General features: G+C 38.7%; 57 protein-coding genes and 1 other RNA gene (2 of these 58 running past the window's edge). 23 read left to right on the top strand and 35 right to left on the bottom strand.

All coding sequences use genetic code 11. The features are described from left to right. Together MKX14_RS09795 and mltD are read right to left on the bottom strand one after the other, a co-directional pair. Positions 1-906 carry the 5' portion of an extracellular solute-binding protein gene (locus tag MKX14_RS09795; protein ID WP_240282347.1) on the bottom strand. It extends 930 nt beyond the left edge of the window, so 906 of the gene's 1,836 nt are visible here — the first part of the coding sequence; its start codon is at positions 904-906; its stop codon lies beyond the left edge, outside the window. Positions 907-921: 15 nt separating this feature from the next. Continuing rightward, complete coding sequence (gene mltD, locus MKX14_RS09790; RefSeq protein WP_240282346.1) at positions 922-4,137, bottom strand: LysM peptidoglycan-binding domain-containing protein; 3,216 nt, start codon at positions 4,135-4,137, stop codon at positions 922-924. A gap of 232 nt (positions 4,138-4,369) precedes the next feature. Between mltD and dnaQ the strand changes: the two genes are divergently transcribed. From dnaQ to nudC, 3 genes are all read left to right on the top strand, one after another. Further along, positions 4,370-5,749, top strand: coding sequence for a DNA polymerase III subunit epsilon (dnaQ, locus tag MKX14_RS09785; protein ID WP_240282345.1), 1,380 nt, complete (start codon positions 4,370-4,372; stop codon positions 5,747-5,749). 130 nt (positions 5,750-5,879) lie between these two features. After that, positions 5,880-7,523 (top strand): chemotaxis protein, encoded by a 1,644-nt coding sequence (locus MKX14_RS09780; RefSeq protein WP_240282344.1) that lies wholly within the window; start codon positions 5,880-5,882, stop codon positions 7,521-7,523. Next, a complete protein-coding gene (nudC, locus tag MKX14_RS09775; protein WP_239936117.1) occupies positions 7,523-8,266 on the top strand; it encodes an NAD(+) diphosphatase in 744 nt (247 codons plus the stop codon). Before MKX14_RS09780 ends, nudC begins: the two co-directional genes overlap by 1 nt. 28 nt (positions 8,267-8,294) lie before the next feature. On the opposite strand, the gene afmiD is transcribed toward nudC, so the two are convergent. The 3 genes from afmiD to MKX14_RS09760 form a co-directional block, all read right to left on the bottom strand. After that, positions 8,295-9,158 carry an alpha/beta hydrolase gene (afmiD, locus tag MKX14_RS09770; RefSeq protein ID WP_014206106.1) on the bottom strand — a complete coding sequence of 288 codons (864 nt, stop codon included), beginning with the start codon at positions 9,156-9,158 and terminating at the stop codon, positions 8,295-8,297. A gap of 3 nt (positions 9,159-9,161) precedes the next feature. After that, on the bottom strand, positions 9,162-9,869 hold the full coding sequence (locus MKX14_RS09765; RefSeq protein WP_119685413.1) for a BON domain-containing protein: 708 nt from the start codon (positions 9,867-9,869) through the stop codon (positions 9,162-9,164). A gap of 79 nt (positions 9,870-9,948) precedes the next feature. Continuing rightward, positions 9,949-10,350 (bottom strand): YraN family protein, encoded by a 402-nt coding sequence (locus tag MKX14_RS09760; protein ID WP_014206105.1) that lies wholly within the window; start codon positions 10,348-10,350, stop codon positions 9,949-9,951. Between the two features lie 209 nt (positions 10,351-10,559). On the opposite strand from MKX14_RS09760, the gene rsmI reads away from it, so the two are divergent. Continuing rightward, positions 10,560-11,396, top strand: coding sequence for a 16S rRNA (cytidine(1402)-2'-O)-methyltransferase (gene rsmI / locus MKX14_RS09755; RefSeq protein ID WP_130118702.1), 837 nt, complete (start codon positions 10,560-10,562; stop codon positions 11,394-11,396). 104 nt (positions 11,397-11,500) lie between these two features. Continuing rightward, entirely contained in the window at positions 11,501-11,887 is a 387-nt protein-coding gene (locus MKX14_RS09750; RefSeq protein ID WP_240282343.1) for a hemin receptor, read from the top strand. A 2-nt stretch (positions 11,888-11,889) separates the two neighbouring features. Here MKX14_RS09750 and iciA read toward each other — a convergent pair whose 3' ends face one another. Next, a complete protein-coding gene (gene iciA, locus MKX14_RS09745) occupies positions 11,890-12,780 on the bottom strand; it encodes a LysR family transcriptional regulator ArgP (RefSeq protein ID WP_240282342.1) in 891 nt (296 codons plus the stop codon). A 104-nt stretch (positions 12,781-12,884) separates the two neighbouring features. On the opposite strand from iciA, the gene MKX14_RS09740 reads away from it, so the two are divergent. Then, the gene (locus tag MKX14_RS09740; RefSeq protein ID WP_240282341.1) at positions 12,885-13,487 is read left to right on the top strand and encodes a LysE/ArgO family amino acid transporter; all 603 of its coding nucleotides are present in this window, start codon (positions 12,885-12,887) and stop codon (positions 13,485-13,487) included. Between the two features lie 56 nt (positions 13,488-13,543). Here the strand turns inward: MKX14_RS09740 and MKX14_RS09735 are convergent, their stop codons facing one another. Then, positions 13,544-14,185 carry a cation transporter gene (locus tag MKX14_RS09735; RefSeq protein WP_174759985.1) on the bottom strand — a complete coding sequence of 214 codons (642 nt, stop codon included), beginning with the start codon at positions 14,183-14,185 and terminating at the stop codon, positions 13,544-13,546. Positions 14,186-14,250: 65 nt separating this feature from the next. On the opposite strand from MKX14_RS09735, the gene MKX14_RS09730 reads away from it, so the two are divergent. Next, positions 14,251-14,652, top strand: a complete 402-nt coding sequence (locus MKX14_RS09730; protein WP_133481813.1) for a MerR family transcriptional regulator — start codon at positions 14,251-14,253, stop codon at positions 14,650-14,652. Between the two features lie 36 nt (positions 14,653-14,688). On the opposite strand, the gene MKX14_RS09725 is transcribed toward MKX14_RS09730, so the two are convergent. The 5 genes from MKX14_RS09725 to MKX14_RS09705 all read right to left on the bottom strand — a co-directional run bounded on the left by MKX14_RS09725 (position 14,689) and on the right by MKX14_RS09705 (position 19,636). Next, complete coding sequence (locus MKX14_RS09725) at positions 14,689-14,940, bottom strand: hypothetical protein (protein WP_002117665.1); 252 nt, start codon at positions 14,938-14,940, stop codon at positions 14,689-14,691. A gap of 207 nt (positions 14,941-15,147) precedes the next feature. Next, complete coding sequence (gene ubiF, locus MKX14_RS09720; RefSeq protein WP_240282340.1) at positions 15,148-16,380, bottom strand: FAD-dependent monooxygenase; 1,233 nt, start codon at positions 16,378-16,380, stop codon at positions 15,148-15,150. After that, complete coding sequence (ubiH, locus tag MKX14_RS09715; RefSeq protein ID WP_240282339.1) at positions 16,377-17,585, bottom strand: 2-octaprenyl-6-methoxyphenyl hydroxylase; 1,209 nt, start codon at positions 17,583-17,585, stop codon at positions 16,377-16,379. Before ubiH ends, ubiF begins: the two co-directional genes overlap by 4 nt. A 31-nt stretch (positions 17,586-17,616) precedes the next feature. Then, positions 17,617-18,939 carry a Xaa-Pro aminopeptidase gene (pepP, locus tag MKX14_RS09710; RefSeq protein ID WP_046812828.1) on the bottom strand — a complete coding sequence of 441 codons (1,323 nt, stop codon included), beginning with the start codon at positions 18,937-18,939 and terminating at the stop codon, positions 17,617-17,619. A 67-nt stretch (positions 18,940-19,006) separates the two neighbouring features. Continuing rightward, entirely contained in the window at positions 19,007-19,636 is a 630-nt protein-coding gene (locus tag MKX14_RS09705; protein WP_002117501.1) for a UPF0149 family protein, read from the bottom strand. Positions 19,637-19,700: 64 nt separating this feature from the next. On the opposite strand from MKX14_RS09705, the gene MKX14_RS09700 reads away from it, so the two are divergent. The 3 genes from MKX14_RS09700 to ssrS all read left to right on the top strand — a co-directional run bounded on the left by MKX14_RS09700 (position 19,701) and on the right by ssrS (position 20,919). Next, positions 19,701-20,261 carry a hypothetical protein gene (locus MKX14_RS09700; protein ID WP_002117619.1) on the top strand — a complete coding sequence of 187 codons (561 nt, stop codon included), beginning with the start codon at positions 19,701-19,703 and terminating at the stop codon, positions 20,259-20,261. After that, the gene (locus tag MKX14_RS09695; RefSeq protein ID WP_005070547.1) at positions 20,258-20,542 is read left to right on the top strand and encodes a cell division protein ZapA; all 285 of its coding nucleotides are present in this window, start codon (positions 20,258-20,260) and stop codon (positions 20,540-20,542) included. The genes MKX14_RS09700 and MKX14_RS09695 overlap by 4 nt, the downstream gene beginning before the upstream one ends. A gap of 192 nt (positions 20,543-20,734) precedes the next feature. Then, positions 20,735-20,919, top strand: a non-coding RNA gene (ssrS, locus tag MKX14_RS09690) — 6S RNA. 138 nt (positions 20,920-21,057) lie between these two features. On the opposite strand, the gene MKX14_RS09685 is transcribed toward ssrS, so the two are convergent. The 3 genes from MKX14_RS09685 to MKX14_RS09675 form a co-directional block, all read right to left on the bottom strand. After that, complete coding sequence (locus tag MKX14_RS09685; protein ID WP_240282338.1) at positions 21,058-21,378, bottom strand: hypothetical protein; 321 nt, start codon at positions 21,376-21,378, stop codon at positions 21,058-21,060. A gap of 93 nt (positions 21,379-21,471) precedes the next feature. Beyond that, positions 21,472-21,585 carry a hypothetical protein gene (locus tag MKX14_RS09680; protein ID WP_002117788.1) on the bottom strand — a complete coding sequence of 38 codons (114 nt, stop codon included), beginning with the start codon at positions 21,583-21,585 and terminating at the stop codon, positions 21,472-21,474. A 120-nt stretch (positions 21,586-21,705) separates the two neighbouring features. Next, a complete protein-coding gene (locus tag MKX14_RS09675) occupies positions 21,706-22,047 on the bottom strand; it encodes a hypothetical protein (protein ID WP_240282337.1) in 342 nt (113 codons plus the stop codon). A 240-nt stretch (positions 22,048-22,287) separates the two neighbouring features. Here MKX14_RS09675 and MKX14_RS09670 point away from each other — a divergent pair, with 240 nt between their 5' ends. From MKX14_RS09670 to hslJ, 5 genes are all read left to right on the top strand, one after another. Then, positions 22,288-22,872, top strand: a complete 585-nt coding sequence (locus tag MKX14_RS09670) for a 5-formyltetrahydrofolate cyclo-ligase (protein ID WP_017398661.1) — start codon at positions 22,288-22,290, stop codon at positions 22,870-22,872. A 444-nt stretch (positions 22,873-23,316) separates the two neighbouring features. Then, the gene (gene lon, locus MKX14_RS09665) at positions 23,317-25,746 is read left to right on the top strand and encodes an endopeptidase La (RefSeq protein ID WP_002117591.1); all 2,430 of its coding nucleotides are present in this window, start codon (positions 23,317-23,319) and stop codon (positions 25,744-25,746) included. Positions 25,747-26,053: 307 nt separating this feature from the next. After that, positions 26,054-26,533 carry a 23S rRNA (pseudouridine(1915)-N(3))-methyltransferase RlmH gene (rlmH, locus tag MKX14_RS09660; protein WP_002117775.1) on the top strand — a complete coding sequence of 160 codons (480 nt, stop codon included), beginning with the start codon at positions 26,054-26,056 and terminating at the stop codon, positions 26,531-26,533. Positions 26,534-26,645: 112 nt separating this feature from the next. Further along, on the top strand, positions 26,646-27,422 hold the full coding sequence (locus MKX14_RS09655; RefSeq protein ID WP_005075524.1) for a DODA-type extradiol aromatic ring-opening family dioxygenase: 777 nt from the start codon (positions 26,646-26,648) through the stop codon (positions 27,420-27,422). Positions 27,423-27,590: 168 nt separating this feature from the next. Further along, positions 27,591-28,700, top strand: coding sequence for an META and DUF4377 domain-containing protein (gene hslJ / locus MKX14_RS09650; RefSeq protein WP_046812834.1), 1,110 nt, complete (start codon positions 27,591-27,593; stop codon positions 28,698-28,700). 51 nt (positions 28,701-28,751) lie between these two features. Here the strand turns inward: hslJ and gdhA are convergent, their stop codons facing one another. Continuing rightward, entirely contained in the window at positions 28,752-30,155 is a 1,404-nt protein-coding gene (gene gdhA, locus MKX14_RS09645; RefSeq protein WP_017398662.1) for an NADP-specific glutamate dehydrogenase, read from the bottom strand. Between the two features lie 272 nt (positions 30,156-30,427). On the opposite strand from gdhA, the gene rnfB reads away from it, so the two are divergent. Next, the gene (gene rnfB, locus MKX14_RS09640; protein ID WP_032037251.1) at positions 30,428-31,219 is read left to right on the top strand and encodes an RnfABCDGE type electron transport complex subunit B; all 792 of its coding nucleotides are present in this window, start codon (positions 30,428-30,430) and stop codon (positions 31,217-31,219) included. Next, entirely contained in the window at positions 31,220-31,906 is a 687-nt protein-coding gene (gene nth / locus MKX14_RS09635) for an endonuclease III (protein ID WP_060465437.1), read from the top strand. It abuts the gene before it with no gap. Here the strand turns inward: nth and MKX14_RS09630 are convergent. From MKX14_RS09630 to MKX14_RS09590, 9 genes are all read right to left on the bottom strand, one after another. Continuing rightward, on the bottom strand, positions 31,903-32,085 hold the full coding sequence (locus MKX14_RS09630; protein ID WP_068564205.1) for a hypothetical protein: 183 nt from the start codon (positions 32,083-32,085) through the stop codon (positions 31,903-31,905). The genes nth and MKX14_RS09630 overlap by 4 nt on opposite strands. Positions 32,086-32,149: 64 nt before the next feature. After that, positions 32,150-33,334: a VWA domain-containing protein gene (locus tag MKX14_RS09625; RefSeq protein ID WP_240282336.1), complete on the bottom strand. Its 1,185-nt coding sequence runs from the start codon at positions 33,332-33,334 to the stop codon at positions 32,150-32,152. Positions 33,335-33,337: 3 nt separating this feature from the next. After that, positions 33,338-35,695, bottom strand: a complete 2,358-nt coding sequence (locus MKX14_RS09620) for a DUF5682 family protein (protein WP_240282335.1) — start codon at positions 35,693-35,695, stop codon at positions 33,338-33,340. 76 nt (positions 35,696-35,771) lie between these two features. Then, complete coding sequence (locus MKX14_RS09615) at positions 35,772-36,854, bottom strand: ATP-binding protein (RefSeq protein ID WP_046812839.1); 1,083 nt, start codon at positions 36,852-36,854, stop codon at positions 35,772-35,774. A gap of 32 nt (positions 36,855-36,886) precedes the next feature. Continuing rightward, on the bottom strand, positions 36,887-38,524 hold the full coding sequence (locus MKX14_RS09610) for a hypothetical protein (RefSeq protein WP_240282334.1): 1,638 nt from the start codon (positions 38,522-38,524) through the stop codon (positions 36,887-36,889). Then, a complete protein-coding gene (locus MKX14_RS09605; protein WP_240282333.1) occupies positions 38,515-39,846 on the bottom strand; it encodes an SWIM zinc finger family protein in 1,332 nt (443 codons plus the stop codon). Before MKX14_RS09605 ends, MKX14_RS09610 begins: the two co-directional genes overlap by 10 nt. Positions 39,847-40,032: 186 nt before the next feature. Further along, positions 40,033-40,686 (bottom strand): adenylate kinase, encoded by a 654-nt coding sequence (gene adk, locus MKX14_RS09600; RefSeq protein WP_240282332.1) that lies wholly within the window; start codon positions 40,684-40,686, stop codon positions 40,033-40,035. Positions 40,687-40,772: 86 nt separating this feature from the next. After that, positions 40,773-42,086: a hypothetical protein gene (locus MKX14_RS09595; protein ID WP_108008627.1), complete on the bottom strand. Its 1,314-nt coding sequence runs from the start codon at positions 42,084-42,086 to the stop codon at positions 40,773-40,775. A 61-nt stretch (positions 42,087-42,147) separates the two neighbouring features. Then, a complete protein-coding gene (locus MKX14_RS09590; protein WP_108008629.1) occupies positions 42,148-42,666 on the bottom strand; it encodes a hypothetical protein in 519 nt (172 codons plus the stop codon). A 235-nt stretch (positions 42,667-42,901) separates the two neighbouring features. On the opposite strand from MKX14_RS09590, the gene mrdA reads away from it, so the two are divergent. Then, entirely contained in the window at positions 42,902-44,920 is a 2,019-nt protein-coding gene (gene mrdA, locus MKX14_RS09585) for a penicillin-binding protein 2 (RefSeq protein WP_240282331.1), read from the top strand. Then, complete coding sequence (gene rsmD, locus MKX14_RS09580) at positions 44,920-45,465, top strand: 16S rRNA (guanine(966)-N(2))-methyltransferase RsmD (RefSeq protein WP_133481667.1); 546 nt, start codon at positions 44,920-44,922, stop codon at positions 45,463-45,465. Before mrdA ends, rsmD begins: the two co-directional genes overlap by 1 nt. Before the next feature lie 72 nt (positions 45,466-45,537). On the opposite strand, the gene MKX14_RS09575 is transcribed toward rsmD, so the two are convergent. The 9 genes from MKX14_RS09575 to MKX14_RS09535 all read right to left on the bottom strand — a co-directional run bounded on the left by MKX14_RS09575 (position 45,538) and on the right by MKX14_RS09535 (position 51,810). Continuing rightward, entirely contained in the window at positions 45,538-45,993 is a 456-nt protein-coding gene (locus MKX14_RS09575; RefSeq protein ID WP_345892615.1) for a hypothetical protein, read from the bottom strand. A 57-nt stretch (positions 45,994-46,050) separates the two neighbouring features. After that, the gene (gene ureJ / locus MKX14_RS09570; protein ID WP_240282329.1) at positions 46,051-46,620 is read right to left on the bottom strand and encodes a HupE/UreJ family protein; all 570 of its coding nucleotides are present in this window, start codon (positions 46,618-46,620) and stop codon (positions 46,051-46,053) included. 9 nt (positions 46,621-46,629) lie between these two features. Then, on the bottom strand, positions 46,630-47,244 hold the full coding sequence (gene ureG, locus MKX14_RS09565) for an urease accessory protein UreG (protein WP_046812718.1): 615 nt from the start codon (positions 47,242-47,244) through the stop codon (positions 46,630-46,632). 23 nt (positions 47,245-47,267) lie between these two features. Then, positions 47,268-47,933 carry an urease accessory protein UreF gene (gene ureF, locus MKX14_RS09560; protein WP_046812719.1) on the bottom strand — a complete coding sequence of 222 codons (666 nt, stop codon included), beginning with the start codon at positions 47,931-47,933 and terminating at the stop codon, positions 47,268-47,270. Beyond that, positions 47,920-48,402 carry an urease accessory protein UreE gene (gene ureE, locus MKX14_RS09555; protein ID WP_133481662.1) on the bottom strand — a complete coding sequence of 161 codons (483 nt, stop codon included), beginning with the start codon at positions 48,400-48,402 and terminating at the stop codon, positions 47,920-47,922. Before ureE ends, ureF begins: the two co-directional genes overlap by 14 nt. A gap of 70 nt (positions 48,403-48,472) precedes the next feature. Further along, on the bottom strand, positions 48,473-50,173 hold the full coding sequence (ureC, locus tag MKX14_RS09550) for an urease subunit alpha (RefSeq protein ID WP_046812720.1): 1,701 nt from the start codon (positions 50,171-50,173) through the stop codon (positions 48,473-48,475). Positions 50,174-50,210: 37 nt separating this feature from the next. Next, complete coding sequence (gene ureB / locus MKX14_RS09545; RefSeq protein ID WP_046812721.1) at positions 50,211-50,519, bottom strand: urease subunit beta; 309 nt, start codon at positions 50,517-50,519, stop codon at positions 50,211-50,213. 11 nt (positions 50,520-50,530) lie between these two features. Next, entirely contained in the window at positions 50,531-50,833 is a 303-nt protein-coding gene (gene ureA / locus MKX14_RS09540; protein WP_002117495.1) for an urease subunit gamma, read from the bottom strand. Positions 50,834-50,934: 101 nt separating this feature from the next. Then, positions 50,935-51,810: an urease accessory protein UreD gene (locus MKX14_RS09535; protein WP_213067225.1), complete on the bottom strand. Its 876-nt coding sequence runs from the start codon at positions 51,808-51,810 to the stop codon at positions 50,935-50,937. Between the two features lie 201 nt (positions 51,811-52,011). Here MKX14_RS09535 and MKX14_RS09530 point away from each other — a divergent pair, with 201 nt between their 5' ends. Beyond that, the gene (locus MKX14_RS09530) at positions 52,012-52,335 is read left to right on the top strand and encodes a hypothetical protein (protein ID WP_046812723.1); all 324 of its coding nucleotides are present in this window, start codon (positions 52,012-52,014) and stop codon (positions 52,333-52,335) included. Positions 52,336-52,522: 187 nt separating this feature from the next. Next, complete coding sequence (gene cutF / locus MKX14_RS09525; protein WP_108008637.1) at positions 52,523-52,993, top strand: copper resistance protein NlpE; 471 nt, start codon at positions 52,523-52,525, stop codon at positions 52,991-52,993. Between the two features lie 55 nt (positions 52,994-53,048). Here the strand turns inward: cutF and aceA are convergent, their stop codons facing one another. Then, positions 53,049-54,653, bottom strand: a complete 1,605-nt coding sequence (gene aceA / locus MKX14_RS09520; RefSeq protein ID WP_002117581.1) for an isocitrate lyase — start codon at positions 54,651-54,653, stop codon at positions 53,049-53,051. A gap of 587 nt (positions 54,654-55,240) precedes the next feature. Between aceA and nahR the strand changes: the two genes are divergently transcribed. Together nahR and ytfL are read left to right on the top strand one after the other, a co-directional pair. Then, positions 55,241-56,230 (top strand): LysR family transcriptional regulator, encoded by a 990-nt coding sequence (gene nahR / locus MKX14_RS09515; RefSeq protein WP_004703082.1) that lies wholly within the window; start codon positions 55,241-55,243, stop codon positions 56,228-56,230. A 123-nt stretch (positions 56,231-56,353) separates the two neighbouring features. Next, positions 56,354-57,671 carry the 5' portion of a hemolysin family protein gene (ytfL, locus tag MKX14_RS09510; protein ID WP_046812724.1) on the top strand. 8 nt of this gene lie beyond the right edge of the window, so the window shows 1,318 of its 1,326 coding nt (coding positions 1-1,318); its start codon is at positions 56,354-56,356; its stop codon lies off the right edge, out of view.

Below are 57,671 nucleotides of genomic sequence, written 5' to 3'. Positions count from 1 at the left end.
ATATTGAGTAACCAACCCTGCTTTTACGGCTGGAAAACGGTAATCTGTAACCCATTTTTTAGGATTAGTTTCTTCATGCAAAGTGTATTGCCCAGATTTAAATCCTTCAAAAGCAATATCCCAATTTCGATAATAAACATATCTCAAACGGTCAAAGTTATAACGCCCCTTGTTAATAGGCAAATCTTTTGCCCAATAATTTGGGTTCCGTTTATAACTAATGCTTCTGCCCGGATCAACTCGTTCAACTACATACGGTCCCGAACCAATAATCGGTTGTAAGGTAATTCGGCTAAAATCTCTTTTTTGCCAATCTGCTTTTGAATAAATGGGTAAGGTTGCCAAAATGAATGGCATTTTAGGGTTATGGGTAGACTTAAAACTAAACTTTACTTGATGAATATTTATTACTTCTGTTTTAGCCAAATCGGCAAGGTACATTTGCAAACCTAAATTAGACTTAGTCTGATAGGCATCAAAACTAAATTTAACATCAGCCGCAGTGACTGGCTGTCCATTACTAAAACGCGCTTTAGGGTTTAAATAAAAAGTCACTGATTGCGTTTTTTCTGGGTCATAACTCACTTTCTGTGCCAAAAGCGGATATAAAACCCCGACCTCATCAAGTGATTGGGTCATTAAGGTATCAAAAAGATAATTCACCCCTTCTGTAGCATTCCCTTTCCCATTCATACTATTGAGGTTATCAAAAGTTCCTTGAGCTGCCTGACTTAATAGGCCACCTTTAGGTGCATTAGGGTTTGCATATGGCATAGCCATCATTTCTAAATACTTAGGCTTAGAATGAATCGCTATATATGAAGTGGTTTGTTGTGCAGAAAAAGCACTATGGGAAATGACACTGAGCCCGACTAGCAGGCTCAGTTGAAAATTTAATTTATGCATAAATGACTAATTATTTTACAAATTAGGCACTTTAATTACATCACCAATCCGAAGCTGAGTAGAAGGTGCTAAATTATTCAGCTCAGCCAATAAATTGGTTTCTAAACCATATTTACTCGCAAGACCGATTAAGGTATCACCACGCTTCACTTTGTATTCCACGACAGTTTTTGGAATTACAATATTCTGACCGCGTTGTAAACTAGCATTTGCTTTTAATGCATTCATTTCAGCAAGTTCTCGTACTGAAATACCCGCACGACTCGCAATACTATTTAATGACTCACCAGATTTAACAGTATATCTTTCAGTATTTTTACTAACTACAACTGTTTTAGCTGAAGACTTAGTATCTGCTTTAGCTGTTTCAACTGTAGGCACATCACCCGTTAGCTTTAAACGCTGCCCTACACGAACGCTACTATTGCGTGAAAGACCATTTAGGGAAGCAAGGTAATCTAGCTGCAAGTGGTAGCGATTAGCGATATTACCTAAGCTATCACCAGATTTAACCGTATAAGTTTCTGGCGTTTCTTCTTTAGTATTTTTGGAAGATTTAGTTGGTGCTTCTTCAACTGTACCTGTTAGTTTTAGGCGTTGACCAACACGCAAGCCAGCATTATGAGCCAAGCCGTTTAAGTCAGCCAAATAACTTGTTTCTAGGTTATATTTACTGGCAATCGCATTTAAGCTATCGCCAGACTGTACAACGTATTGTTCAGGAACACTTAAGCCTGCTGGTACTTTTAAAGTTTGACCGAGCTGTATATAACTATTTACCTTTAAGTTATTTAACTCAGCTAACTCAGCTAGGCTAATTTTTGATTTAGTTGCAATACTCGACAAAGTATCACCACGTTGTACTTTATAGCCTTCTGTTTTATAAGAAACACTTGCTGATGCTTTCTCCGATTTACTAGAAACCTTAGTTTCAGCAACTTCATCTACAGAAATATCTTGTGTAGGCACATTAATTTTTTGGCCTACCATCAAGTTACTACCCGCAGTTAATCCCGGTGTTAAATCAGCAAGTTCCTGATTAGAGAGTGCATAACGATCTGCAATCAATTTAAGGTATTCACCGCGCTTCACAGTATAACTTTTAGTTGCTATGCGCTTTGCACTTGCCTGAACTGCTTTCGGTTCAGCTTTAGCACTTGAGCGATTATTCTTTGGTTCTTTTAGCTGCAATTTTTGCCCAACAAATAAGCCATCAGTCACTGATAAATCGTTATATTCAGCCAATTGTCTTACTGACAAATTAAACTGGTTAGCCACACCGCTTAAGCTATCGTTAGCCTGAACGACATATACATCTGGTTTAGCTGTGCTTTTTGAAGTCGTTTGAGTTTCTTGTGGCTTAGCATCATAAAGGTAAAGCGTTGAACCAACATATAACGTCTTTTCTGGGTCAATCTGGTTCCACTTAGCAATATCACGCCAGTTTACGCCATTTTTCATCGCAATAACGGCTAAAGTGTCACCTGGTAAAACAGTGTATGTACTACGTTTGCCTCTAGGCTGCACAACCACCACATCTGTATCAGTTTTAATGTAAGGCTTGTCTTTATTGCGCTGCGCATCTTCAGAATTAGCTACAGTCACGTCTTCAGCTAAAGTTTTTGGATATGCAAAACCTTTACTTACTTCTTTACCTTGTTGATCTGCAACTGATTGGCTTGTTTGAATCGCAGTTAACTTAATTTTGCCATCATAAGGATCAACAATTTCTGTACCTTGAGGTGCAATAGCTTTTAACTCGGCAACTACTTGATCTTTTTCAGCCTGTGTTGGTTGTGGCTCTAAAGCTTGCTGAACTGTTTCTTTTTCACCTTCAGCTCGAACTGCCGCTAAAATCTTTTCACGTTCTGCAGCCGAGATTGGTGGCTCTGTCTTCACTTGCTTAATATTTGCCGCAGGTGTTACAGCCACAGGAATACGCGGAGCACTTGGTACATCAGCCGAAGCTGCAAACGCGGCTAAAGCATCAGCGCCACGAGGTGTTGAGGTTCTTACTGTAGTAGAGCCACTGGTTGTTTTAGTCGGTGTTGACGGTTTAACTGGTTGAACCTGATTAGCAGGTGTAGTCTTAATTGTCACCGAAGTTGAAGCACTTACATCTGGCTTAGATGGTGAAGTCACATTTGCCCACCAACCAGAACCGCCACCCGATTTAAGCCCTTTTAATTTATTGTCAATTGCAGGACTTAAATCTGCTGGAATCAAGATACGCATTGGACTTGCAGGGTCCACCATTTCACCACGATATCCTGGGTTTAATGCATAGAGTTCCGAACGACTTAATCCAGCTACAGACGCAATTTCATTTAATGATAGAGGTGCAGATAAAGTCACTTCACGGAAATGGGGTCTATTTGCAATAGGCGGTAAAGAAATACCGTAAGCTTTTGGATTTTTAATAATTTGGGCAACTGCCAAGAAACGCGGAACATAGTTCATGGTTTCTTGAGGTAATTTTAAAGACCAATAGTCAGTTGGTAGGCCTGCTGCCTGATTCCGGTTAATTGCTTGTTGAATACGTCCTGGTCCAGCGTTATAAGCTGCTAAAGCAAGCTCCCAAGAACCGAATTGGTTATATAAACTTCCCAAAAACTCATATGCAGCACGAGTCGATTCAACAACATCTCGACGGCCATCATACATACTTGTTTGTTTTAAGCCATAAATACGACCCGTACTCGGAATAAACTGCCATAAACCTGCTGCGGCTGCGCTACTTGTTGCAGCGGGGTCATATGAACTTTCAATGACAGGTAATAATGCAAGTTCTGTCGGCAAACCACGGCGTTCAGCTTCTTTAACTGTATGGTACAAATAACGACTTGCGCGGGCACTTAAACGATCAAGATAAGGCTGACGAGAAATAAACCAACTACGCTGAGCTTCAATACGTGAATCCCAATGGTTCAAATCCATTTTAAAACCAACAGACATACGTTTCCAAACATCACCATGCTTTAAAATAAGCAGACGATCACCCTCTACAGCACGCATATCAGTTGCTGAAAGTAGGTCCTCCAATGAATCAAGACTACTTGCATCTAAATAACCTGCACCACTGACCTGTTTCGATTTTGAGGTTTTTGCAGTTTGCGGAGTCGATGAACAGCCTGTTGTAATACCCAACGCAGCTAACGCAGAGCTAAGTACGGTAATTTTAAACAATGATGCTGCAGATGGCTGCCACACAAATGTGGTTGGTTTATACATAAAAACTTCCAAACAACTCGCGTAATATTTTTTTGGGTCTGCCCACAAACCCTAGGTCTTCGATGCCATTGTAGTAAAGCATGCAAGATAGACAAGGCAATAATTTAATGTCATTTGCATGGAAATGTTACAAGAAATTAAAAAAACCTTGCCTTGATACGATGGAACCGAACTTTTTGCGTATACAATACACCATATTCAGTTCTTTTTCTTTTAGTTTAGGTTTCGATTTATGTCTCAAACAATCACACTGTATGTTGATGGTGCATGTCGTGGCAATCCGGGTTTAGGTGGTTGGGGCGCATATGTCATTACTGAGCAGGGTGAACATAAATTATTTGGCGGTGAACCTGATACGACGAATAACCGTATGGAACTCACTGCTGCCATTGAAGGTGTTTCATTTTGCCCAGCCGATGCACATTTGATTATCTGGACAGATTCAAATTATGTGAAGCAAGGTATTACTGAGTGGATTCATGGCTGGAAGAAAAAAAATTGGAAAGATGTAAAAAATCCTGACCTTTGGCAGAAATTAGATGCTGTCTGTGCAGGTAGAAATATTGAGTGGAACTGGATTAAAGGCCATGCAGGACACCCTGGCAATGAAATGGCAGACCAACTGGCGAATTTAGGTGCAGACAAAACTGCGAAAGAACTCAAGCAACTACAGTCTGCCACTGTATCGCAAGATATAAAAAAGCCTGAACAGGACTGGTTGCTAGATGACCCTTTCGGGTTTGATCTGGCTGACGCAACTGATGAAGAAAATATTCATCTTGAAGCACCTGAAGAAGTTGAGATGATTATTGTGGAAGAAGAAATTATTGAAGTTGAAACTGCCGAACAAGAAAGTAAGCAGCCAACCAATAATATTCATCCTCAAATCGTTGTGACCGAAGCCAAATTAAAATTACAAGGTCCTCGACAACTCATTCTTGATACGGAAACTACTGGTTTTTATTTCCAAGATGGCGACCGCATTATTGAGGTGGGCGCGATTGAGATGATTAACCGTAAGCTTACGGGTAGTTCGATTCATATTTATATTAACCCACAAAAACCAGTGGGAGACTCAGAAAATATCCACGGGATCAGTGATGATTTCTTAAAAGATAAACCGCTCTATGCGGACATTGCTGACACCTTATTTGACTATCTCAAAGGTGCAGAGATTATTGCCCATAACGCGACCTTCGATATGAACTTCCTTGATATGGAGTTTAAACGCGTAGGGCTTCCTGCACTTTCTGAAGTGTGTGAGGTAACGGATACTTTAGCTTTAGCGAAAAACAAACATCCGGGACAAAAAAACTCCCTTGATGCGCTTGTAAGACGTTATGAAATTCCAGCACGTGACCGTACTTTCCACGGCGCATTACTTGATGCTGAAATTCTTGCTGATGTCTACTTGGCAATGACTGGTGGTCAGGTTTCTTTTGATATAGATGCCTTATCTCAGAGTGAAAATAGCCAGCAAACAATCAATAGGAGCAGAATTCAAATTGACCTCCCTGTAATTTACCCTTCAGATGAAGAGTTAAATACACATGAGACTTGGGTCAAAGAATATGAGGAAAAACACGGAGAACCTTGCCTTTTTGCAAAATAAATTTTTGATTCTTTAGTGTTTTTAGCTTTTCCCCTTTGTAAGTTAAGTTATATTACTCGCATAGATTTTTAGCTCAAATTATTGAGCACTATGAATATAACAATTGATTTTTTTTCAAAGGGGAACGTTTATGTCTGAGCATACTTCGATTCATTTCGATCCAACAGCTTTACTCATCATTAAACATGAAATTGATCGTTCAATAAAACTAGTTGAAGGTGCGGTAAGTACCTTAATTGAAGAACAGACTCTCCCTTTTGGTATTGATGACGCTTTAGAACAGTTTAAACAATGTACCCAAGTTCTACGCTTAATTGATGTTCCTTATCTTGCAAAACTCACTCAATATTCGACTGAGTTGATGCAAAAAATTATTGCGAATCCTGCCCAGATTAATACGGATGATGTCGTTGCCCTAAGCGAAGGCACGACCATGGTAAAGCGTTATATTGAATTTATCTGTTTGCGTGAAATACAAGTTCCACAATTTCTTCTTACGACCTTAAATAATTTAGAATTAGCTTTAAATAAACCCCTCACCACATCCGGACAAGCTATTGTTCCTTTACTTGCAAATACTTCGCTTGAACTGCCCTTGCCTGAAATATTAATTAATGAAAAAACTCAGTTCATCCATCAACTCTATAAACTATCTCTACACCAATTTTTAAAAAAGACAGCATCAGCTCAGAATTTTCAAGCTTTTAAACTTATTGCAACCTATTTGGTCAGTATGGCGAATACTCAGCCGAGCCAAAAATATTGGCAGCTCGTCAATTACGCTTTTAACCATATTGATGACCTACTTTTAAATGATGCACGCCTACGTGTACTGATTAATATTGAAAGTCATATTGCTCTATTTTTGGCAGCACCCGAAAGTTTTGAACCTAATTTAGCGGCATTCGCAGATATTTTAAGTATTGTCATCGCTCAAGAAGATGAGATTGCTCACCTTATTCGTAACCAACTTCATATTGGTGATGAAACACCAACTGATACTCAATTACTCGTTTTAAGTCGCCATCTCTTTGGTCCGGACTTTGACACCATGCACACAGTCAGCCAGTTAATTTTGGATGAAATGAATAAGGTGCGGAACGATATTGAATACAACTACCACAATATGTCACCTGAAAAAGCACAGCAACTACAAGCGAGCCTTTTACAACTGGCTCATACTTTTAAACTCCTAAACCTTGATGAAGCCGCATCTGCGCTTTCTCAACAAGCCAGCAGTTTAAGTCAACTTAACATTTTAAGTGACGAAAACTATGCTCAGCAGCTGATGAACAGCATTTTATCTGCCATGAACTCAATTGGTATTTTGGTACGCAATTACACGTCAAATCGTCTACAACTTAGCGTGAATAATACGGCTATTTCTTTAGACCGTCTTGATGAAGCTCATCAAGCTTTGCTTACCGAGACAAAAAATTTAATTGATTTTATCTGTCAGAGTCTTACGTTGTATGCCAATGACCAGACACAAAATATTGAAGCGATTGCAGGTTCATTAAAAGAGTTAGCGGGTGCAGCCGAATTTTTAGGAAGTACGACTCAACAACATGCTTTACTCCAAACTGCCCAATTTGTTCAAGAGCAACTTGAACAAAGCCAGCCTTTTAATACAGACCAAATTCACTGTATTTTTAACGTATTGGCAGGCATTGACATGTTAGTTGACAATTTAAAAAATAAACAACCTGTTCTACAATCCATGTTTAATGTAGCATTGTCGAGTAGTCAACAACTTCAAAAAAAGGCAGCTTAATGTCTGAATTATCACTTGCTTATATTTTCCATCATCAACAATTACTGGTTGACCAGAATCTCCAACTACCCAAAGTCGAAAAGTTAGCAAGTGATTTACTTTTCACTCATGATGAGCAAGTCATTGCACGTGACTTGCTTGCTGAGGAATCTATCCCCGAAGGCTTACAACTTGTTCCAATTCGCCAGCTTATTACCAGCTGGTCGAAAGAACAGTTTTTGCAAGCGAGCCGTGCTGTTCAATTACTTGAATGGCGACGTAACCATAAGTTTTGTAGCCACTGTGGACATCCGACAGAAGTGCATCCAACCGAATATGCAATGGTATGCCCTTCTTGTCGCTACCATCAATATCCTCGTGTAAACCCTTGCATTATTACCGTCATCACTCGTGGTGATGATGAAATCTTGCTGGCTAAATCAGTCCATAACAAAACCAATATGTATGGTTTGATTGCAGGTTTTGTTGAGGTAGGCGAAACACTTGAAGAAGCAGTACAACGTGAAGCCTTTGAAGAAGTAGGTTTAAAACTCAAAAATATTCAATATATGTCAAGTCAGCCTTGGCCATTCCCAAGTAACCTTATGGTGGCATTTCGAGCAGAATATGAGTCGGGTGAAATTAAGCTTCAAGAAGAAGAAATTGCAGATGCACAATTCTTCAAAATTGATCAATTACCTGAGATTCCATTTAAAGGAAGTATTGCTCATTCAATGATTATGCAGATTACCCAAGCTGGGTAATCTGCCGTATTTTAAACGAGACCCTCGTTTAAAACACTTCTTCAAGAAAATGTAAGATCGTTCTTTTCGTTCTGAAATAGTGGCTAATAAAGCTAGAAAGACTGGCCAAAATTGTAATATGTCCAGTTTTAGGAATCACGGCGATATGGCTGTGATTTCCACTCTGTCTTAAAGCCCGATCCAAATCCAACGTATTCTCTTTGCCGACAAGCTGATCATTTTCAGCCATGAGTAAGTAATGTTTAATACTATTTTGATTGACGAAATAGTATGGCATCACTTCTTGATAAGAAATACTTTGATCAAAAGCATCTTCAGCTAGTGGGTCACCCTTATAATCAAAATGATAAGGTCCAGCTAAACCGAAAATCGCCTTAATGTTTCCTAAACATTGAATAGGATTTGGCGTTGGGTGATAAACAGCAGACATTACATTAAATGCCCCTGCCGAATGTCCCATAAGCACAACATTTTCTGTAGAAATTTCTAGTTTGTCTTGGTTTTGATGTAAATAATTCAATGCCTGTGTCAAGTCATCAACAAAACTCGGAAAAATATTTTTTGGAGCTAATTGATAGTTGATAACTGCAACGTCATAGCCTTCTTTAGCAAACGTCTCACCAATAAAAAGATAATCTCGCTTATTACCATGTTGCCAAGCACCACCATGTACAAAAACAATAAGGGGCTGATGTGCTAGTTTTTTAACAGATCGGTAAATATCCAAACGGTGACGCGGCTTTAGACCATAACGTACATTTGCGACCTGTTCAAAACCATCTTTTGGCGTAAAACGGTTTAAAGCAAAACTCCCCAAATCATAAAGGCGGAACTCTTTATAAAGAGTTCGCGCCTGTTCAATTTTACTTTGTAGTTGTTCAATCAGATTCATATATTACTGTGCATTCGAAGCTGGATCTGTTTGGTCAGGATCAATTGCAACAGGAGTTTGAACTGTTGGTTGAGCAATGACGTTATTAATAATTGGTGTAGTCGTTGCACTAGCAGTACTCGCCGCTGGCGCAGGTGCTAAATCAACGTTATCAATGAGTGTCACAATTTTGGTCACGTTACCAACATTTTGAAGCACATTATTTAAATCATTAATTTCAGCTGTATTTAAACGGCCCATCACATATAAAACACCATCTTCAGTATGGACAAGTACTTTACTGTCCGATACAACTGGCGCTTTCATTAATAGAGCACGTGTATTTGCAGTTACACCAGCATCTTGCATGATCGTGTTATAGCTGACCTTATTACCCACGGTAATGTAGTTATGTACAGCTTTTACATCACTCATGGCTTTAACATTGTCTTCTGCTAGCTGTTTCAAGTAAGGGTCTGGCACCTGACCAGTTAACAATACTGTGCTATGGAAGCTTTCGATGTTAATACGAGATTGTTTAAAACGCTGATCAAGCTTATAGAGGTTAATATTCGCTGTACGTTTAATTGAAGAATCAATGAATACCTGACCTAAGCTACGTACACCACTATCTGTTCCGACTGGAGCTGTACCTGTTCCACCAGAAATAAAACTTGCGCAACCTGACAAACTTGCGACACAAAGCGCTGTTACAGCAATACGTTTCAACACTCCACCAGACTCCTATCAATCTCTTCTTGGCTTGATCATAAAACATCGGTTTTAATTTGCTCAAAAGAGTAATGAACTCTTAATCCAAAGTAAATGCATTTTCGATCCATTGCAGATCATAATGGAAATTTGAAAAGTCTTGCTGTACTGTTTTTGCAATTTTCTGTGGAAAATCAAAACAAATCACATCAAAACGACAATAAAAATCCTGATAAGATGGGTAGCGCTGTAAAAAACGCATCGCGGTTTTAATAATTTTCTTCTGCTTTGTTCTCGTTACCATTTCGCAAGCTTGTCCATAATTTCCTATAGTACGCGCTTTTACCTCGACAAAAACCAGTTCTTGTCCTCTTTTAACAATCAAATCCACTTCACCACGGCGTGAATGATAATTACTGGTTACCCATACATAGTTTTGCTTTTGCAACAGGTTTAAAGCCGTTTGCTCTGCCCATTTCCCCAACTGCTGCGCTATTAACATTTTTATCTTCCCCAAATTAAAAGTAGCACCACATATTTTGATGCTTAAATTATTTCGTTAAATCCACCCGTACTTTTTGATTTAAATTGAACAAATGAAAATCAGATCATTTTGGAAAAGCAAAGGTTGGCAGACATTGTTCACGCCCAAATCATAATTTCGGGTAAACTACCCCATTAAAATTGTTTATCTGTACGGAGTAAAACCAAATGAGTGCTCAGTTATTCGTTGTAGCCACCCCAATCGGGCACTTAGATGATATGACTTTCCGTGCAATTGATATTTTAAAATCAGTTTCTATTGTAGCTGCCGAAGATACACGTCAATCAGCACAATTATTTAAGCACTATAATATATCGACTCAACTTACTGCATGCCATGACCACAATGAAAGTAATAAAATTGAGCAGTTGGTTCAAAAATTACTTGCAGGCGATGACATTGCTTTAATTAGTGATGCAGGTACACCGCTTATTAGTGACCCTGGTTTTAAGTTAGTTCGAGCTGCTCAAGAACATGGTATCAGGGTTGTTCCTGTGCCTGGTGCATGTGCTGCGATTGCCGCTCTAAGTGCGGTAGGTCTACCGAGCGATCGTTTTAGTTTTGAAGGATTTTTACCGTCAAAAGCTTCTCAACGTATTTCTCAATTAGAAAAACTCAAAAATGAAACTCAGACCTTAATTTTTTATGAAGCGCCCCACCGTATTTTAGAGTGTGTAAAAAATATGGCTGAGGTATTTGGTGAAGACCGACCTGTAGGTTTCGCACGTGAAATTACCAAAACCTTTGAAACCATTAAAAAAATGACTTTAAAAGATTTGGTCAGTTTTATAGAAAATGATCACAATCAAGAAAAAGGTGAAATTGTTCTTGTAGTTGGCGGTGCACCAGAAAAGACAGATCTTGAACAAGAAAAACTAGATGAACTTTTAAAGCGCTTACTTCAAGATTTATCTGTTAAAGCGGCATCTCAACTGGCTGCCGACTTAACAGGAGTTAAGAAAAAAGTTGCTTATCAACGTGCGCTTGAGTTAACCCAATCTTAATCTTTTGATTAAGCACAGTGATGAACAATAAAATAAATAGTCTTCATCATCACTGTGCATGAATTTTGCATAATAATATTAAAGATAAAAATAAGAGTATTTACATGACTGTACAGCTTGGAAAACTTGGGCCACATGAAGAGTGTGAACTAGAATTATTACTTTCAGGCGAGAAACCTATCGCTTTATTTTATGATCTATTACCTACCGAGTTTTTAGAGCATCTCGAGCAAGGCACTTTATCTATGCTGAGTAAAGATATTGAAACCTCTTTACCTTTACCATTTTCAATTATGCTGATCCATAAAAATGCACCTTTAGCAGATTTAGATGAACTTGTGTTATGTATTGAAAAATCACTAAAGGAAACTGAACTCGAAGATCGCTTAGAGCTTGACCGTAGAATTGGACAACTTTTAGGTTACTCAGCACAAGATATAGAGTTTTACATTCAGCATGTTTCAAATTTTTATGCCCGCTCAGGGACTTAAATTTATCTCAAGATATGTTTTGCTGACTGAACAATCGTCTCGGTTAATACATCAAGTTGCTGCGACTGTCTTTTCCAGTGGTGCCAATATAAAGGAACATCAAGTTCGGCTTCAGGCATAATATCAACAAGTGTTCCATTTTCGATTAGTGGCTGAACCTGCAACTCCGGCACCATGCCATAGCCTAAACCTAATTGAATTGCTTTGACGAAAGCATCTGTTGCCGGAATAAAACTATAAGGATAACTTTGCATCGGTAAACCGTATCCTTTTAATAAAACCTCTGAATGCATTAAATCTTTATGATTAAAAATAACTGCTGGTGTTTTTCTTAATGCATCTCTATTCACTCCAGCACTAAACCATTTATTTACAAAATCAGCAGAAGCCAACATTTTATAACGCATTTTTCCTAGTGGTTGAGCTAAACAACCTGTCATGACCTGCTCTTCTGCCGAAATACAGGCATTGACTTGTCCTGTCTCCAGTAGAGTGTGCGTGTGAGATTGATCATCAATTTTTAGTTCTAACACGATTTTTTCTTTAAAAAGCGTTTGCTGAATATTTGGTAAAAGCCAAGTTGCTAATGAATCTGCATTTGAAGCTAGAGCAATTTTATAAAATTCAGATTCAGATGATTTCCCCATCAAACCTTGTAATAAATTTTGCTCCATTAATCTCGTATGACGTAAATGCTGCAATAAAGTTTGCCCTGCTTGAGTGAGCACACAAGGGCGGCCCCGTATAATGAGTATTTGTCCTAAATACTTTTCTAAAGCTTGTACGCGTAAGGACACTGCCGAGGGCGTAATATATAAATACTCTCCTGCTGCATCAAAACTTCCCAATTCTGCAACTGCAAGAAAGGCTTCACATTGTTTACTATCTAACATATCAAACCTAAATTTTTTTTAGCCAAACCTAAATATTCTTAATTTTACTTATTTCTTAATAAAAAGTCAGATAATTCCCACATCTGTTTTTCCATCTTATTGTTATGTTCTCTCTTAGTATATTTTTTAAAGGTTTCGGTATTGGTAGCGGGCTTATCGTAGCAATTGGAGCTCAAAATGCTTTTGTCCTCAAACAAGGGCTTAAACAGCAATATGTATTTTGGTTGTGTTTAATCTGCGCACTGTCCGACTCAATTTTAATAGCCTGTGGTGTATTAGGTTTTGCTGAAATCATGACTGCATCACCCATCTTAATTACCGTGGCTAAATATTTAGGGGCAACTTTTTTATTAGTTTACGGTGCCAAAGCATTCTATGCTGCATTTAAGACCACCCAAAGTATGGACCTTGATAGCAGTCAAAAACAGACTTTAACCCAAGCATTAGTGACCTGTCTTGCCTTTACGTGGCTTAATCCTCACGTGTATTTAGACACTATTGTTCTGATTGGTTCAGTTGCAACTCAGCTAGAAGACAAAATTAGTTTTGCTTTAGGTAGCATTGTTGCCTCTTGGATTTTCTTTTTTAGTCTGGGCTATGGTGCAAGATTATTAAAGCCACTATTTACCAATCCTAAAGCATGGAAAGTTTTAGATTTCATTATTGGTTGCGTTATGTGGAGTATTGCAATATCGCTTCTCATCTAATGCATTCAAACAGTAAAAAGTACCATGTCTGAATGGTACTTTTTATGCGCTCATAATTATGCTTGAGAACCCAACACCAGTTTTGACTGTTTTCTTTCTTGCTGTGATTGTTTTATAACGGCATAACCAGAAGACACACCCAAGTACGCAATTACAAAGGCAACAAATAAATCTGGAAATACACTCCCTGTTCCAAATACGCCAACGGCCGCTAAAATCACAGCAATATTAGCAATAGAATCATTTCTACTACAGAGCCAAACTGAACGCATATTGGCATCTCCATCACGGTACGCATAGAGCATAAGCGCGACTGAAACGTTAGCAATTAAAGCCATTACACCAATTGCTCCCATGACCATTGGTTCGGGTGAAACGCCATAAAAATACGACCAGACCACTTTTGCAATAACAAAAACACCAAAAGCGGCCATCGTTATTCCTTTAAGTAATGCAGCTGTTGCGCGCCAATATAAACTCATCGAAAGCACAACTAAAGATAGTGCATAGTTTGCTGCATCTCCGGCAAAATCCAGTGCATCTGCCCAAAGTGAAACGGATTGAGCCTTATAACCTCCCAATATTTCCACCACAAACATTAAGGCATTGATCACAAGTGCAATCCATAATGCTTTTCTAAAACGCGGACTCACTTTCTTTGAAGGAGAACATGTTGAAGCACAACCACATCCAGCCATTTTATTTCCTCAAAAACTCTTTTATAGTGATTAAAAACCCTTGAGTAGCTCCAGAGTCAAGTCTTATGAGTCTTTCTATTGGTCAATTATCAAAAAAAGCGGATATTCCAATTGATACGATCCGTTATTACGAAAAAGTAGGTGTACTTGATCGCATCCAACGTTCAGAAAATAATTATCGTGTTTACACCGAACAAACACTTGCAGACCTTTTATTTATTAAGCATTGCCGTGAATTAGATATTTCACTGAGTGATATTAAAACGTTAAAAGAAATGAAAACTCAGCCCAAACAGGCCTGCACAGAAATTGATAATTTAGTCGATAAATACTTAAAAGAAGTATCAGAAAAAATCGAACGATTATTACTTTTAAAAGAATCTTTGATTGATTTAAAACAGCATTGCTCGACCAATCGAACAGTAGATGAGTGCGGGATCTTGAGAGAGCTTCAAAACTCTCCTTGAAAATAAAAAGCATCACTCATGTGATGCTTTTTAGGATTAATGGTCGCTATGTTCATCTGGAGGAACTTCGGTAATTCTCCCCCCTCGAGCTAAAAATGCGGCAACTTCATCTTCCAGCGCTTGGCGCTGTTTTTGCTTAGCAGTCACAGTCAGTGTTTCTGCCTCAGCAATATCAGTATCATTAATACTGCTTGCTTCTTCATCAGCTGCACCGCTTTCAGCTGCCTTTGCTTCATCTTCATCTACAGCAGAATCTTCTGCATCTTCATAATCATTGATATCTGACATTTTTCACTCCCCAGAATGATTTCTATTGCATCATCGCTATGGTCCTAAGACCTCAGAAATTTAGCAATCTCTTTGCATTTAGCAAAGAGCCAAATTGGTCAAATGTGTATCTTTTTCAACCCAATTGGTAATGATATATAAATGATTGTTTAAAAAATATCTACTGATATTTATTTAGACCAGTAGAGCATAAACTTCGTAATTATTTTAACGACTATACTGGGTGTTTTGTAAAGACCCTAAACCGTTTGCTTGTTGCATAAAACGCTCTTTTAAGAAGGAAATTTGTTCAACTTGCTTGAGTCCCACATTCCGAGCCCAGATAAATGGAAATAGCTCACTACTTTCCAACCAGCCAATTGCTGACATGCTATGCATCATTGCGTCATTTTCGCCTTTACGACGATGCTCATAACGCAACAATGTCTGTTCATTTGCCCATACGCCACGCGCTAAGTCATGTAGTAATGCATCACAGAGTACAGCTGCATCTAAACAACCAATATTTACGCCTTGTCCAGCAAGTGGATGGATAACATGTGCTGCATCCCCAATTAAAGCTAAACCAGCTTTCACATACTGTTTTGCAGCGCGCGCTTTGAGCGGGAATTGTGCTCTTGAACGTACATCTAATACTTCACCCAACATATGTTGGCTTTCTCGGGTTAAAAGCTGCATAAACTCATGATCAGTTAAAGCAGAATATTCATCGGCATAATCATCAGGCAGTGTCCAGACAATTGACTGCCAGTAGCCATTTTCACTTTCTTCAAGACTAGCCATCGGTAAATAGGCTAAAGGCCCTGTAGGTAAGAAAATTTGACGAGCAACATGATTGTGGGGTTTAGATGTTTTAATGGCACAACTAATCGCTGCTTGCTTGTAATCTAAGACATCTAGGTCAATAAAGGCCTGTTCTCGTACAAATGAATTGGCACCATCTGCCCCAATCAGCAGTTTTGTTTTAAGTGTCGTGCCATTTGCCAATTCAATATGCCAACACCCAACGCCCTGCTCAATGCGAGTCACGCGAACTTGAGTGCGATAATCTGTTAACTGCTCAAGCATTTTTTGTTGAATAGCAACATTCAATACACTTGGCTCAACCATAGAACCCAAGGCTTGCTCTGGCATTGGTCTTTGTACAGACTCATGGCCAAAATTAATTTCACCATAGCCATTTAAGTTCCACACTTGCATGCCTGTATAAGGCATTTGACGTGCCAGATCATCCCAAACATTGACTGTTTTAAGTAAATGAATGGTCGCTTGGCTAAGTGCTAAAACACGCGGGTTCATCACTCTTAATGTTTTTTCAACATCAAGTACAGGGGCAGCATCAAGCACGGTAGGCTGTACACCACCTTGTGCAAGTAATAAAGCAGTTAAGCCACCAACTAGTCCACCACCAACAATGACAACATCTAACACTTCACTCATGCTTTTAACCCCATTGCATAGTTTGCTACCAGTGGTTTAACACCCGGAATGACATCAAATGCAATTAATCCTGTATTACGGATTAATTTTAATAATGGATTTTGGTTACTAAAACCACGAACCACGGTGTCACAGAACTTAATCACTCGTTGTTGATCTGACAAACGAGCTTGTTCATAAGCCAGTAAATTATCTGGGTTACCGATATCGTCAGAAGCGGTTAGCTGGTTCACTAAATACCGTACTAAAACATCCGCATCACGTAGACATAGGTTAAAACCTTGTCCTGCAACAGGATGGATTGTATGCGCTGCATTACCCATCAAAATAACACGACCTACAGCTTGTTTATGTGCGAGCACTTGTGAAAGCGGATAACTAAAGCGTTTGCCGGTTTTTTCAAATTTACCAGCTCGGTCACCGTAAGTTTGTTGTAAAGCACTTAAGAAATGCTGATCATTTTCATCGCCTAACCACTCACTTTCAGTGCCTTTTTTAACAGGCCATACAACCGAACGGCGATATTCACCCGGTAAAGGCAACAACGCTAAAGGACCTAATGCACTAAAACGCTCAAAACCTACTTGCTCATGGGGTTTTGAAGTCTGGACGGTAGTGACAATTGCAACCTGATCATAGTCATGAACATCAACATCAACGCCGATTGCCTGACGACAGAAAGAGTCACGTCCATCTGCGGCAATTAATAGCTTTGACTCAAGTTTTAAAACTTCATCACCACGCTTGGCCTCAATATGTACTTGCTCAGCATCTTGAGTTAAAGCAGTCACTTGAACGCCATCAATCAGCTCAATCAAAGGCTGCTGACGTACTTGAGTCAATAAAACACGACCCAACCAAGCATTTTCAATCACCTGCCCAAAGCTTTCGACTTTTTCTTGTTCTGCAATTAATCGTGCCTTACCAAAACTGCCTTGTTCAGTAATGTGAACTTGTAGAATTGGAGTCGCGTGCTGCTGTAATGCATCCCATAACCCCAGCTTCTGATAAATCTGGACGCTACGACGCGATAAAGCCGTATTACGCGCATCGAAACTGGAGTGATAAGGAGCAACATTTTGATCATCATAGTTTGGGTATTTCACAGCTTCTAACAGCTTTACTGCAATATTAGCCTTCGCCAGCATGAGTGAAAGGCTAAGTCCAACCATTCCCCCACCTACAATAATCACTTGTTGTTGCATCGAGTTGTGCTCCTTTGGCGAATACGTTTAATTATGATTTAGCTTGCGCCATTAAATGTTCAATATCTGCAATATTTTTAACTACATCAGCAGTTAAAACTCGCGGACCTTTTGATGTTGCGACCACATCATCTTCAATACGAATACCAATACCACGCCATTTTTTATCTACAGTTTCATCGTCTGGTGCAATGTATAGACCTGGTTCAACGGTAACGACCATACCTTCTTCATATTGACGCCAGTCTTCACCTTTTTTGTAAGACCCGACATCATGTACATCCATTCCTAACCAATGGCCTGTACCATGCATATAAAACTGACGGTATGCTTCAGTTTCGATAAGTTCGTTAATATCACCTTTGAGCAAACCTAACTCAATTAGGCCTTCGGTTAAAATTTTAACGGCCACTTCATGAGGCTCTCGGTACGAATTACCAATGCGTACTGCATCAATCGCCGCATATTGAGAAGCCAATACAACTTCATATAATGCTTTTTGTTCAGCACTAAACTTACCATTGACCGGAAAAGTACGGGTAATATCTGATGCATAGAACTCATATTCGCATGCAGCATCAATTAAGACTAAATCACCGTCTTTAAGAGGTTGGTTATTTTCAACATAGTGCAAAATACAGGCATTAGCCCCACCACCAACAATACTGTTATAAGATTGGACACAGCCGTTTTGCCCAAATATATAATTGAGCTCGGCTTCAAGCGCATATTCCATCATACCTGGACGCACCATTTGCATCGCACGGGTATGTGCCTGAGCACTAATTTTTGAGGCAATTTGCATCAGCTCAAGTTCTTGTGATGACTTGATTAAACGCATTTCATCAACAATACGGTCGAGCTGTACCAGTTGAGCTGGAGCACCTTGATGTCGATGCTCAGCATCTGCTTTTTTAATCCACTGGCTCACTCGTGCATCAAACGCAGCATTTTGCCCAATCCGATAATAAAGACGTTCTTTATTTAATAACTTTTCAATAATTTCTTCATCAAGTAGATCAATTGCATAGGCTTCATCTGCATCATAGTCTTCGATTGCACCGTCAATTCCGGCACGGTAACCATTCCAGATTTCCATCTCGCGGTTACGTTCACGGCAAAAAAGACTATAGCTATAGTCAGTTACATCCTCAAAAGTTTCAATAACTGCAACTGCTTCAGGCTCAGCAAAGCCCGTCAAATAGAAAAAACTACTATCGGCACGGAATTTATAATCCGCATCACGATTACGGTACATCTCCTCACGCGTTGCAATAATTGCAATACTGTTAGGACCCATTTTTTCTGCTAAACGGTCTCTACGATGTTGAAAATCAGCTTGAGGCAATTTCATAATGATCTACTTGATTTAGAATTTTAAAGTTAAAAAATAAAATACAACCAATAACACATCGCCTCAATTAGCTTGGACGATGTGGTGTGAACATTTCTACAATATTCTGATCTGTACCTAGAGCCGCAGTTTTACTTTTTGCATGAAAGTTTTTCAATAATGAACTTTCAGCTACAGTGATTTTTTTTCTGCCAATAGACAAGCTTACAGGAATTAAGCGTACAAATTCATACAATTCTTCGTAACTGCTTTCGCCTTCCTCATCATTGTCAGAATCTTCAAATTCAACTGCTGCAACATCTTGAAGGTGTTCAATCAATTCACGCTCATCACTACGAACATGACCCGATGCCAAACCAAAACCTAACACAACACCCGCACACCAATCAGATAATGCTTGCACACGCTCTTGAAGTAGATGTTCATCATCTGGAAGCATTGGTAGATAATCTAATTCATCTTCAGATAAAGCATGAACCACATCTTCTGCTTCGTCAGTCAAAAGCGCTAAAGCATCTTCACTTAACTCTGGCACATTAAGGGTTGTTAAAATTTGTGACCATTCTTCACGCGTAGGCGCTTCTGTCACACAAACAATACCTGTTAACAGACCATGTAACTCACTAGGGCTTGAAATTTCTTCAATTCCTTCAAAATGAGCGTTCCAATCTGTCCAGCCTGAAATATCGTCTTGCATTCGTTTATCCAATCTCTATACTTTGTATATATTACCTTTGATTGCAATTCTGTGCGACCTCGTTATGTTAGAACAATTACAGCGGCTACAAGCGCATATTAGCGTTTTAAAAACACGCTTACATCATTTAGAGAGTGAACATGCGGCACTCTCGGAAGCTAAAGAACTGGCTGAAACAGAGCATCACGCACAAGTTGTGCAAAAAAATAGTATTATCACTAAAAAACAAGAGGAAATTGAGTCGGTAACTGAGCAACTTTCTCAGTTAAAAGGTCAATTTCAACAATTGAATCAAGATGCTAACACACTTGCCGAACGTTATAGCCGATTAGAAAAAAGTACGACTGATTTAAAAAATCGTTTTCAAGAAATTCTTGCAGAACGAAATGAATTACGTGTTGCAAAAGAAAAGTTACAAGCCCACCAGCGTCAAACCCAACAAGAGCTGCATGATTTACAACAAGATCGTGACCGTTTGTTACAAAAAAATGAGCTTGCCAAATCAAAAGTTGAAGCCATTATTCAGCGTTTAGGCATTTTGGGCACTGCTCAAGATCAACACGCTCAAGAAATCCAGCAACTTGCCCATCCTAATGCTGAAACTGGTGAGGAGATCCAATCATGAGTGAACAAGTCATGGTAGAGCTTAGGCTGATTGAGCAGACTTTTAGACTCGCGACTACCTCAGATAAAAAAGATGAACTTGAACGCGCTGCACAACTTCTCAATGAGAAATTTAATGACATGCGCCGTAGTGCCCCACGTGTTGAGCACAACAAACTAGTCATTATGGTCGCTTTACAGTTAACTCAAGAAGTGCTAAGTCTTAATAAATCTTTGCAGGAATATACTCACTGTGAACGTCTACTGCAAACGATTTTAGAAGATGTGGAACAGGTTATTTAATAAGCTTTGATTACCACAAAATGCCTTGCTCTATAAATCATAGATGCAAGGCATTTTTATTTTTGACTATCCATTACGGTTGAATATCATTTTATCCACGTTCAATGTACAAAGCTTCATCAAACGCAAACTAAGTTTACAGTTCCATAGACTCAAGTGATTGCCAACATAGTCAGATCGGTTATACTTAAGCTATCTCTGGGATGTTCGCCAGCGGGTCTATTCCCCTGCCGATACTTAAACTTATGGATTGCGTTCTGTATATTTAGAGTGTAGGCCTACCTTCGAGTAGGAAACCCAGCAAGTATACGTCGCGTCCACCTTGAACTCATCGGGTTCAGGGTAACGACACATGCAGCGGCATCTTCGGAGCATTTATTTAATTAAATAATAAAATTCCAAAAGTTTATTTCAATTAGCTTTTCAATACAGACCTGTCAGTACAATACTTCTCTCAAGCCTTCAATAAGCATCACATTATTATTTTAGAGATGAATGAGTCTCTGCATTCAAAATTACTTTTCTTTTCTACTCAGGCATTCTTGATACCAAGCTGTTTGAAAATCTTCTATCGCTTTTCGTTTAAAGAAGCTGGTCTTAAATACTTTGGTTGAGTAAGCAGAATTAATTAAATCTTGATAAAGTTGTTTTGCCTTTGGATCTTCAAGGCTGTTCGCTATATGCTGCAAGTCTTCAGATGGGACTTTTTGTTGACGCGCTTCCATGACAGTATAAGAAACTTTCTTCACCACATTACAAATTTCGGGGTCATTTACACTTTCATCGGCATAACAGCCAAAAGCTAAAAAACTAAGAAAAAATAATTTAAATTTCATATACCGACCTTATTTTTATAGCTTTAAATTAATTACAGACTTTTATTTTTAACAAAGAAATAGGAAATTGATCCCTATTTCCTTTAAAGGTTTTTATGCTGGATTAATCACATAAAAATAAATAATTAGACCGACTAAAACGGTTGAAGCGATCGTTAAATATGTACCGACTGTATTAAAACTTTGTAAGAATTTCAAGATTTCCATATCGAGAACCCCCTAAATTAGCAGTTATAAACAAAACAAAATTAAACTTACCACAACTCAATACCGCCAAACAATTCACATTTGTTGCATTTTTTGAGAATTAAAACATCAATGAATTTATTAATTACACCTAATAGCAAAGGCATCTTTGTAGTAATCAGTCGCACTTTTCAAATCCGATAATAATTTCTCTTCGGTATAAGGTTTAGGCGAAATTTTTATTAAGGCAGGCATATATTGGGTCTTATAAACTTCTGGATAGTCATGACATAAGATTTTGACTTTAACTTCTTGAGGTGTATTCGGGTTATCTAGTTGATCTAAAAACTCTCCTATTTTACGATCTGATTCTTCAAATTGAGCTTTATAATCTACTTCCGCTGCTTCAGGTTCGGCTTGTTTCGTACATCCACCAAGTAGCAGACCAACACTTATTGTAATGGTTAAAATTTTCAACTTCATAGGCTTAACAATTCTGCATTAATCTTTTAAATATACTTAACCTTATTAAATGTAAAGAAATACTGACAATACGTAAAGAAATAGAATTTTTAATAGTTAAACACAATAGATCAGATCAATTTATGACTAGTGGTCCAACGAATTTAAGTTATTTTCGAATTACCTTTCTATTTCCATAAAGCTGTCGAAAAATAGGTATAATTTTGCACGACTGATCTTTAATCTTAGTTAGATTTATACATGAATGAACTCAGCTTTATCAGAAAAAATTTAAGATCTAAAAGACGTTCTTTAAGTTCATTTGAGCAAAAACAAGCTCAGCTTAATGTTCTTCATCATTTAAATACCCTACCTATTTTTCATTCTTCCAAAAAAATTGGTTTATATTTGCATGCCTTTGGAGAAGTTCACACAGAGCTTCTCATAGAATTATGTTTTAAAAAGAATAAACAAGTTTATTTGCCGATGATTTGTTCTATGAACCAGCGTTTAGTCTGGGTAAAAATATCTAAAAACCAATATATAAACCGACGTTTTTCACATCACCCATTGGGAATGAAAGAACCGATGGCCACTAGAGCAAAACATGTTTCATCACTTGATTTATTGATCATGCCACTTCTGGCATGTGATCGGTATGGTACGCGTATTGGCATGGGAGGTGGTTATTATGATCGTACCTTGGCAAGTGCAAAACACAAACCTTATCGTTTAGGGTTAGCTCATCAATTTCAATTTATTGAACATACTTTAAAGCGTCAGAGTTGGGATCAGCCATTAGATGCTTTGCTCACACCTCAACGTGTTTATTATTTTAAAAGATAATATTTATAGAAAATTAAAATTAGTCTTAAGTTTTTAATGCCCCTAAAATCATAAAAGTAACCACCTTAAGGATGATTACTTCTACGTGACAGACCGATTTACCAACTTATAGTAACACGGCTATTTAATGTTCAATATTAAATAAGTTTTGCATTATTGTTAATTATACAATGCCGACAAATGACACAAGAAAATGGTTATTTTCCATCCAAACGTCTTTTTTACTATATGAATATTTCATAATTATTAAGCTAAATTACCTATCCTTTCTACAAAATTTTATTCTTCTTAAGAATTAATCCGTTGATTCATAATATTTTAATAAAAAAGTTGACTAAATTAGTCATTTTTTCCACATTTTCTATAGAGAGGCCCTTGTAATTTTTGAAATACACATCACTATAAAAAACATGGCAACATCGTTGTCACTCATTAGGAGTGCCCATGTCTGAACTTATTATGAATGAAAAAACTGACTTAGAGCCTCAGGTTCCAAGTGTATTACCACTTTTAGCGTTACGTGATGTTGTGGTTTACCCACACATGCAAATTGCGTTATTCGTGGGTCGTGAAAAATCGATCAATGCAGTTGATGTGGCTCGTAACAGTGACAATTTAGTATTTGTAGTTGCGCAAAAAGATTCGCTTACAGAAGAAATTGATCACGATAACCTTTATCAGTACGGAACTGTCGCTAAGATTGTTCAAGTCGTAAATCATGAGAATGATGAAAACTGCATTAAAGTACTTATTGAAGGTTTACATCGCTCTAAACTTGAAAAGATTATCGATGAAGATAGCCATTTGACTGCTGAACACAGCTTAAGTCCAATGACAATTAACGTAGATAAAGCTACTCAAGAAACTCGTTTGCAAGAGTTACGTACTTTATTTGCTCAATATGCTGAAGCAAAATTGCGTAATGCACGCGAACTCGTTGCTGCGGCTAATAAAATTGAAGACTTGCTACAACTCATGTTCTTTGTAGCAACACGTGTGCCTCTAAATATTGAAATTAAACAGAAGTTTTTAGAGCACGATGAGTTTGAAGCACATTTGCAAGAGCTTATGAGCTACTTGGTAAATCAATCTGCTGAACAGCAAATTGAACAAACTTTACATGACAGCGTAAAACGCCAAATGGAAAAAAATCAACGTGAATACTTTCTAAATGAAAAAATGAAAGTCATTCAACGTGAACTTTCTGACATGAATGGCGGTGCTGAAGATGACGTTGCTGAAATAGAGAAACGTCTTGCTGAAGCTGATTTACCTGAACACGTACGTAAAAAAGCTGAAGCTGAGTTCCGTAAGCTTAAAGCAATGCAACCAGCGTCTAGTGAAGCAGCTGTTGTACGTAACTATCTAGAAGTAATTTTAGATACGCCGTGGAATAAAGCGAGCAAAGTGAGTATCAACCTTGCGAAAGCACAGGAAATTCTCGATACAGATCACTACGGCTTAGATGACGTAAAAGACCGTATTGTTGAATACCTAGCTGTTCAGTCGCGTGTTAAAAAGCTCAAAGGTCCGATTCTATGTTTAGTAGGCCCTCCTGGTGTAGGTAAAACTTCACTTGGTGAGTCTGTCGCGAAAGCAACAGGTCGTGAATTTGTTCGTATGGCACTTGGTGGTGTACGTGACGAAGCTGAAATTCGTGGTCACCGTCGTACTTATATTGGTGCGATGCCAGGTAAAATTGTGCAATCTTTAACAAAAGTTGGCGTGAAGAATCCATTGTTCTTACTCGACGAAATTGACAAGATGGCGCAAGACTACCGTGGCGATCCTGCTTCTGCTTTGCTTGAAGTATTAGATCCATCACAAAACAGTAAGTTCAACGATCACTATTTAGATCTTGATCTTGACCTATCTGAAGTGATGTTCATCTGTACTGCAAACAGTATGAATATTCCAGAAGCCTTGCTTGACCGTATGGAAGTTATTCGTCTACCGGGTTATACCGAAGATGAGAAAGTTAACATTGCTGAACGTTACCTTGTTCCAAAAGCAATTAAGAACAATGGTCTACGTCCAAAAGAGTTAACAATTCATGAAGAAGCGATCCGTGACATTGTTCAACGCTATACACGTGAAGCTGGTGTACGTAGTTTAGAACGTGAAGTGTCTAAAATTGCGCGTAAAGTGGTAAAAGAAGCAGTAAGTAAAAAGTCTAAAAACTTACAACTTGATGTGACTTCTGCCAATCTTCCAGAATACTTAGGTCCACATAAGTTTGACTTTGGTATTGCAGAAGATGAAGCACAAGTAGGACGCGTAAATGGTCTAGCTTGGACATCTGTAGGTGGTGAGTTACTAACTATTGAAGTTGCAGCAGTTAAAGGTAAAGGTAAATTCATTACGACTGGTTCACTCGGTGACGTAATGAAAGAGTCTATTACCACAGCAATGACTTTAGTACGTACACGTGCTGATGAGTTAGGTATTGAAGCTTCTCGTTTTGAAGAAACTGATGTACACGTTCACTTACCTGAAGGTGCAACACCAAAAGATGGTCCATCTGCTGGTTTAGCATTAACAACTGCGCTTGTATCAGCATTTACAGGTATTGCAATTCGTCCTGATATTGCAATGACTGGTGAAACAAGCTTAGGTGGTCGTGCAATGCGTATTGGTGGCTTAAAAGAAAAACTTCTTGCAGCACACCGCGGTGGAATTAAACTTGTATTTATTCCTCAAGACAACGTTCGAGACTTAGCAGAAATTCCTGCGAATGTTAAAGAAGGTTTGGAAATCAAAGCTGTGAAAAGTATTGATGATATCTTACCTTTAGCATTAGTTTCGATGCCAAAGCCTTTACCTAAAACACCAATTGTAAAACCGGTGGAAGGTTCAAAAGCAGCACGTCACTAATTAAAAATATAAAAAAGAGAGCTTCGGCTCTCTTTTTTTTGTTACACAATTTGATTGAAAAATATCCAACCATCCTCATAATAGGTAATAAGAGTATTTAATTACTTTAAATATTCTTCGTTATCTCTTCTTTTATAGATAACCTTGTTTTTATTCTCTATGATCATCTGAACTCCAGACAGATGATCATTTGATCGCAGTCCAACACTGTTTTTTGGACTGCGTTTTTTATGCCAGCTTTTTAGATCGTCAGATACTTTCATTCATCAGGTATAATGCGCCAGCTGTATTTGAATGAATAGATAACATGAAAATTCGTATTCTGACCATTGGTCAAAAAATGCCTGCTTGGGTTCTTACTGGTTTTGAAGATTATTTCAAACGCATCCAACCTTTTGTTCAAACCCAAGTTATTGAACTACCTATGGCCAAACGTAGTAAGAATGATTCAGAAGCGGATATTTTAAAATATTGCCAAATTGAAGGCGAAAGCATTTTAAATGCTTTAAAACCGAATGAAACGTTAATTGCTCTAGAAGTTGGTGGTCGGGAACTGAGTACAGAGAAATTAGCTGACACAATGAAACAATGGATGCTTGAGGGTAATGATGTAGCACTTGCGATTGGCGGTCCAGATGGTTTGTCAGATCAAGTACGTAAAGCAGCTGCTTGGCATTGGTCACTCTCAAAACTTACCATGCCCCATCCTTTAGTACGTGTTTTATTAATCGAGCAGCTATATCGGGCGATGAGTATTAATCACAATCATCCCTATCACCGTGCATAAAAGGAACAAACGTTTCATTTTAAGAACAATCCGTTGAAATCTGGATACTTTTATCATGTCCTGATTTTGGCATAATACCTATTATTCTGCTTTTCAACTCAGGTGTAATGAAATGGAACTACAAACGCTTCCCGGACTGTTTATTTCCCATGGCTCGCCCATGCTTGCACTTGACCCGGAACAAGTTGGACCTGCTCTACACCGTTTAGGCACCAATCTTCCTATACCTAAGGCAATCATTGTGATGTCTGCGCACTGGGAAAGTAAAGCACTTGAAGTGAGCATTTCGACTCGTCCTGAAACATGGCATGACTTCCGCGGCTTTCCTAAAGAGTTATATGAAATTCGCTACAGTGCGCCTGGTGAACCAGCATTAGCAGAAGAAATCTTAAAACTATTGGCAGATGCTCACTTTGTTGCACATGCCAATAGTACACGTCCTCGCGATCATGGTGTATGGATGCCTTTATTACATATGTACCCAGATGCAGACATTCCTGTGGTCGAAATTTCTTTGCCATCAAATTTAAGTGCACAAGAAATTTATCGTATAGGACAAACACTCGCCCCTTTACGTGACAAACAAATTTTACTCATTGGTTCGGGAAGTATTACTCATAATCTTGCAGAGTTATCTTGGCAAGGAGACAACTCTAAAGTTCCTGAATGGGCTTCAACGTTTAGAAATACTGTCGTGAATAAGCTTTCCCATCAAGATTATGATGGAGTTTTAGACTGGCAATCACTGCCGTTTGTGAAACGTAACCACCCTACGCTTGAACATTTTGCACCTTTGTTTTTTGCTATGGGTACAGGCAATCGCTTTACGATTGTTCATAGTAGCTTCACAATGGGCTCATTAGGAATGGACATCTATCGTTTTGATTAATTATTAAGAAATACCTCGTTTTGCGGGGTATACCATTACTTTTGTTGAAAATTAGAATAATTTACAAACTTATACATTTTAAAAACCGAAACAATCAAATGTTTACATTTTCTTTTTTTAAGAATGTTTTAAGCTTATTACTGTTGTTTTTTTACTTGAAGTTTTTAAATGAAAATTAAATATTTAATTCTTGCGTTATTACCTTTTTCTTTGATGGCGTGTCAAACAGTTACTAATACTCCTGCTCCAATTGTTTCTGAGCAACAACAAAACCTTGCAACCACTTTAGGTGAATATGCATGGACTTATCAAAATGTAAAAGCTTCTAAACCACTTATTCTTAACTTTAATGCAGATGGTAAATTAGCAATCAATACTGGTTGTAATGGCCAAGGCGGTACTTGGAAAGTTGAAGGTAACCAACTTGTAACATCTCCTCTTGCATCAACAAAGATGGCTTGCCAAGATGATTTAATGAAACAAGAACAATTGTCGAATAGCATCTTTAATGAAGCAAAATTACCAATCGAAATTAGCAACACTAATGGTCAGGTGATTTTAACGGTGACAGATAAAACTGGTCAAAAACACATTTTCCAAGGTCAAAAAGCAGTGAATACTCAAGCTTTAACAGATTACTCTTGGTCATATCAGCCTGAAAATACTAAAAAGCCAATCGTTCTTAACTTTACAAATGATCGTTTATCTATCGCAACAGGTTGTAACCGCCAAGGAACAACTTGGAAAGTTGAAAATAATACGATTGTAACAGCTGACGTAATGTCGACGATGATGGCATGTGAACCTGCTTTAATGAAACAGGAACAGTTCTCTAGCAGCCTATTCCAAAAACGTGCGATTCCATTTGAACTCAATACTACAAATGTTGATCAACCAACATTGACAGTATCTGATGCTCAAGGCCAGAAATATACTTTCACAGGCAAAATGACACCTGAAGCAAAGTATCAATCTGAAGGAAAAACAGTTTTCCTAGAAGTTGCTCCAGAAACTAAATCTTGTACTGGTGTTGCGCCACAAACTTGTATGCAAGTTCGTGAAATTAAATATGATGACAAAGGTGTTAAAACTTACGCAGACAAAAACTGGTCATTATATTACGGTCAAATCGAAGGTTTTGAACACAAACCAGACCAACGCGTAATTTTACGTGTAAAACGTTTTGAAGTGAAAAACCCAGCTGCAGACCAATCTAGTCAAGCAGATGTATTAGATATGGTTGTAGAACAAGAGTTAGTTAAAAAACCTAAAAAATAAGTTTTTAGACTAAAAAATCCGATGCTTATGCATCGGATTTTTATTTATATCTTAGAAAATACCTTGAGCAAGCATTGCATCAGCAACTTTTACAAAACCTGCAATATTGGCACCGTCTACATAGTTCACACTACCGTCTTCTTTAGTACCGTATCTAACACAATTGGCATGAATGTCTTTCATGATTGCATGTAAGCGTTCATCGACCTCAGCATGGGTCCAGCCTAAACGAATTGCATTTTGAGACATTTCTAAACCAGAAGTTGCCACACCACCCGCATTAGATGCTTTACCTGGCGCATACAAAATTTTAGCTTCAATAAAATGTTCAACTGCTTCAAGTGTAGATGGCATATTAGCGCCTTCAGCTACACAAATGACACCGTTAGAAATAAGTGTTTTAGCGTCTTCACCTGTTAATTCATTTTGTGTAGCACACGGCAAAGCAATATCAACAGGAATATGCCAAGGCGTTTTTCCTTCAAAATATTCAAAACCATGTTTAGAAGCAAACTCGGAAATACGACCACGTTTAACGTTTTTCAGTTCCATTACTTCAGCAAGTAACTCATCTGTAAAACCATTTTTTAAATAAACTGTGCCGTTTGAGTCCGACAAGGTAACAACTTTTGCCCCTAAGAACATCGCCTTTTCTGCCGCATATTGTGCAACGTTACCAGAACCTGAAACGGAAACAGTTTTACCAGCAAAAGATTGTCCACGGGCTTTTAGCATTTCTTCTGCAAAATAAACCGTACCATAACCAGTTGCTTCAGGGCGCATTAAGCTACCACCAAATGAAATTCCCTTACCAGTAAAAACACAAGCGGTGTCGTTACTCAGCTTTTTCATCATGCCTGCCATATAACCGACTTCACGTGCCCCTACGCCAATATCACCCGCAGGAATATCCGTATTTGGTCCTAAATGGCGATAAAGCTCAATCATTAATGCCTGACAGAATCGCATAATTTCAGCATCAGATTTACCTTTAGGATCAAAATCTGAACCACCTTTTCCCCCACCCATTGGTAAGGTAGTAAGTGAGTTTTTAAAAGTCTGCTCAAAACCTAAAAATTTTAAAATTGATAGATTGACCGATGGATGGAAACGCATTCCACCTTTAAATGGACCAATTGCTGAATTGTATTGAACACGGAAAGCACGGTTAACTTGAGTCTGACCTTGATCATCCATCCATGAAACACGGAATTGAATCACACGCTCAGGTTCAACCAAACGTTCTAGCAATCCCTGCTCTGCATATTCCGGATTTTTTTCAATAAATGGCCACAAACTCGTCATAACTTCTTCGACAGCTTGTAAGAACTCAGGTTGATGCGGATCACGCGCTTGCACGTAATTCAGGAATTCATTCAGGTTGTTGTATTTCAATGCACGGTCCTCAGCATAGTAATGAATTAAATTGGTGCAATACATTTTTAAATGCATCATTTAGCAGCAAAATATTAAATCCCTTTCCATCAATTTTAACAATACTTATTTTAAATTATTTTATTTACCTTAATTATCAAAAACTTATTTTTAGAAAAACTACTAAAAAATAAGAAATAGTCATTTATCTTTTCATTTTTATTGATCTATTATTGTGCAATATTAGCTACATTTTAGGTCAATCAAAAAGCCAATAAATTCGTTAAAATCCATTGACCTTACTTAGGTTTTTCTTCATTATCGCATCGTTTTAACCAAGCTATTTGCCCACTATGAATTCATCTATTTCTCTCATACGCGAGATTGATGCGTTATTACCACAGACTCAGTGTGGTTTATGTGGACATCGTGATGGATGTCTACCCTACGCAAAGTCGATTGCTGAAGGTGAAGAAGCAAATAAATGTGTTCCAGGTGGTCAGCCTGTAGCCGATGCACTCGCAAATTTATTAAATCGTCCTGTGTTAACCGCTGAAACTAGCGTATGGCCTGTACAGGCCGATGGTCGTCCCCAGCGAATGAAAGCGATTATTCGGGAAGATGAATGTATTGGTTGCACCAAATGTATTAGTGCTTGCCCTGTAGATGCTATTATTGGAAGTGGTAAGCTCATGCATACCATCTTGACTGACTTATGTACAGGTTGTGAGTTATGTATTCCACCTTGTCCGGTAGATTGCATTGATTTGGTCGAAGACACGCAAGCATTACCAAATGAGCAACAGCGTATCGCTGAACAAAATGATTTAAGACAACGTTATTACGCTCACATTCAGCGCGAAGAAAAACGTCGTACTCACCGTAAAGGGCCTGTAGTACGCGCTGAAATTGATACCCAACTGTTTGCCCAGTTCTCTCAGGCGCTTGATGAAGTACCTTCAATTGAGCTCATCGAGAAACCCAAAGAGGTTGTGTCAACTGATGCAAAAACGACTATTGAATTAGCTAAAATTCGTACGCAAATTAAGAAACTGGAAAAACAACTCAGTGTACGTGAAGATGCTAAAAAACGTCTTCAACTTGAAGAACTTCAACAGCAACTCATGCAATTACAGGAGGTCTGAATGGCCGTCAAGAATATGACGAAAAAGCAGATTCAAATTTTCTTTGAACGCCTTCGCGAACAACGACCTTCACCTCAAACCGAGTTAAAATATTCATCTCCATTTGAGCTACTTATTGCAGTTATGTTGTCAGCTCAAGCGACCGACGTAAGTGTTAATAAAGCAACAGATAAGCTCTACCCTGTGGCGAATACAGCTGAAAAAATCTATAACTTGGGCGTAGATGGGTTAAAGGAATATATCAAGACAATTGGTCTCTATAACGCAAAAGCCGAAAATGTCATTAAAACCTGTAAGATTTTAATGGAACAATTTAACGGCGAAGTTCCAAGTAACAGAAAAGATTTAGAAGCTTTACCGGGTGTCGGACGTAAAACAGCTAACGTGGTTTTAAATACGGCTTTCGGACAACCCACCATGGCTGTCGATACCCATATTTTCCGAGTGGGTAATCGAACTGGCTTAGCCGTAGGTAAAAATGTACTTGAGGTTGAGCACCGCTTAATTAAGGTCATTCCTAAAGAATTTATTTTAGATTCACATCACTGGCTCATATTACACGGTCGTTATTGTTGTATCGCCCGTAAACCGAAATGTGCAGAATGTGTTGTTGCAGATGTCTGTAACTGGCCTGATCGCTTTGAATTTGGCGCAATAAAAACGATTCCAACAAAAAACCTCAGTTAATCCTGAGGTTTTTTAAACTGCTGCAATTTGGGATGTAATTGTCGTGCTTTACCATTCAGTTTATTTTCCAAAGCCTGTTGTTTCTGCACATGACGCAGCATTTTTTGACTTTGATACAATAAAAACAACAGTAGAGCTAAACTTAAAATTACCACTACAATCAAAATAATTTTCAGCAAAGAAGTATCCTCAATCCACTCAAACATTGAGTGTTATATGCCCTAATATAATCTTTAACTACTATTATGTCAGATTTTGTTGGCTTGCATACCATGCATGAATATCCTGTTTTTCAATTGCAGTTGCCATTAGTTCGGGAAATTGATCAGGTGTACAAGCAAACGTTGGAATCCCCATATCAGCAAAGATCTGCGCATGTTGAGTGTCGTACCAAGGTGCACCATCATCAGACAATGCCAGTAGCGTAATGACTTGCACCCCACTATCTAGCACTTCAGCCACCTGCTTGAGCATTTGCTTAGCATCACCACCTTCACACAAATCGCTAATCAGGATAAAAATAGTATCTTCTGGTCGAGTGATTTTACTACGGCAGTATTTTATCGCTTTAGCAATATCGGTTCCCCCACCCAACTGTGTACCAAATAACACATCCACTGGGTCTTCTAGTAAAGGTGTTAAATCAGCTAACTCGGTATCAAACACAATCATTTGCGTACTGACCGCACGAATACTTGCCATCACCGCCGCAAAAACACTGGAATAAATCACTGAGGGAGCCATAGAGCCACTTTGATCGACACAGAGTACAATATCTTTTAAGGCCGTTTGTTGGCGTGGATGCCCATGTAATTCATGCGGAATAATCGTTTTAAAGTCTTCTTGCCAATGCTTTAAATTAGCTTGAATGGTGCGTTTCCAATTAATATCTTGCATGCTTTTAGGACGTCGTGTATGAGCTGAACGGTTCATACTCCCTCTAATCGCTTGCTGCAAGGGCTGCTTTAGACGGTTTTCAAGCTGCTCTACTAACTGACGTACCACGATACGCGCAGTTTCTTTGGTTTTTTCAGGCATTAAATGATTGAGTGAAATCAAAGTTGAAACCAAATGAATATCAACCTCAACACTCGCCAACAATTCAGGCTCTAACAACATTTGCTGTAAATTCAAACGCTCTAAAGCATCTTTTTGGATGACTTTCACTACCGAGGATGGAAAATACTGACGAATATCACCTAACCATTGCGCAACTCGAGGACTCGAATGCCCAAGACTACCACGGCGATTAGGCTGTTGCGTCTGATAAAGTTCATTCAAACACTCTTGCATCTTACTATCTTGCATCGACCAATTCGGTAAATGCGAAGTCGAATTTGGGGCTTGTCCTAAAATTAAACGCCAACGTCGTTCTTGTTCCGCAAGGTCTGGTTGTTCTAAAGTGATCAGTTCTTCATTCATGTTCATCACTTAAACCTCGACAGCAACAGGCTGCAAATACGTATAAATTTCATCTAATACCGTTTTAGCACGTTCGATGTCTAAAACACCAACCTCTTGTTTGATTGTGGTCGTTTTTTGTGTCACTTTCTGAATTAATTGCTGTGCTTCAGCAGGACTAAAACTGGAGGCTGTTCTCGCCAAAATTGGCAATAACTCAATAAATTGCTGCTCTTGTAATTGATTGACCCATTGGCTCACGGTTTCCCAAAGGCTTTGCTCATGAATCAATAACAAAGCTTGATGAGTGAGAAAACCTTCAAACCAAGCGGCACTGTAGTCTGCCGTCTGCCCAATCGATAAAGCTCGTGAGAGAAATCCCTGTGTCTGTTTCACATCAATCAACTGCTGTTCTCGTGCTAAACGTACACAACAACCATGCAAATAAGCTTGCATATGTTCCAACTGCAATAACTGTTGCAAGGTCTCCTGCCAAAGCTGTAATAATTCATCTTGTTGTAATTGTTCTAAAAGTTCATATAAGGCTTGTAGTTGTTGAGCAAACTGCTGGGCCATTTCAGCATTGAGTTGTACACAATAACTTGGCAAACTTAACATCAAACGAATCGCTAAATGTTCTACCACTTGATGCAAATGTTGCATCGAAAACTGACGTACGCTGCCATAACGAATTGCGGTAATTAATGGCTTTAAAGTTGCCAAAATAATACTTGGGTCTTGATGCTGGGTGGTAAGTTCATTCAGTTTATCCAAAGCCAAATTTAAGCTTTGATCCAAACCAGACAATAAAATGCTTTCAATTAGTTGAGCAATTTGCCCCACATCTTCGCATTGTTTGATCTGATTTTCTACATAACTTTGCGTAGCAAGTTGCACGCTATTGCCCCACAATGACATTTCATTCAGATATAAACTACTTTCAGGCTGCCAAGACAACTGCCAAATTTCTTTAAAATTCCCTTGCTTCGCACCTGTACCTGCTAACTCTGCCCAAGCAATGCCAAGTAATTTAATACAATGTAAAAATTGACTTTTTGCCAAGTCGAATGCTTCACGTAAATCTAGCGTAATATCACGATGTGGTGCTTCGAGTTTTAAGCGAAAATGCTTCACTTGCTGTAAAAAGTCTTTTTGAATTGGCAACTCAATCAATTCAGCAGGTACTTGTCCCAATTGCTCATCTTCAAGCAATTTAGCTAAAATCGGTTGTGGAATATCCAAACCATGATTCAAGACCGAGCGAATTACCTCAAACAAATCTTCCAAATCAGGGATACGGCGTCCACGTAATTGCAATAAAGATTGGATCAGTTGTACCGCATCAATAATTTGGGCACTAGAGGCGTCATGGCCTGCTTGGCGTAAGGCTTGGGCAAATTGACTTAACCAATCAATAGTAATTTTTTCGCCATCAACATTTCCATCTAAAGCTTGTTGGTAATGCTTCCAAAGATGGGTATACCACCCAACCGCTTGTACACCTGCGCCATAACCATTATCTCGACTCAATCGTCCATGTGTCCATGCAATCCATGCAGCATCAACTTTGATTTTAGGCAAACCTTTCAGTAAAGCAGTATCCGCTTTAGTTTGAGCTTTTAAATCTGCCAACACAGGTGCATGCCATGCACCACAAATTACCACAATATTTTGATAGCCTTGCTTTTCTGCCTGCTTAATCACTTTGCGCATATAGGCTTCACGATACTGCTCCAGCAATTGATCTTCGCTACTGTAATTTTCAGGTTGCTGGCTTAGCAAATGATCACGTAAAGCTGCCATCGCATCGCTAATAGCAGTAAACATTTGTCCAGCATGTGGTTGCTGTTCGACTAGATGTTCCCAAAACCGTTCACTATCTTGATAGCCAGACTGTTCAGCCAATAATTGAATTGGATCTCTTCGAATCGAAAGATAATGTTGTTCCAGATTGTATTCTGACTCAATATCATCTTGCTGATTCAGCTCAACCTCTTGCTCATCTGTTAATGCCTGTTCATCCACCGAAGCTTTCTGTAGACGTTGTTCTGCCCATTGTTTTTCTAATGCAAAACGATGTTGCAAAGGTAGATCCATAAACTCTACTGTAACTTGCTGACGCAGCGCATATTGTAAAGCTTGCCACTCAGGTGAAAACTCAGCAAAAGGATAGAAGACCGCCTGTAATCGTACTTCTTTTTGTACAGGAGTATTCAACAACAATGCTACAGGCGGCTTAAAATCGGCATGTTGTAATTGGGCAATGATTGGATTGGCATCCGGTGGGCCTTCAATTAAAATACAATCGGGTTGAATCGAAGCCAAAGCATTACATACACTACGTGCTGAACCAGGCCCATGATGACGAATACCGAGAATATGCAGCATTTTTCTATCCTTTATTTCGATCACATCTTCTCCTGTTCGAGGAGAAGATTGGGATGAAGTCATTTATTATTGGGTTTTATTCTAAGTCACGACAAGCACGATACAGGTCTTGCCAACCCTCGCGTTGTTTAATCACAGTTTCAACATACTCTTTCCAAGGCACAAGATCCTGAACAGGATCTTTTAATACTGCACCCTGTAAACCTGCTGCTAATTCATGGTCAGTTAAATTACCTGAACCAAAATGCCCAGCCATTACCCAACCATGACTCATCACAGAAATAGCTTCAGCTGTTGATAAGGTACCCGTAGTGGTTTTTAGCTTTTGCTTACCATCTAAAGTTTGTCCATGACGCAACTCTCTAAAAATCGTCACCAGTTTTTGAATTTGAGTATCCAAAGGCTGAATCTCAGGAAGTTGCAAGCTTTTACCTAATGACTGAACACGCTTTTGTACGATCTCGATTTCTTCTGAGATTGTGGCAGGCGGCGGTAAAATTACCGTATTAAAACGACGCTTTAACGCAGAGGAGAGTTCATTCACCCCTTTATCACGGTTATTGGCTGTTGCAATCACACTAAAACCTTGTATCGCTTGATACTCAATACCGAGCTCAGGCACAGGGAGATTTTTTTCAGAAAGCAATGTGATTAAAGTATCTTGAACATCTGCAGGAATACGGGTTAACTCTTCTACTCGAGCAATCTTACCTTCTTGCATCGCGCGCAACATCGGGCTTTTGACTAATGCATCTTCACTTGGGCCTTTAGATAAAAGTTGTGCATAGTTCCAGCTATAACGTAAAGTATCTTCACTAGTGCCAGCCGTACCTTGAATCAGTAATGCACTATTTCCAGAAATAGCAGCTGCTAAATGCTCAGATACCCATGATTTTGCCGTACCCGGCACCCCTAATAGTAACAATGCTCGGTCAGTTGCCAAAGTTGCCACTGCAATTTCCATTAAACGGCGATTACCAATATATTTAGGTGAAATCACAGTTCCATCAGCTAAAGTGGTCCCCAATAAATAATCTACAACAGCTTTCGGTGAAAGTTGCCATTGTGGTGGTTTTGCTAAATGGTCATGTGCCTTTAATGCATCTAATTCATGAGAAAACTGTTGTTCTGCACGTGCACGTAAAACTTGTTGAGACATGTTGATTATCCTAATTTATGATTAATTGATCATTAAGCAATAAGTTTTTGTTTATACTGAATAAAATGAATCATTTGTTTCCATTCAGAAATAGAAAAAAGAGGTTGTAGACAACTGAAGTCTATTGGATAAGCTTCCAAAATCAGCCATTGTGCCTGCTCTTTTAGTAATACAAATTTATTTTGATCCTGCTGCAAGTCCAAATTCCCATATGCGTGTTGTATTAACACAGCTGCCATTTCTGAGATTTTCTGATCTTGATGTAAAACTTTTGCTCTTTGAAATACATACCAAAAATGTTCTAAATCTTGATTTCGATAATAGGACTCAAGTTGTTCTAATAATAATTTGCTTGCTGGCTCCTGATCTAGCAAACCAAAGATTGTCTCACGCTCGATCCTGCTTCCAGTTGATATTGTCACAGCTTCACACCATTTGGTCTGATGTTGATAAAACCATAAAGCTAGATCACGGCGCTGCTCTCGGTAACAGCACAAAATAAATGCGCTCCACAGTGAATCTTTTTGTCGCGAATGTAATGAAAATAAATGATCCAAAGTACCAAATAATTCTAACCAATAGGCAAGTGGTAATTGGATTAAAATTCTTTTGAGATAAAGTACGCCCTTTGAACTTTCACAAAACTCCTGATAAGCCTGTTCGACTTGAGAACTTTGGAAAACTGTCTTTAAACTTTTACGGCTTTCAACCAAATTTGCTTCTCGATCAAAGAAACCATAATCATTCAATGCATCATCTTGATCTAAGTTAATGTTGAATTTAACTTTTCTGGCTTGAACATCGTAGCTCAAACATGCACGCAGTAACGCCATAACCTCGTTATAGAGGGTATTATCTTGATAGTATAAATAGAAAGCTAATACACCATTATTGCGTACTGTCGCTGCATTCTGGGGTTCTAGTGTTTTCACATGCTGGTATAAAGCTTCAAATTGGGTTACTGGCATGTTATATGTCACTAGACTTTCAGCATGACTTTGCAAATGATTTTTCTGAATAGATTGTGACCAGAATTCCGCAATATGCTGGTTAATAAAGTCTGGTAATTGACTGCACAATTGGCTCATCAGTAAGGACCAATCACTATTTTTTGATTTCAACAATTGACGGATTAATGATGATGAATCTTGTTGTTTCAAATATTTCCATACCCTTTTCGCATCATCCACACGTGTTGTAACATCACCTTGAAATGCGAACTCAGGTAGAATAGTGGCCAATAACACTGGGTTCTGACACAGTGGTAGAAGCTTCAACACCAAATAACGAGGAATCACTTGCTGCTGCTGTTGAGCAAGTTCAAAAATTTGATTAACCCAATCCTGATATAAAAATGGCGACTCTTGCGCAACAATCCATTTCAAAATTTGCACAAGCTCATCATCTAGCTGCTTTTCATTTTGTATCTGATCAGTTTCACCAAAACTCTTTTGAACTTTTTCAGGCACAGCTCGTGTTTGACAACCTGCTAGTTGCATCAGTGCCCAATATTGATTTAAGACCAATAAATCTTGTGCTGAATCAATTTCTTTAGGAACATAATCCAGCAATTCTTTAGGAATTTTTATAACTTGCTTAAATTGCTGTCCTAAAGTCAGTTTGAGAAGTAACTGTTGATTAAACTCACTGTATGATGTGGTTAAAGACATTCAAAATGCCCTCCTTGCCAAATACTTATAAGTTTAAGTTTCAACCCATCCCACTCTACACCAGCGCTGAATGGCTCTGCCCCCACTAAAAACCACAACTCAACAAATTGTTTAATTTCAATTTCACACATTTTTTGATCCTGATCGACCAAATAAATTATTTTATCAAGCTTTACTAAACGTAATTGCTCTAGCCAGAAAAAGCGTACTAATTGCAAAGGATGTTGTTTTAAGCCATTCGCATATTGAATAAATGCTTGGTCAAAATTTTTAAATCCCCTAGGTGAAATGAGCACTTCGTTTAAATCATTAAATGTTATTAGATTATCTTCCAGACGTAAGCGTTGTTGGCTTATCACAGGATAGAGTTTGACATTTATAGGCAATTGTTTTTGATAAGGTAAGGTCACTCCAAAGCTTGAATGAGGGGGTATTTCAAAATCTAGTAGCAAATAATCACACAGGTTCTGACTATCCCATAACCATTGACGACGATAACGTCCCCGAGTATTGACCAACTCATGCGTCACTTGTCCTAAAGCGTAAAGATCAAGTTTATGAACTGGTATGTTATCCCATATATCAGCTGGCAAATTAACGCCAAATAACTGTTTTAACTCTTCATAAAGCTCAGGTTTAAGGCGATGACGATTCTGCCATAGATGAATAGCAGTTTGTAATTTAGCCAACCAGAATAAACTTTCTACTTGCCAGTTGGCTTGATACAAGGCACTAGAAAATTCATCTAAATAACTCACCAAACCTGCAACTTGAGCATCTACTAAACGGCTTTGGATATCTCTGAATTTCTCGTGTTGTTGTTGACGTAACCGACCTAGTCCTAGAGTAACAACATCATTTAGCCATGTTTGTAATGCATCAATCCCAGTATCCATTTTTTTCTCACGCGCCAATTGGCGTTTGAGTCGGGCTTCTTCATCAATAGGCTTATTGACTTTATTTTCTTTCTTTTCAAGTGATTTGTTTTTTTTATCACGCCATTTCTGTACTCGCTCAGGTATGTTTTGTTCATCCGATTGCACAATAAATTTATCTTGATACTCGGTATAGACAAATAATAATGCCAAAGCGTGTTTACAAGGCCGCTTAAAACTCGGGCAACTACATTCACACTTTAGTTCGGGTAAAAAAATTGCACTTTGATAAATTGAGCTACCTTGAATTTCCCCCCAAATCCATTGATCAACTGAACCTGAGATATTATTCCACGCTTCAAATTTCGCTAGTTTTTTAGCTGATTTCGCTGAACTTGCATCTGGAATAATCTGTTCCACCTGATCAGATTGAATCGTCAGCAACATAATTAACCCTTTAAAATAATTTTTTAATTTCAATGTCTTGGTTTATACAATCAACCACACTATAAATGTTTTAAATTTAATTTCACATACTATTATTACATAGTGCGACACATTATGTCGTTAATTATTATCCACATAAAAAAACTGCCCAGTGGAACCACTGGGCAGTTTTTTTATAGAAAAAAATTATTTGTCTAAGATGTTGAACAAATCTTTTTGTACATCTTCAATTGTACGCAAACCATCAAGCTTGTCATAAGTTGGAGCATTTTCACCAGAAGCAGCACGACCTTGATAGAAACCAACCAATTGCTCTGTTTCAGTGTGATAAGACGCTAAACGCTTACGAATTGTTTCTTCTTGGTCATCTGGACGTTGAACAAGGTCTTCACCAGTTTCATCATCTTTACCTTCCACTTTAGGTGGATTGTAAACAGTGTGGTAAACACGGCCAGAAGCTGGATGCTGACGACGACCAGAAAGACGTTTTACGATTTCTTCATCAGGAACATCAATTTCAATCACGTGATCAATACTAATCCCTTCTTTTTCCAAAGCTTCAGCTTGTGGAATAGTACGTGGGAAACCATCGAAAATGCAGCCATTTGCACAGTCAGGTTGAGCAATACGTTCTTTTACTAAACTGATAATAAGTTCATCTGAAACCAAACCACCAGATTCCATTACACTTTTAGCTTTTAGACCTAATTCAGTACCTTCACGAATCGCAGCACGGAGCATATCACCGGTTGAAATTTGTGGGACATTGTAGCGCTTACAGATCAACTGAGCCTGAGTCCCTTTGCCTGCTCCAGGTGGTCCGAGTAAAATAATGCGCATAAAAAACATCCTCATTTAAAACAATGAATATGAAGTCCGGCAGAAAAAGTCTCGTTAATCTTCAATAGATCCTGCCTGACATCGAATTATAAGAAAGCCACAAACAAATGTATTGTACCAGCAATAAATCCGGTTACCCCACCTAGTACAATAAGAATCCACTCATCCTCCTGAAATGCAGGACGTAATAAATTCTGAAATTCTTTTGGTGTTAGTTCACGAATACGCTCTTTAAACATTTGAAAAATCTTCTGTGCCCGGCTTGCGTTCAGTGCTGGGTCACATACGGGTCCCATCGTAATTTCAATTGAACGATCAATCAAGTCCGTCTTTAATCTTGCGTACTCTCTTGGCCCTAAAGAAAGCTGCAAAGAGGTGCGAACTAATGGGGTTTCCATGATTTCGTTAATATGACGCTTAACAATGCGGCGCGTTTTATCTTTACGCGGCCCGTACATCATTTCGGTCATAATCGTTTTTAACGTGATCAAATCTTCTGTGACTACGCTCGAAAACACATCAGAGACTTCCTCTTGACGCTTCATAAAAGCGCCTTGGACATTATAGGTCCCAATTCGAAGAACGGGTACAATCCATGGAAACTTACGATCTTTTGTTAATCTAAAAATCTGTGGATAACGAATATAATGCGGCTCAATTGGGTTAAATACCATCCAGATTGCGATCCAGTTAGTTAAAAAGCCCCAAATTGCAGCCCAAAATGGTACTGTCCAGTGCCATGGTACTACAAACCAAACCACCATTTGGAAAATACCAAAGAACATGCCAATTAGTGCACTAATATGCCAAATAAAATTAATTTCTTTTTGACCAACCTTTAAGAACATACGTACCATTAAACGGCGATCACCTTCCATCTGGCTTACGACCATTTCACGCATGTTAACCAGTGACTCTACATTCATGGTCAGCTCAGTCACTAATTCTTTTAGCACACCCGGCAATTGCTTATGTGCTTGAGCATAAATACGGCGTTTAATTGAGTAAGGTAGATTTTCCCAAAGCACCGCATTGCGATCGATCATGACTTCATCAATAAGATGTTCAAGTTCAAAACCGACTTGTTCACCAATAATACGCGCCATATCTTCAGGATCCATTGCTTCTAAAAATTCACGCAATGAACCTAATTTAGATAAAGTGTTATCGGTAATAATCCCAGAGATACGTCCTGCTTTACGTGGCACGATACCTTGCCAGCCTACTGGCAATGGTCCTAAATGGAATCCCCAAAATTTAATTGGGTAAAATACCATTTTTAAAGCCATCCACACATGTGCCCATGTGACAAAAGCCGTTACGGGAATAATACTCAAAACGGCCCAAAAATCAGGTCTGTGTAAAAAGGTCTGCCACAATCCACTGACGTACTCTAACATGTAAGACTCTCGTATTTATTTGTGCTCTGCTTATGGCGAGTTAACGATAAACTGCTTTGTTTTATAAACCAAAACTTAGAGAATAAGAAAATTGAATTTGTGGTTTAGTATCTGCAGCAACATTTCCGTTCTGGTCAGTTAATTTTTCAGCCGCACCGATACCCACACTAAAAGTGCTAATTCTTTCTGAATTTAACCACACATAGGCCAAATCAACACCCGCACCTAAACGGGATTTAAAATCACCATCGACCTCTTTACTATCAAGATGACCAGCATAGAAACCGATATAGTAACCATTTTTGTCTGTGCCAGTAAGATAATAAGGATATCGGAAGCCAACTTGACCACCAGCGGTTTTGTCACCATTCAAAAATGCGCCGGCTTTCGCATAGGCAATACCATACGGATTTACCCACTCACCGTTAAGATGTAATAATTTTTGAGTAACGCCTGCACCCACATTCCAGGTAGATGCTTTATGATCTGCTAATTTTGCTTCTGGAAGAAACGAGTAGTCTTGAGCATAGGCCCAATTACTTACCGTCAAAACTGCAAGTAAGGGATAAATTTTTCTCATTATTTTCTCCATTTTCCCTAATCGTATGGTGAGAACAACCCTATTCTATTGAATGAGAGACTTTAACAGAATTATTTTGCTTCTTATATACAAGTATCTACAATTTTGTTGTCTGCAAAGTCAAAAAGTATCTTATTAAAATGCAATGAAACTTTGAAAATTATGCAATATTTTAAGTGCTCTTGCGTTAGAATAAGCAGCTATTTTTCTACCCTATGTCATTAAGTCGATCCTTATGAAACAGCACTTTCCTTTAAAAGATATCCAGCAAGAAAAGCGCATTTATCGAGGTCGTATCTTTTTTGCCGTAGGGATCGTGACCATCTGCTTATTAGTCTTAATTAGCCGATACGCTTATCTACAAATTTTTCATTACGATGAATTCTCAACTGCATCTGACAAAAACCGTATCCGCTTGCAACCACTTCCCCCTGCTCGTGGTTATATCTATGACAGAAACGGTGTATTACTAGCAGATAACTATCCTGTTTTTACAGCAACTTTAAGTAAAACAGATGTAGAAGATGTTGATAGTGTCATCGAGCAATTACAGCCTATTTTAGATTTAACGCAAGAAGATATTGACCGTTTTAAAAGCCGTATAAAAACTGCCCGTAAAACTGAACGCGTCGCGATTAAACTTAATCTAACTGAAGCCAATATTGCTAAATTTAGTGAAGCCAAATATAAGTTTCCGGGTGTTAGAATCGAGACACAAATGACTCGCTATTATCCACACGGTGAATTATTTGCCCATGTGATTGGCTATGTTGGCCGTATTAACGACAAAGAATTAAAAAGTATTGATAAAGACTTATATGCTGGGACCAACCTAATTGGAAAAATTGGCGTTGAAAAAAGTTATGAAGATCTACTGCATGGAACACCGGGTTATGAATCTGTTGAAGCAGATGCACATAGCAATATATTACGTCATTTAGGTCGTAAAGACCCTACTCGCGGTAATGACCTCTATTTATCTTTAGATTACGGTTTACAAGTTATTGCTTCTCAACAGCTCGCAGGTCGTCGTGGAGCTATTGTCGCTATTGATCCTCGTACGGGTGAAATTCTAGCTTTAGTGTCTAGTCCAAGTTTTAACCCTAATTTGTTTGTGACTGGAATTAGTCATACTGATTACAGTTCACTACGTGACAATTTAGACCAACCTCTTTATAACCGCGCTGTACAGGGTGTATATCCACCTGGTTCTACCATTAAACCAATGGAAGCAATGGGTGGCCTACACTACAGTATTGTAGACTGGTCAACAGCAATTTCTGACCCTGGTTATTTCCATCTACCTGGTGATTCACATAAGTTCCGTGACTGGAAGAAATCTGGTCATGGCATCGTGAATATGCATAAAGCGATTGTGCAATCCTGTGATACCTATTTTTATATTCTTGCCCATCAAATGGGTATTGATCAAATGAACCAATGGATGCGCCAATTTGGATTTGGTCAAAAAACAGGTGTCGATTTACCAAGTGAAAGTGAAGGCCTTTATCCAAGTCCTGAATGGAAAATGCGTACGCGTAAAGCGAAATGGATGAAGGGCGAAACTATTTCTGTCAGTATTGGTCAAGGCGCGTTTACAGCCACTCCATTACAGCTTGCGATGGCAACAGCAATTACGGCAAATCATGGTTCTCATGTAACGCCTCATGTTTTACGCGCAACGCATGGTGCAAAACCATTTACAGTACGTAATGCGCCTGATGGCAAAATCAAATTCAACGGCACTGATGAAGACTGGATTCAAATGCGTGATGCCATGATTGATGTAATTCAATCAGGTACTGGCCGCGGTATTCGTACTCCCCTCTACCAAATTGCAGGGAAAACAGGTACAGCACAGGTTAAGAGTATTGCACAGGGTAAACGCTATAACGAAGCAGCTTTGAGTGAACGTCAACTTGACCATGGTTTATTCGTTGGATTTGCCCCTGCCGAAAAACCTGAAATTGCGATTGCAGTCATTTGGGAAAATGGTCGTCATGGTGGTTCAGCTGCTCAACTTGCAAGACCTGTGTTTGATTACTGGCTATTAACTCGTAAGAAAAACCCGATTCGTCCAGCAAATCACCAAGTCAATGGCGGGTTAATGACAGCAGGTATTAAACCAGGTGAACTTCCAAGCGGCGGTGAAAGTTCTGGTCCAGCATCGGCTACAGCTACCACCAATAAACCAGCAGCATCAACACCGCAAGCTGCTCCTGCTCGTCCTGCTACCAATGAGGCCGATGAATAATGAAAAATCAATTACGTATAATTGGCGGCGAATGGAAAAGACGAGTACTTCCTTTCGCAAGTATTGAAGGTTTAAGACCCACCCCAGATCGTGTTCGTGAAACGTTATTTAATTGGCTCATGTGGGACATTCAAAATGCTCAGGTTCTGGACATCTGTACAGGTTCTGGTGCATTAGGCTTTGAAGCACTTTCGCGTGGTGCCGCATCTGTTTATATGATTGAACCTGATAAGACCCAAGCACGATTTTTAAAAGAGAATATCCAGCTTTTAAAAGCGCAGAATTGTCATTTATTCAATACAACTGCTCAGCAAGCATTACCGCGCTTAAAAGAACAATTTGATGTAGTTTTTTTAGATCCGCCTTATAGTCTCGATCTATGGCAAGAGCTCGCTCAATTGGCAGATTCACATATCAAAAATAATGGATACATTTATGTTGAAGCTGACCGAGATTTATCTCAGCTTCACCTTCCTGCATCATGGCAACAAGTAAAAACCACTAAAGCTGGTACAGTCCACGCAGGGCTTTATCAGAAAATTTAAACATGTAGGATTTTATAAAGAATTAATTTACCTGATCTATTTATTTGAATTCGATTATTTTTATTTTTTATTTCAGAATAAATAGATCGTAAAAAATCGTATGAGTTGACCTCGATCATAAGGAAAACTCGAAATATATTCATAACCAATTTTCAGTCTTGGATTAACACTATAATTAACTCCATACCCAACTGAAATGGATAAATCTTGAATATCAATATGATTCGTTAAACCATTACTGTTTTTGTTCTGAAGTTGCCCGGTATCATAGGCCGTGTAATTATAAATTACCCAACGCTCATTTGAATAAAACTCGTTTTTGAGCACATTATAGTTATTAACTTCATCATCATGCTCAATGGCTAACCGCCTTTGTTCCAAGTTTAAATCTGATTGATCTAATAACTGCTCTGTATCTAGTAAAGTAGAATCACTTTCTGGTTGAAAAAAATCATAGGCCTGAACATATCCACTGTAAAAGATAATCAGCGCTGTAAAAACAATATAAATACTTTTATGCACACACATTTTATTTTGCAAATCCAAAAAGGTAGCTTAAAGCTACCTTTTTTTGCAAGGGTTTAATTAACTTAAACCAATAACTGCAACAATTGCTGCGCAAGTACCCATAATTTTTTTGCCATAAGGTACATATCGCGTAAACAATGCACCTAATGCTAAGCCACAGCAATAGATAAGTGCCATACCAGTAACCATACCAGCTACTAATGCAACAATATGTCCCGCATGTGCGAGTTCAACACCATGCGCTATACCATGAAAGCTTGCGAGTAATGCAGCAGCAATAGGCAAAATCCGATTTGATTTTGTCCATAATGCAATCGCTGTAACAATCAAAGAAGCGATAATGCTGTATTCAGCAATACTGGCTGGTACTAAACCTTCAGCACCTACTAAAAAACCTACAATCAAAGTAATGCTTAGTGTAATGACACCAGCAATTTTCCATTGTTTAGCGGCTGACCACAACAAGACACCAAAACCTAAAGCCATGACTAAATGATCTAGACCGGTAAACGGATGAATAAAGCCTGCCATAAAACCAGAATGTGCATGGTCATGTCCCGGATGAGCCATTGCAAGTGCTGGCAATAATGAAAGGAGCACTACACTCCATTTTTTCATGAAGTCCATAATCTCTCCTTAAGCTTTAAACAGGCCTTGTCTCTCAATAAATTGGATAATTTCTTCAAGACCATCTTGTGTTTTCATGTTTGAAAATAAGAATGGCTTTTCTCCGCGCATACGTTTCGCATCTTGGTCCATTACATCAAGGTTTGCACCTACCATTGGCGCAAGGTCAGTTTTATTAATAATGAGTAAATCTGACTTGGTAATACCCGGCCCACCTTTACGAGGAATTTTTTCACCACCTGCTACATCGATCACATATAAAGTTAGATCAGAAAGTTCAGGACTAAATGTTGCAGCTAAATTATCACCACCACTTTCGATAATAATGAGTTCTAAGCCTTCGAATTTTTCACACAAATCATCAATTGCAGCCAAGTTAATTGAAGCATCTTCACGAATAGCTGTATGCGGGCAACCACCAGTTTCTACACCCACAATACGATCTGGCGACATCGCTTCATTACGGGTTAAAAAGTTTGAATCTTCTTTGGTGTAAATATCATTTGTCACCACAGCCATATTGTATTTATTACGCAAGGCTAAACATAAATTAAGAGTAAGTGCTGTTTTACCCGAACCTACCGGTCCGCCAATTCCAACTCGTAATGGACTACGCTCTGTCATGATTTTTATCCTTTTTCCTAAACTTAAGATCTGAATAACCGTGAATATTGTGTTTCGTGTTTCATGCTCAGCATGGCATAACGAGGTAAAGCGCTGCTCAATTGCTCATCATTAAGCTTCAAAGCTTTCTCTACCGCTTGTGGGACTAAACCATGCAAATGCCATAAAATTCTTTGCCCAGCCATTTGTCCTAAAGGAACTGTTTTTACTGCGGCTAAAACCTGATTTTCTAAAACAGTGAAGGTATAAGCCGTAAGTACATCCATGTCGTTGAGTTCCAGTCGGCCACACAGCTGTGCATAGACCGGCACGAAACCAAACTGCTTTTTAACTTCAACTGTTTTTTTTAAAACATCTTTAATCCACGCATTTAAAGAAAATGCCAGCTGTTGAGATTCTGCCAAGAGTTCTTTACTTTCTCTGCTAGCCTTATACAAATTTGCCCATACCAGAAACTGTTCTGAGTCATCATGATATTGCATAAGACGCTTTAATACGGGCAACTCAAACCTCACCAACAACATCTCAAGCACTTCTTCAAAGTAAGCAATTGCCGAGGTTTCGTCATGTATTAAGCCAATATCAATCGCCGTTTCCACACCTTGCGAATAACAATACGCTCCAACTGGCAATGCCGTAGAAGACAGTGTCAGTAATTGCAGTAATTGCGCGGCACTATGAATGGACATGGTGCAAAGCTTTAATCGGGCTTAAACGATGGTCATGACTATGCTGAGCATAAGCCCCACTTTCAGGCTCAAACGGATGATCGGTTTCTGTCACCGTAAGTCCCAAACCTTCTACCATTTCTGCAAGCACATGATCGGGCTCAAAATACAAAGCTGTAGGGGTCAACATTAATGGTACATGTCTATTACCTAAGTGATAGGCGGCTTTAAGCAAATCAAAATCGGTTTGAGCAGTGACTTGCATTAATCGCTCAGGCTTGGCATCAACACGTAATACATCGCCCTCTTGCGTTGCAATATATGAACCACTACGCAAAATGCCAGTACGCGGTAAATCAGCACCAATATCGACGCCACTCGTTAAAGCCGCTCGGAACCGTGATTTTTGACGGGTATCAAAAGTCAGTTCAACCGTTTCAAATGCCTGATCAGGAGAAATATCTTCAAGTCGTTGTGTGTAAATTTTCATTTAGCTTTTCTCTCCTTATTTATTTCTTTCATATCTAGAGTAATGAGACATATCATCTCTATAAAATTCATCAAAATAAGAAATAACGCTGTGCCATCGGTAACACGTCAGCAGGTTCACACGTTAATAATTCACCATCAGCCCGCACCTCATAAGTTTCAGGATGAACATGCATGACTGGACAATATGTGTTGTGCTTCATATCTGCTTTAGTAATTGCACGCGTGTTTTTACATGGGCTAATTAACTTTTTAAGATTTAGTTTCTCAGCAACTTTTTCATCGATTGCGGCTTGAGATAAAAAGGTAATACAGGTGTTATGTACACCACGCGGATAAGCCCCAAACATTGGGCGATAATGCACGGGTTGAGGTGTCGGAATTGAAGCATTAATGTCACCCATCGGTGCCGCTGCAATCATGCCACCTTTAATAATCATGGAAGGTTTCACACCAAAAAATGCCGGCTTCCATAACACTAAATCAGCTAGTTTTCCAACTTCAATTGAACCAATTTCATGACTTAAACCATGGGTAATGGCTGGGTTAATTGTATATTTGGCAATGTAGCGTTTGACGCGATTATTATCATGAAACTCATTGTCACCCTCTAATGGGCCACGTTGTACTTTCATTTTGTGTGCAGTTTGCCAAGTTCGTAAAATCACCTCACCCACGCGCCCCATCGCCTGAGAGTCAGAAGACATCATGGCAATTGCACCTAGGTCTTGCAGAATATCTTCGGCAGCAATGGTTTCACGGCGAATACGACTTTCTGCAAAAGCAATATCTTCAGCAATTGCAGGGTCTAAATGATGACAAACCATGAGCATATCTAAATGCTCATCAATAGTATTAATGGTATAAGGTCGCGTTGGATTCGTTGAAGATGGCAACACGTTACTTTGTCCAATTGCTTTTAAAATATCCGGAGCATGTCCACCACCCGCACCTTCTGTATGGTAGGTATGAATGGTACGGTCTTTAAATGCAGCTAGTGTTTCTTCTAAAAAACCACCTTCATTTAAGGTATCTGTATGAATAGCGACCTGTACATCAAACTCGTCTGCCACACTCAAGCAGTTATCAATGGCTGCTGGTGTTGAGCCCCAGTCTTCGTGTAGTTTTAACCCAATTACTCCAGCTTTAATTTGCTCTCGAATTGGATCTGGCAAACTCAAATTACCTTTGCCTAACAATCCAATATTCATAGGCAAATCATCAATGGCTTGCAACATGGTCGCAATATGCCAAGGCCCTGGGGTCACTGTCGTTGCTGAAGTTCCAGCAGCTGGTCCCGTACCACCACCCACCATTGTTGTTGTACCAGACATTAGCGCGGTTTCAACTTGCTGCGGGCAAATCCAGTGAATGTGAGTATCAATACCACCTGCCGTTAAAATTTGGCCTTCACCCGCAATCACTTCTGTTGCAGCACCTAAAGGAATGGTAATGTCAGGTTGAATATCAGGATTCCCAGCTTTTCCTATTTTCCAAATTCGGCCATTTTTTAAGCCAACATCAGCTTTTACAATCCCCCACCAATCTACGATCAAAGCATTGGTAATCACAGTGTCGGCAACTTCATCGGCTAAAAGTTGAGATTGTCCCATTCCATCACGAATGACTTTGCCACCGCCAAACTTAACTTCTTCACCATAAGTCGTTAGATCTTGCTCAACTTCAATAAAGAGCTCTGTATCAGCCAAGCGAATACGATCTCCAACCGTTGGACCAAACATTTCAGCATATGCACGACGTGACATTTTCATAACTTATTACTCATCTCTTTCATTATCGTTGTTATGTTTAATCCAACTTGCCCATGACGCGGCCTGCAAAACCATATACTTCTCGCTTACCCGCTAAAGCAACAAGCTCTACTTCTCGACTTTGTCCCGGTTCAAAACGTATTGCAGTGCCTGCCGCGATATTTAATCGAAAGCCTTTCGCTGTTTCACGATCAAACTGTAGTGCATCATTTGCTTCATAAAAATGAAAATGGGAACCTACCTGAATAGGCCGATCGCCAATATTAGCAACTACAACTTTTAAAGTTTGCCGTCCAACATTCAGCTCAATGTCTGTATCTGGAGTAATGATTTCACCGGGGATCATAAACGCTCCTTTTATACGATTGGCTGATGAACAGTGACTAACTTCGAGCCATCAGGAAAAGTTGCTTCAACCTGTACCTCAGCAATCATTTCTGGCACACCATCCATCACATCTTCGCGCTTTAATAAAGTTGTTCCGTAATGCATCAAATCACTCACCGTCATACCGTCCCGTGCTCCTTCAAGCAAAGCAGCAGAAATAAAAGCGATAGCTTCCGGATAATTTAGCTTTAAGCCGCGAGCTTTACGGCGCTCAGCGACTAGCCCTGCGGTAAAAATAAGTAATTTATCTTTTTCTGTTGGATTGAGTTCCATATCTCTTTCCTAAATAGCATCTAATTTTCTTTAAGCAAAATACGTGCTCAAAAGCAGCATACTTGTTTTAATCGTTTTTTAAATACGCAATTTAACGTAACTTAGGTTCTCCAGATTCTTGGGAATTCCTCATCTAAATCAAACCAATAACGCCTCAATCTTGCTCTGATTGCCGCAAAAGCATCATGGCAATGTCGGACATCATTTCCCAAGAAACGCGCACAAACTACATCATCTAATAACGTTAAAGTTACAGGTGCTTGCATACGCATCATCAATTCACGAATGAGTTCGAGCTGTTGTTCTAAATAAAATGAAGATCGATATTTCTCAGGAGCAACCGCCCAGAAGCTTCCCATTACGGCTTGATTATTCATACCTAAACACGAACTAAGCCAACGGTCTTCATCCTCAAAAAACAATGTATCTGCAACCAATAATTTTTGTTCTCGCCACAACTTAAACTGGTTGTGATAACTTCCCTGCACAAAACGTTCAGCGCGTGCCTGCCGCCCGAGTACCAACATATCCCAGCCAATAAAACTGGCAGCATGGTCAAGATGAATATGAGTTTCTGAGTGTGCTAGAGCTCCATCAAACAGCATCGTTTCTTGTGGAACCCACTCCAAAATAGACCGATCTCGCACATGAAGATGAATATGCTGAAAGGCCTGTTTCTCATTAGTTTTGTACCACTTTCCAGCACCAGGAGTCGTTACAACCGCATGAGCTTGATCTTTGGTTTCAATTTGAAAAGTAAGATGATCTCCTCCTGCAATTCCTGCTGGAGGATGTACAATAATCGCATGACATACACCTGTTTTTTCAGGCCAGAGCATTTTTTGCACCCTTACAGGGCCATGGTGTTTTCTATGACTCATTATGGTGCGTGAATTTTCAAAACAAAATCCGAGCTCTAATTGCGCATACCAAAATGGTGCTAAAGAGTTTTTTGAAAACGTTTGTACCTGATTCATTCTGGTTCATATGTTCAAAATAAGTGCTTAAAGTTATAAGCAAAATACGCACCAAATATAAAAATAAGCAAAATGATAAAATTAGATACAATTTTTTGATTTTAATGAGTTAAAAAACAATCAATGTCTAACATAAAACCACAGTAACTCATGGAATTATTTATACAATAGCGCCCACCGTTGCTTCCATACTTGCTCTCCATGAAACTTTTTTTCGTGTTAACGCCACTTGTCTTTTTAACTGGGTGTATTTTTGGCCAATCTAGTGAGGTCAAACGTGCAGAAAAAATTCTCCATAATTTTGAATGTAAAAATGTTGAGACAAGTCAGATTGCAACAAGCTCAATTAATTCTTACTACCAACAGTCTTTAGCGGTAAGCAAAGAAAAGGCGACTTCATATGTAGAGAGCTATAAAAATGGTGAAGAGTTATTTGACATGCCGCTAGATGAAGTTATAAAGCAACAATATCAACTTTATAAATCAGCTTGTGATTCTTTAGGTGGAGTTTCTTCTCAACCTTAATATATAAAGGTATTCATTATTTTTTTAGTGAATGCCTTTTTTTAATTTTATATCTTTCTTTTTTGATCAAATTTTACTCACTTTACCTTTTGTTAAAATTAAATTACATACTTAAACTTTTATTAGGCTCTTATATTTCATAGCCTGTTTACTTGTTTTTTATTTATTTTCCGAGGTTTAGATCATCATGAAAAAAACATTATTATCAGTAGCACTCTTAAGTATCCTTCTTGCCGCTTGTAGCAAAAATGAAAATAAAGCCGACACGACAACTCAAGCATCTGCTCCAGCACAAACGACTGAAGCGAATAACAATGCTGTAGATAGCGCGCACACAGCTGAAAACTCACTCGATTGGGACGGCACATATAAAGGCACTCTCCCATGCGCAGACTGTGAAGGTATTAAAACCGAATTAGAACTTAAAGATGATAAAACCTACGAGCTGACCGAAACTTATCTTGGTAAAGGTGATAAAAACCCATTTGAAACCCATGGTACCTTTACTTTCGACAAAGATAATACTTCAATTATTACGTTAGATGATAAAGGCCAAAACCGTAAATTCTTTATTGGTGAAAATACTGCAACTGCTTTAGATATGGAAGGTAAAAAAGTTGAAGGCTCTTTAGCTGAACACTATGTTTTGAAAAAATAATTTTTAATAATTAAAAAACCCGCTCATTTGAGCGGGTTTTTTTATGAATCAATTCTTAGTGAGCTGCGAATTGGTTCATTGTGTTTTTAGCATCGTCATGTGCTTTAAGAGCATTATCACCAGAGAAGATTTCTTTGTGATCATCACCGATGTCAGAACCCGCCATTGCTTGGTGTTTAACACAAGCGATACCGCCGCGGATTTCTTTACGTTGTACGCCAGCAACATAAGCCAACATACCTTCAGAACCGAAGTAACCTTGTGCAAGCTCATGAGTAGAAAGAGCAGCAGTGTGGTAAGTCGGAAGTGTGATCAAGTGATGGAACACACCCGCTTCACGAGAAGCATCTGCTTGGAAAGTACGGATCTTGTCATCAGCATCAGCAGCTAATTCAGTGTTGTCATATTCAGCACTCATTAATTTAGCGCGGTCATATGCAGAAACGTCTTTACCTTCAGCAACCCAACGATCGTAAGCTTGTTGACGGAAGTTTAAAGTCCAGTTGAATGATGGGCTGTTGTTATAAACAAGCTTAGCATTTGGAACAACTTCTTTAACACGGTTAACCATGTGTGCGATTTCTTCTACGTTTGGAGTCGCAGTTTCGATCCAAAGAAGGTCAGCACCATTTTGTAGGCTAGACACACAGTCAAGTACAACACGGTCAATTTGAGTGTCAGCACGGAACTGATATAAGCCAGAAGGTAAACGCTTAGGACGGTGTAATTTACCATCACGCTTGATTAAGATTTCATCTTCTTGAGCATCAGCAATGTCAATTTCTTGAGTATCTAAGTAGCTGATGTATTGAGAAGCGATGTCACCTGGCTCTTTAACCACTGGGATTTTTTGAGTCAAGTCAGCGCCTTCAGAGTCAGTACGCGCAACAATGATACCTTCTTCAAGACCCATTTCTAAGAATGCATAACGTAATGCATGGATCTTAGCGATGAAGTCTTCGTGTGGAACAGTTACTTTACCAGCTTGGTGACCACATTGTTTAGCATCAGATACTTGGTTTTCGATTTGAAGCGCACAAGCACCAGCTTCGATCATTTTCTTAGCAAGTAAGTAAGTTGCTTCTTCGTTACCGAAACCAGCATCGATGTCCGCAATAATTGGCACAACGTGAGTTTCAAAGTTGTCGATTTGAGCTGTGATTTCAGCTGCTTTAGCAGTATCACCAGCTTCTTGTGCTTTTTTAAGCGCACGGAATAAATCGTTTAATTCTTTTGCGTCAGCTTGACGTAAGAAAGTATAGATTTCTTCGATCAATGCAGGAACAGAAGTTTTTTCGTGCATAGATTGGTCAGGAAGTGGACCAAATTCAGAACGAAGAGCAGCAACCATCCAACCAGAAAGGTAGATATAACGTTTGCTTGTAGTACCGAAATATTTTTTGTTCGCAATCATTTTTTGTTGTGCGATGAAACCATGCCAGCAACCTAATGATTGAGTATATTTGCTTGAGTCAGCATCGTATTCAGCCATATCACGACGCATAATCGCAGCTGTATACTTAGCAATATCTAAACCAGTTTTGAAACGGTTTTGAAGTTGCATACGAGCAGCATCTTCTGGGCTAATGTCTGCCCAAGTATTGCCGAATTTTGCTTTTAATTGACGTACTGCATCAATCGCTGTTTGATATGTAGTCATGATATTGTCCTGTATTCATTTTAGGATTTCATCGATTGAAGCCTAGAGTCACGTTACTTAAATTTCTTATGACACCAGCTGCTTCCTCATGAACACAGCTTAGACTTAGCCAATCAATTAATCCAATATCCTTTGTTAATCTTCGGTATTTATTTAAAAAATATACTAATAAATCGATATTATAGATAAAACCAAAAACTTTAACACCTTGTTTATAAAAATAAAATTATCCTAAAGGAGTATAGAGTTTTATTCTAAAAACTCACTAAGTCTTATTTTTATACAATTTTTGGAGATTTTCCACTCATTTTTAAATCTAAATGTCAATTGTAAATTAGGCTATTTTTGCCAATGTAAAAAGTCAATTCATATGCTAGAAATTGAGAAGTTATTCATAAATATATTCTATTTAGATTTCTTTCATTCAAAACTCAGCAAAGACAGTAAAAACGTGCCTTTGAAACGTCTTTCCACCCTACTTAATTCCTACAAAAAATGTCGCTTTTCTCATCATTTTTTCACACAATGATTATTAAATATGGCATAATTTGAAACAATTTCAGGGTTTTATTTTCGGTATTTTTTTTATGAATCTGGAGCGAGTAGATCTTAATCTATTAATATATCTTGATGTACTTCTTCGTGAAAAAAATGTTACGCGCGCAGCCGAACAGCTTGGGGTAACTCAGCCTGCAATGAGTAATATTTTACGTCGCTTACGTAATTTATTTAATGATCCGCTTCTTATCCGTTCTTCTGAAGGGATGACCCCAACAGAACGTGCACTTGAATTACAACCCCGTATTCGTGATGCCCTTTCTGATCTTTCCATGATTTTGGAACCCCGTACCGAATTCCGCCCTTATACAAGTAATCGCGTTTTCCGCATTATGACATCTGACTATGCCGAAGCAACTTTAGTTCCTCGTCTTGTCAAAGCTCTACGCTCTGAAGCTCCAAATGTTGTACTCGACTTTCTTACACCCAGTGATGTGTCTTATAGAGACATGGAACAAGGTAAAGTTGATCTTGCAATTAATAGATTTAATGAAATACCGCAAAGTTTCCACCAAGTTTTAGTTTGGCGTGATAGTTTCAGCTGTATTCTTAATGACAAACACCCTGCTGTAACCCATTTGAATCTCAAAAGTTATCTAGATGCACAGCATATCTGGGTTTCTAAAACAGGTATGGGTGTAGGCTTTGGTGTAAATCCAGATAAACAAGGCGGTTTAGGCTGGATCGATCAGGCATTAGAACGTATTGGTCAACGTCGTAAAATTTCTGTATTTACTCGTCACTACCAAATGCCAGCATTACTTGCTCAAAATGTTGACTTGATTGCCACGCTTCCAACTCGAATGGCACGCCTACAAACTCAAAATCCAAAACTGGTTATAAAGGATCCTCCTTTTTATATTCCAGAATTTGAACTTAAAATGGCTTGGTGCCCGTTATTACATCACCATCCAGCTCATCGCTGGTTGCGCCAACTTATTTTATTTGTTGCTCGTCAAATGATTGAAGAAGAAAATCGTGAATTTCTAACCAATAATTCGCAATTTTCTCACTATTAAATAAATTTTAATTTAATTGTCGATTTTAGACATTATCTTCAAGCGCTGAGCAATCAATCTGATTACCTCAGCGCTTTTTTGTGTTAAAACATAGTCATAATAATGATGAACCTCGGGTGATTTGTGAGTCTCTTTCAAAATATCATTATCATCGTACTGCTCATCATCGCAGCAGGCTTTTTATCTTTAACTGAAATTGCATTGGCTGGCGCCAGAAAAGTAAAGTTAAAAATTTTAGCCGAAGCTGGCGAAGAACGTGCCCAACAAGTACTTGATCTACAAGAACAATCTGCCGATTTTTTTGCAGCTTCTCAAATTGGCCTAAATGCAGTTGCAATTTTAGGCGGTATTTTGGGTGAAGCTGCTTTTCGTCCCTTTTTTGTCACTTTAGTTGATCGCTTTTATGAAGGTCCCTGGACACAGACTATCGGTTTTGCCCTCTCCTTCACTTTAGTAACTTCTCTATTTATTTTATTTGCCGATCTTATGCCAAAGCGCTTGGCAATGATTGCACCTGAAAAAATTGCAATTAGCGTTATTAACCCGATTCAAGTTTTTATTAAGGTATGCAAACCCTTAGCTTGGGGAATTAATGCTATTGCGAATCTGTTATTCCGCTTGTTCAAAGTCAATACAACACGCGAAGACAATATTACTTTTGATGATATCTCAGCAGTCATGGATGCAGGTGCTCAAGCCGGTGTACTTCAAAAACAAGAACACCACTTTATTGAGAATGTTTTTGAACTAGAAGAACGTACCGTACCCTCAAGCATGACAACACGCGAGAACGTCGTTTATTTCACATTAAATGAACATGAAGATAGTATTCGTCAAAAATTAGCAGAATATCCTTACTCAAAATTTTTAGTGTGTAATGAAAATATTGATCAGGTCATTGGTTATGTTGATGCTAAAGATTTCTTAGTACGCATTTTAAATAATCAATCACCAACTCAATTAAATGAGTCTACCATTCGTAATGTTCTGATTATTCCTGACACATTAACGCTTTCTGAATTACTTGATCGCTTCCGATCGACAAAAGAAAAGTTCGCTGTTGTAATTAATGAATATGCGCTTGTAGTTGGTGTTATCACCTTAAGTGATATCATGATTACCGTAATGGGTGACTGGGTTACCCCAATCGAAGAAGAACAGCAAATCATTAAACGTGACAATAACTCTTGGTTAATTGATGGAAGCACACCAATTGATGACCTAAGACATGCTCTTGAAATTGATGAAATGCCTGATGAAGAAAACTATGAGACGCTCGCAGGTTTTATGATGTACCGTCTACGTAAAATTCCGCGTCCAGCAGATTTTGTAGAATTTGGTGGCTATAAATTTGAAGTTGTCGATGTCGATCATTTTAAAATTGACCAACTTCTTGTAACTCGAATTTTAGAACAAACCGAAACACATTCATCAATTGATG

The organism is Acinetobacter pittii, from assembly GCF_022449185.1.
GTDB lineage: Bacteria > Pseudomonadota > Gammaproteobacteria > Pseudomonadales > Moraxellaceae > Acinetobacter > Acinetobacter pittii_I.
Note: the sequence above shows the minus strand (reverse complement) of the source record. Positions and strands in the feature narration are given on the sequence as shown.

Bases quoted from the DNA above. Each gene is read 5' to 3' on its own strand.
- MKX14_RS09680 (WP_002117788.1), bottom strand. From the start codon at position 21,585: ATGGAAATCTTGAAATTCTTACAAAGTTTTAATACAGTCGGTACATAT.
- ureJ (WP_240282329.1), bottom strand. From the start codon at position 46,620: ATGGACTTCATGAAAAAATGGAGTGTAGTGCTCCTTTCATTATTGCCA.
- MKX14_RS09695 (WP_005070547.1), top strand. From the start codon at position 20,258: ATGAGTGAACAAGTCATGGTAGAGCTTAGGCTGATTGAGCAGACTTTT.
- aceA (WP_002117581.1), bottom strand. From the start codon at position 54,653: ATGACTACATATCAAACAGCGATTGATGCAGTACGTCAATTAAAAGCA.
- MKX14_RS09760 (WP_014206105.1), bottom strand. From the start codon at position 10,350: ATGTTAATAGCGCAGCAGTTGGGGAAATGGGCAGAGCAAACGGCTTTA.
- mltD (WP_240282346.1), bottom strand. From the start codon at position 4,137: ATGTATAAACCAACCACATTTGTGTGGCAGCCATCTGCAGCATCATTG.
- ureG (WP_046812718.1), bottom strand. From the start codon at position 47,244: ATGACAGAGCGTAGTCCATTACGAGTTGGAATTGGCGGACCGGTAGGT.
- rsmD (WP_133481667.1), top strand. From the start codon at position 44,920: ATGAAAAATCAATTACGTATAATTGGCGGCGAATGGAAAAGACGAGTA.
- rlmH (WP_002117775.1), top strand. From the start codon at position 26,054: ATGAAAATTCGTATTCTGACCATTGGTCAAAAAATGCCTGCTTGGGTT.
- ubiH (WP_240282339.1), bottom strand. From the start codon at position 17,585: ATGCAACAACAAGTGATTATTGTAGGTGGGGGAATGGTTGGACTTAGC.
- MKX14_RS09705 (WP_002117501.1), bottom strand. From the start codon at position 19,636: ATGCAAGACGATATTTCAGGCTGGACAGATTGGAACGCTCATTTTGAA.
- MKX14_RS09605 (WP_240282333.1), bottom strand. From the start codon at position 39,846: ATGTTGCTGACGATTCAATCTGATCAGGTGGAACAGATTATTCCAGAT.
- MKX14_RS09780 (WP_240282344.1), top strand. From the start codon at position 5,880: ATGTCTGAGCATACTTCGATTCATTTCGATCCAACAGCTTTACTCATC.
- adk (WP_240282332.1), bottom strand. From the start codon at position 40,686: ATGCGCATTATTTTACTCGGACCACCTGGAGCAGGCAAAGGGACTCAG.
- nudC (WP_239936117.1), top strand. From the start codon at position 7,523: ATGTCTGAATTATCACTTGCTTATATTTTCCATCATCAACAATTACTG.
- MKX14_RS09730 (WP_133481813.1), top strand. From the start codon at position 14,251: ATGAGTCTTTCTATTGGTCAATTATCAAAAAAAGCGGATATTCCAATT.
- MKX14_RS09595 (WP_108008627.1), bottom strand. From the start codon at position 42,086: ATGTTAGAGTACGTCAGTGGATTGTGGCAGACCTTTTTACACAGACCT.
- rnfB (WP_032037251.1), top strand. From the start codon at position 30,428: ATGAATTCATCTATTTCTCTCATACGCGAGATTGATGCGTTATTACCA.
- lon (WP_002117591.1), top strand. From the start codon at position 23,317: ATGTCTGAACTTATTATGAATGAAAAAACTGACTTAGAGCCTCAGGTT.
- MKX14_RS09590 (WP_108008629.1), bottom strand. From the start codon at position 42,666: ATGAGAAAAATTTATCCCTTACTTGCAGTTTTGACGGTAAGTAATTGG.
- mrdA (WP_240282331.1), top strand. From the start codon at position 42,902: ATGAAACAGCACTTTCCTTTAAAAGATATCCAGCAAGAAAAGCGCATT.
- ureA (WP_002117495.1), bottom strand. From the start codon at position 50,833: ATGGAACTCAATCCAACAGAAAAAGATAAATTACTTATTTTTACCGCA.
- rsmI (WP_130118702.1), top strand. From the start codon at position 10,560: ATGAGTGCTCAGTTATTCGTTGTAGCCACCCCAATCGGGCACTTAGAT.
- ureC (WP_046812720.1), bottom strand. From the start codon at position 50,173: ATGAAAATGTCACGTCGTGCATATGCTGAAATGTTTGGTCCAACGGTT.
- nth (WP_060465437.1), top strand. From the start codon at position 31,220: ATGGCCGTCAAGAATATGACGAAAAAGCAGATTCAAATTTTCTTTGAA.
- MKX14_RS09625 (WP_240282336.1), bottom strand. From the start codon at position 33,334: ATGAACATGAATGAAGAACTGATCACTTTAGAACAACCAGACCTTGCG.
- ureE (WP_133481662.1), bottom strand. From the start codon at position 48,402: ATGAAAATTTACACACAACGACTTGAAGATATTTCTCCTGATCAGGCA.
- afmiD (WP_014206106.1), bottom strand. From the start codon at position 9,158: ATGAATCTGATTGAACAACTACAAAGTAAAATTGAACAGGCGCGAACT.
- MKX14_RS09735 (WP_174759985.1), bottom strand. From the start codon at position 14,185: ATGGCTGGATGTGGTTGTGCTTCAACATGTTCTCCTTCAAAGAAAGTG.
- cutF (WP_108008637.1), top strand. From the start codon at position 52,523: ATGAAAAAAACATTATTATCAGTAGCACTCTTAAGTATCCTTCTTGCC.
- MKX14_RS09725 (WP_002117665.1), bottom strand. From the start codon at position 14,940: ATGTCAGATATCAATGATTATGAAGATGCAGAAGATTCTGCTGTAGAT.
- ubiF (WP_240282340.1), bottom strand. From the start codon at position 16,380: ATGAGTGAAGTGTTAGATGTTGTCATTGTTGGTGGTGGACTAGTTGGT.
- MKX14_RS09675 (WP_240282337.1), bottom strand. From the start codon at position 22,047: ATGAAGTTGAAAATTTTAACCATTACAATAAGTGTTGGTCTGCTACTT.
- iciA (WP_240282342.1), bottom strand. From the start codon at position 12,780: ATGTTAGATAGTAAACAATGTGAAGCCTTTCTTGCAGTTGCAGAATTG.
- nahR (WP_004703082.1), top strand. From the start codon at position 55,241: ATGAATCTGGAGCGAGTAGATCTTAATCTATTAATATATCTTGATGTA.
- MKX14_RS09615 (WP_046812839.1), bottom strand. From the start codon at position 36,854: ATGTCTCAACAAGTTTTACGTGCACGTGCAGAACAACAGTTTTCTCAT.
- MKX14_RS09685 (WP_240282338.1), bottom strand. From the start codon at position 21,378: ATGAAATTTAAATTATTTTTTCTTAGTTTTTTAGCTTTTGGCTGTTAT.
- MKX14_RS09670 (WP_017398661.1), top strand. From the start codon at position 22,288: ATGAATGAACTCAGCTTTATCAGAAAAAATTTAAGATCTAAAAGACGT.
- MKX14_RS09655 (WP_005075524.1), top strand. From the start codon at position 26,646: ATGGAACTACAAACGCTTCCCGGACTGTTTATTTCCCATGGCTCGCCC.
- MKX14_RS09750 (WP_240282343.1), top strand. From the start codon at position 11,501: ATGACTGTACAGCTTGGAAAACTTGGGCCACATGAAGAGTGTGAACTA.
- MKX14_RS09575 (WP_345892615.1), bottom strand. From the start codon at position 45,993: ATGTGTGTGCATAAAAGTATTTATATTGTTTTTACAGCGCTGATTATC.
- ureB (WP_046812721.1), bottom strand. From the start codon at position 50,519: ATGATCCCCGGTGAAATCATTACTCCAGATACAGACATTGAGCTGAAT.
- MKX14_RS09620 (WP_240282335.1), bottom strand. From the start codon at position 35,695: ATGCTGCATATTCTCGGTATTCGTCATCATGGGCCTGGTTCAGCACGT.
- pepP (WP_046812828.1), bottom strand. From the start codon at position 18,939: ATGAAATTGCCTCAAGCTGATTTTCAACATCGTAGAGACCGTTTAGCA.
- ureF (WP_046812719.1), bottom strand. From the start codon at position 47,933: ATGTCCATTCATAGTGCCGCGCAATTACTGCAATTACTGACACTGTCT.
- MKX14_RS09700 (WP_002117619.1), top strand. From the start codon at position 19,701: ATGTTAGAACAATTACAGCGGCTACAAGCGCATATTAGCGTTTTAAAA.
- MKX14_RS09535 (WP_213067225.1), bottom strand. From the start codon at position 51,810: ATGAATCAGGTACAAACGTTTTCAAAAAACTCTTTAGCACCATTTTGG.
- hslJ (WP_046812834.1), top strand. From the start codon at position 27,591: ATGAAAATTAAATATTTAATTCTTGCGTTATTACCTTTTTCTTTGATG.
- MKX14_RS09530 (WP_046812723.1), top strand. From the start codon at position 52,012: ATGAAACTTTTTTTCGTGTTAACGCCACTTGTCTTTTTAACTGGGTGT.
- dnaQ (WP_240282345.1), top strand. From the start codon at position 4,370: ATGTCTCAAACAATCACACTGTATGTTGATGGTGCATGTCGTGGCAAT.
- gdhA (WP_017398662.1), bottom strand. From the start codon at position 30,155: ATGATGCATTTAAAAATGTATTGCACCAATTTAATTCATTACTATGCT.
- MKX14_RS09740 (WP_240282341.1), top strand. From the start codon at position 12,885: ATGTTCTCTCTTAGTATATTTTTTAAAGGTTTCGGTATTGGTAGCGGG.
- MKX14_RS09610 (WP_240282334.1), bottom strand. From the start codon at position 38,524: ATGTCTTTAACCACATCATACAGTGAGTTTAATCAACAGTTACTTCTC.